This is a genomic window from Halomonas sp. A40-4 (assembly GCF_015767635.1).
Lineage (GTDB): Bacteria > Pseudomonadota > Gammaproteobacteria > Pseudomonadales > Halomonadaceae > Vreelandella > Vreelandella janggokensis.
The window spans coordinates 1439347-1497017 of sequence record NZ_CP065230.1 but is presented as its reverse complement, the minus strand read 5'-3'; the positions used below and the strand labels follow the sequence as shown (position 1 = coordinate 1497017).

Here is a 57671-nt window from a genome sequence, read left to right as displayed (position 1 = left end):
CGTTCGGACTGTTAGGATCACGGCTCGTTGATCATCCGGGTTATTTTATATGGGCACGCTGCTCACACAGGCGCGCATCGCCGCTTTGCAATCATTTGTGGAACGACTCGTCGTTCGTTTAAAACCATGGAGCTGGCTGTGGCCCCCTTTAGCCTTTGCGGCTGGCCTGGGCAGTTTCTTTCTTGTGGATCGCCAGCAATGGCTGGGTGCAGCGCTGGCATTGGGGCTTTTGTTCGCCTGGCTGTTGCTTCTCTCAGAAAGTCTGGTCGGTCGCTGGCTTGCCCGTCGAGGCTATCCCACCCTACCCAAAGGCGTTGCCTCGTTCATCGCCCAGATGATCCACCAGGAAACGCTATTTTTCACACTGCCGTTTATTTTGATCACCACCGTATGGAACAGCGGCCAAAGTCTCTTCTCACTTTGCGTCGTGGCCATGGCGGTGCTGTCGATTATTGATCCTCTGTATTACAAGGTTGCTGGGCGCTGGCGCAGTGCCTACTTCATGTTCCATGCGCTGTGCGTGTTTTTGGTGGTGCTGGTCACGTTGCCGATCATGCTTCACTTAACCACCGGGCAGAGTTTGCTACTGGCCATTGCGACCATGTTAGTGGTCGCAATACCCAGCTTTTGGCATCTGCTAAGGCAACGCTCATTCAGCGGCTGGTTTCCGTTACTCGCCATGATGTTAATAGTGGCGGGCCTGGCCTGGTTCGGGCGCGCCTGGGTGCCACCAGCCAGCTTATGGATGACCGGCACGGCGTTGTCACCGGCCCTCAATATTCAGCAACGAGAACCCCGCGGCTCCATTGCCTTGACCCCCCAGGCGGTTAAGCAAAACGGTCTTTATGTGTATACCGCCATTCGTGCCCCACGGGGGTTGAGTGAAACGATTTCCCATGTGTGGCATCAAAATGGTGAACAGCTGGACGTCGTCGACCTGGATATCAATGGGGGGCGGGAAGAAGGTTACCGAGCCTGGAGCCACAAGCTGAACTTCCCCGAGAATCCATCTGGCCGCTGGCGGGTAGATATCATGACAGACAGCGGCCAGCGGTTAGGCCTGATCCGGTTTACCGTCAGCGAAGATACCGAAAAGGCGACGATGGCAGATAGTGACATTCGGCCGGCGGGTTTGAGCAGGTTGAATCTTCAGCGCTTTATCCCTGGTCGTGATCGAGACGTTGACCAAACCGACGCAGAGTAGTGATCGTGTCTTGCATTCATCGCTCGAGATTATGACAATCCGTCTATTCATTTTGACTGGTAACTAGCAGATCATGGCATCATCAATTGGTTTTCGCATTGCTCGCCTGCCCCATCTATGGCGTTCCATACTGGATCGCCGCCTGGCGCCGCTTGGCCTCACACAAACGCGTTGGGTGACGCTGTATCATCTGTGGCGCCTGGGCGACGGCCAGCCGCAATGTGACTTGGCACGGGCCATAGGTGTCGAGGCCCCCTCCTTGGTTCGGACACTCAGTCAGCTCGAAGACCAGGGCCTGGTGGAGCGGCGCGCTTGCGATAGCGACCGTCGCAGCAAACGTATCCACCTGACAGATGCGGCCATGCCACTGCTTGAACAGATTGACAATGTGGCAAAGGAAGCCCGCAAAGAAATGTTCGAAGGTCTCTCGGAGGAGGATCTGGAACAACTGGGTGAATGGCTGGAACGCATTGAGCAAAACGGACTGGCCATTCAGGCGCGCGATCTACAGGAAGCGGCTTCCTGATGAGGGTGGTTCTTGAGGAAGGCTATCTGCCTGGCCCGACATTTGATCGCGTAGCTGATTAAAATCATCCAGATAGGTATCAAAGCGCGCGGCATTCTGCGATTCCCACCACCACAGCGTCAGTGAATTGGGCGTTGACTCAAGCACCAGCGCATCCAGTGGCAGGCGTTCCAGCAGCGCTTTAAGTGGCGCTTCAGCAGCACCGGGAATGGGCCTTAGTGGTGCTATGCGCCAGCGCCACCCTGCATGGTAGGGCTCGAGTTCCTGGCTGGCGTGCTGGTCGCGGACGAGCACGAAATCAGGCCCGGGTTGCTGCTGGGGGTAGTACCAGCGGTAAGCAGGCATGGTGCCTCTGAACCCATGAAGCGGTGGCTTTTGCTGCTTGATCGTTACCCCTTTTCGGCTGGCGTGCAGGCGCATGGCCATGGTTCTCTTTTGTCGTGGGCTCGGTTTTAGCCACATCACCGGCGCCAAGACAAACAGCATGATAAACACAATAATCAACCATTCCATTTCTACATTTCCTTCAAACTGAGCCACACTTGAATGGAGAGTGCATAAAAACCATGATCCAGGTCGTTGTTAAGATGAGGCACGCCACTTAAAGTAGAGAGCATTAGATACAGAAGACTGCTTGTTACTCACTGAGGAGATAGGCCATGAGCTATCACCATATTCTGGTTGCCGTCGACTTGACCAAAGACTCTAAGAAAATTCTGGATCGGGCCATCGCGATTGCCGAGCGTAATGACCGCGCCAAAATTTCTATCATGCACACGCTTGAACCCCTGGGATTTGCTTACGGCGGCGATATCCCGATGGATTTGACCAGCATTCAGGACCAGCTTGACGATCACGCCAAGAAACGCCTGGCCGACATAGCGGCTCCCCACATTGCCGAGGCAGATCAACACGTGGTGGTCGGTATGCCGGATACTGAAATCCATCGCTTTGCTGAAGAGCACGGCGTTGACTTGATTGTCGTCGGCTCTCACGGACGCCATGGGTTTGCCCTGTTGCTTGGCTCCACCTCTACCGGCGTACTGCACGGCGCACAGTGCGACGTACTGGCGGTTCGCGTAGGTAAAAAAGGTGAAGAAAGCGACGAATAATGCCTTATGCGTTTGAAGGTGCCGGTGATGCCGGCACCCTCAGCAGGCTGATTATTCACCGTTGGCCATCGCTTCCAGTGACATCCAGCGTTCCATGGCCGCATCTAGCGCTTGCTGCGTCTGCTCTAACGCCTGCAGCTTGGTCGTCACGTCGCTAGCGTCCTGCTGGTAGAATGCCGGGTCGGCGGCTTCCTGTTCCAGTGCTTCCACATCGTTCTCCAACCGCTCTATCTCGGCAGGTAACGCATCAAGTTCACGCTGTAGCTTATAGGAAAGCTTGACTGGCTTTTGCGCCGGAGCAGCGGTTGCGCTGTGCTTTTCTTTAGCCGCCGTTGCAGTCGGTTCAGTGTTCTGCCTTGCCGCCCCTTCCCAGGGAGCAGGTGGCAATTTGCCGCCCTGCCGAATCCAGTCGGTATAGCCGCCGACGTATTCGCGAACCACGCCCTCACCTTCGAACGCCAGCATACTGGTGACCACGTTATCCATAAAGGTTCGGTCATGGGACACCAACAGCAGTGTTCCTTCGAAATTCAGCAGCAGCTCTTCAAGCAGCTCCAGGGTTTCCATATCCAGGTCGTTGGTTGGCTCATCGAGCACCAGCACATTGGCCGGCTGGGTGAACAGCTTGGCCAGCAACAGCCGATTTGACTCACCACCCGAGAGTGCTTTTACCGGCTGACGTACGCGGTCAGGCGTGAACAGGAAATCCTGGAGATAGCTCATGACATGGCGGTCTTTGCCACCGACACTGACCCGATCACTCCCTTGCGCCACGTTATCGTAGACCGTTTTCTCCAGCTCAAGTCCTGCGCGAAGCTGGTCAAAGTAAGCCACCTTAAGGTTGGTGCCCAACTGAACAGTACCTTCTGTGGGCTCAATCTCGCCTAACAATATCTTGAGCAGCGTTGTTTTGCCGGCCCCGTTACGCCCCAGAAAGCCAATTCGATCGCCGCGCATCACCTCAAGGTTCAAGTCGCGGATGATGGTGTCATCGCCGAACCGCTGACTGACGCCTTTCAGCTTGACGACGCGCTTGCCGGTCCTTTCTCCGCTATCCACCGACAGATTGGCCGTTCCCTGACGCTCACGGCGCTGACTGCGCTCGCTGCGCATCGCCTCAAGCGCCCTGACCCGGCCTTCGTTACGCGTCCGGCGTGCCTTGATGCCCTGACGAATCCAGACTTCTTCCTGCGCCAGCTTTTTATCGAACTCGGCGTTTTCCCGCGCTTCGACCTCCAGTTCGTGCTGTTTACGCGCCTGGTACTCAGCATAGTCACCGGGATAGCGCCCAAGCTTGCCACGATCCAATTCCAGAATATGGGTCGCCAGCTTGGAGAGGAATGCCCGGTCGTGGGTAATCAGCAACACCGCGCCGTTAAACGCTAGCAACTGCTCTTCCAGCCAGGCGATGGTGTCCAGATCCAGGTGGTTGGTCGGCTCGTCAAGCAGCAGCAGGTCAGGCTGGGCAACCAACGCCCGGGCCAATGCGACGCGGCGCCGCCAGCCACCGGAAAGTGCGCTCATCTCGGCTTCCGGAGGCAGCCCCAAGCGCGTCAGCACCACGTCAATCTGCTGATGGAACGACCAGCCATCAATCGCTTCCAGGCGGGTTTGCAAGGTGGCCATGCGGTTCATGTCGGGATCAGGGTCATTGATCAAATGCTGGTATTCTGACAGTAACTCTCCGGCCTCTGGCAGCCCTTGCGCCACCATGTCAAAAATCGTCATGCCGGAAGAGTCGGGCAGCTCCTGGGCCAACACGCCAATCTTCAAGCCAGGTGCCCGCCAGATTGAGCCGTCATCAGCCTGGATATCGCCGGCGACCAATTTCAGCAAGGTAGACTTACCGGTGCCATTGCGACCGACTAGCGCCAGCCGCTCGCCTCTCTCAACCGTGAGATCGGCGCGGTCGAGAAGTACCTGGGTGCCGTAGGCAAGTTGCAGCTGTTCAAGTCGTAACAGGGTCACGCAGTGTCCTCCTTCATTATGAGGCGCACAGTGTAACGCATGCGCGGACTGGGCGGACAACGTTAATAAGGCACAAATTCCTTATGCCTCGAACCACCGATAGCCGTCAGCTGACGCGTGGCGTTACAATGGTCCATTTACGACTTAAGGGGAGTACCGCTTGGGAACCGCTTATATCGATGATTTTTTACCCGACGCACTGCAGTTCCGTCCGAGCGCGCAGCTGGTTGATATCGGGGCCAACCTGACCCATGAAAGCTTTGGGCGGGACCTGGAAGCCGTCATTCAACGGGCGCAGGCAGCCCAGGTAACCACAATGATCGTTACCGGCACCGACATTGAGCACGCCGAGCAGGCTGTTTCACTCGCGCAGCGTTTTCCCGGCCTCTACGCCACCGCCGGGATACACCCCCACGATGCAAGCCAGTGGAATAACGCGATAGCGGGTGAAATGGCCAGGCTGCATGCAAGGCCGGAAGTTGTTGCCGTGGGTGAATGCGGGCTTGATTTCAATCGCAATTTCTCGACACCCCGTGAACAGGAGCATGCGTTTGAAGCACAGCTTGCTCTGGCGGCTGAGAGCGGTTTACCGCTGTTTCTGCATGAGCGGGACGCCGGCCACCGAATGCGCGAGATGCTGCATGCCTGGCGTGATGAAATCAGCCAGGCCGTGGTGCATTGTTTTACCGCCGACCGCGATACGCTATTTGGCTATCTCGATCTAGACTTGCATATAGGCCTGACGGGCTGGATTTGTGACGAGCGGCGCGGCCATCATCTACGCCCCTTGGTGGGTGAGATACCGCTTGACCGGCTGATGGTGGAAACCGATTGCCCCTATTTGCTGCCGCGTAACCTGCCGGCAAAACTTAAAGGGCGCCGCCACGAACCTGCCCTGCTGCCATGGATTGTCAGGGAAATTGCCGAGTCCCGAGGCATCAGCGAGGCTGACATGGGGGCTGCCACCACACAGACCGCCCAACGTTTTTTCCGCCTTCCCACGGAATCTTTAAAGGAGTACTAGCGTGGCCGATTATCCAGGGTTTATTGCCATTGAGACCGGTGAAGATGATGGCCTCCCCTTAGCCATTGCCTGGTCGCTAACCGATGGTCGAGTTAAACAGACATTGATTCACCCGGACGATAGCTGGATCAAGGAAGATACCAATGCCATGGGTGCCTACAGCATCGAAGAGCTGGAGAGCCTGGGGGTCAGCCCCCTTGAAGTGATCCGTGAGCTTGAGAACGACCACTTTTCCACGACGCTATATACCAGCGATAACGGCGATGACGAAGCCGCTCTGGCACGCCTCTTCGACACCTATGGACTGGACCCTTTTGTGGAGCTGGCGCCGGCATCGGCGCTCTATCCTTCCATTACGCCTGGCGAATGGCACCGCCAGCGCCGAGAAACGTTCAGCGAGCTGGGGCTGGAACCCATGCGGCCCGAGCATGAATTGGAGGTCATGCTGTCTTTGCATCAGAGGCTGACCGAGGACGATTAAGCGCTCGCCATTGAGTCCGCTTGGTCCAGCACGGCATGTCCATGGGCCACGGCCTCGGTTAACGTACCCTGATGGCGATAATAACGCGCCAACGCACAAGCAAAGGCGTTGGCGCGCACTGGCAGGCCTTCTTCCTTGTAGCGTGCGGCACGCTGGGACACTTTTTCGGCAAATGCCTCACGGTCAACCGCGGCATCGCCACCCAGGTTATCGACGCTGACATGAAATTCACGTCTACACGCCTCGGCAAACAGCGACTCCAGCGCTTGTGGGCCTACCTCAGACTGCTCAAACGCCCGCTGTTGTTCAGCGTCCCGGCCATCAGGCAAATACCAGTAACCATAGTCTTCTTTTTGTCGCCGCTCGGCGCCTGCAATACACCAATGACTGATTTCGTGTAACGCACTGGCAAAAAAACCATGAGCAAAAATAATTTGATGATAAGGCGTCTTGTCATCGGCCGGTCGATAAAGGGGCTCCTCGTCACCTTTTACCAAGCGGGTTTGGTAACGTTCGAAAAAGACGCCATCAAATAATGCCATCACGTCGTCGAGCGTCCATTGCGGTTGGGTGTTACTCACATTAGCCTCATCTGCAGCATAATTTTGCTCAGTATACCTGCTAATCTAGCGAGCTTTGAGGGCCGCTTTGCTCAGGAGTTAACCCGTGGGTCGTGTGTTGGAAAAATTCAGTCCGGTCGACTGGCTTGAAACGCGCCAACTTGTTCGTCTGGCTCTTCCCATCTGTGGCGCTCAGTTGGCCCAGGCGGGGATGAGCGTGGTCGATGTCATCATGACAGGTCGCCATGATGCCACTGCGCTGGCTGCTGTCTCGGTGGGGTCCAGTCTGTGGATGCCGTTAATGCTGTTCATGACCGGCACACTAATGGGGCTTACGCCCATCGTCGCGCACCTGCTGGGCGGACAGCGCCACAACGCTATTCGCCCAGCGGTGCACCAGGGACTTTGGGTTGCCATCGTACTGGGGCTTTTGGCGGCAATGCTGCTTTGGGTAAGCGTACTGCCCATTTTCGAGTTGATGGAAGTGCCGACGCAGGTGGCACACTCCTCCGCTGCGTATCTTGCCGCCGTCGCCTTTGGCATGCCGGGCATCGCCCTTTTCCAGGCGCTCAGGGCTTTTTCGGATGGCATGAACCATACCCGGCCTGCCCTATGGATCAGCCTGGTTGGCTTAGCTGTCAACATACCTGCCAACTATCTACTGATTAACGGTGGCGACGGCTTGGTCAGCCTGCTAGGGCCATGGTTACCTGATACAGTACAGCAACTGCCTGCCCTGGGCGCGCTGGGATGCGGTATCGCCACCGCGCTGTCCATGTGGACCATGGCGATCGCGATGAGCCTTTACACCCACTACACCGATCACTATCACGGCATCTCATTGTGGCAGCGCTTATCGCTTCCCAATAGGCATGGCATCCAGGAACTGCTGGTGGTCGGTGTCCCTATTGGCGTGGCCATTTTCGTCGAAGTTACCCTTTTCACGCTAATTGCATTATTTATCGCCAGCTTTGGCGAAGTCACCGTCGGCGCTCACCAGATCGCTCTTAGTTACACCACCATTCTATTTATGCTCCCCATGTCGCTCAGCATGGCGCTAACCGTCCGTGTCGGTAATACGCTAGGCAAACAACTCATGTCGCATGCCCGCCGTGTGGCCTGGAACGGTATTATTATCAGCGTCATTGTCGCCGCATTAAATAGCCTGTTGCTATGGATAACGGCCGCTCCTGTCATTGCACTCTACACTTCCAATCAAGCCATACAGACACTGGCGCTCTCGATTATTGCCCTGGCGGCTATTTTCCAGCTCTCCGATTCGCTTCAGGTGAATCTGGCGGGCGCCCTTAGAGGTTATAAAGATACGCGGATCGTCATGGCCATTACGGTATTGTCATATTGGCTGGTGGGCCTTGGCGGGGGTCACTGGCTGGGCACACGAGGACTCGGCAATGTCCTTGGCCCGCTGGGTGTGCATGGCTACTGGATCGGCTTGATTGCGGGCTTGAGCACCGCTGCCTTCCTTCTGGCTTGGCGGCTGCACGTTATAAGCCGACGCACCTCTGCTATCAAGGAGTCAGCATGAAACGCTTTAACTGTATATGGGTGTTGCCCTTGACGCTGCTCGGCTGCACAGACCCACATCAAGCCGAGGCGCCTTGGGAGGCTTACCACCAGCAGCTTGAAAGCGCACTGGCAGACAGGCCTGTCGAGACGCGCTCACCACCTAATATCGGTGCATTTCCGGCTCGTGAAGCACGCCTGTTCGACATCGACGAAACCCGCGACTCAATGCTCAACGTCTATGCCTTACGCGAATGCGAGATCACATCCCTGGTAGCCGCCCGCAATAATCAACTGGGCAAAGTCGCTCCCCCCAGCCAGCAATGGCTTTATGAACGAACGCTGTGGCAACGTTTAACATTATGCTGGACAAGCGATGTTCCTGAAACGCTGAGCTCAGAAAACCGTGAACGACTGAACAAGCTGGTGGGTACCAAAACAGCGCAACTTCCCTATGTCAGTTGGAATGCCATTTTTGACTCTGACGAATGGACCGACAGTTTTGCGCGGGCCAGTCATCCTCTGAAGATCGACGCCATACCGTCAATTGAGCCCCAGCTTGAAGCCGTACACTACTTGCAGCAAATGGTGGAGCATCAATTCAGTCTCGCTTGGCAGCAGGACTCATCAAGACTGGAAGAACAGCTTAATACGCTACGGGCGCGCCCATTGACTGCCGAGATATTGCGCACACTCATGCTGGCGGCTCAACGGCTTGAAGACGCTAGCGAATACCTGAATGAGCATGCCACGCCAGACGAAACCTGCCTCCCCCGATGGAACAAGCAACGTTTGGCTGCACTGTCTGACGCTGCCCAACAATGGTTAATCGCGGTCAATGGCTTAATTAATCAATACCCCATCGTGGTGCCTGAAGCAATACAGGCTTACCAGTCCAGATGGCTATCACTGCAGGCGCCCGATGCGCCCTGGCAACGCTATCAGGCCGCTATAAAATCCCATGAACGCGCCAGGGCTCAATTTTCTAATTGCACGCCTAATTAAAACGTCGTTTACCCTTAACCTTCAGGCCAACCTGTGCTATTGGTGATGTATGCGGCGAACAGATACACGTCTGGTTTGCTAATGTCGTGGCCACGCAGTACGAAGGAGGGACTCTATGGGCGCACCCCTGTCACCCCGCTCTGCCCAGGTCATCGACCTGGATTCTGTACGTCAGCGTCAACTGGCGCAAAAGACCCTTGTGCGTCTAGCGCCAGAGCTGGATGGGTTGGAAATGGTATATCAGTTGGCGTCGGATCCGGACAGCTATTATGGGATGCCCCTGCTTGCCTGGGGTCTCAGGGAAGACGGCAATGTCGTCGGTTTAGTCCCGTGGATGGAACAGCTAACCGATTGCCATGAACTTCATCGCCATGAAGATGGCCGATTTATCGGCTATCGCGACCCTGAAACGGAAGAAATCTTCACCTCCCCGCCAGACCACAAAGCCGATGAGCTTGCCTCCGCCGCGGAGTATTTCGAATACGAACCCTCGGGTGATATCACTCTTATCCAGCAATTGCCCGATACGTTAGGCACCCATGCGTTATGCATGAACCAGCCCAATAGCCCATGGCATATGAAGCCCGTCTACGGCTGGCGCCTTTATAGCGACGGTAGCGTTGATGCACTGCTTGCTGATGAAGATAGGGCAAAAATGACACCCATCTTGCTGGGGGATGACTGTCTTTACAGCGCAAAGTCGATGCATCAAAGTGTCTACTTTTTTCAGCGCCATATTGCCAATCGTATTCTGGAAGAAGACCCCGCTACCCTTGACGCACTGGCCATGGTCGTTTTGCCACAGAAATAAGGGGCTCACGGGTTATCAAACTAACCCGTGCGGCCAGACATCGGCTATGCCAAGCGTATAAAGTACCAATATTGGTCAGAATCTGAAGTTTGCTGCAATAGCTCATGGCCTAGAAATTGACAGAACTTGGGCACATCGCGGGTAGTTGCTGGATCTGTTGCAATGACCTTCAATACATCGCCAGAGGCCATGTCGCGGACTTTATTGTGCATCAGCATAATCGGCTCAGGGCAATAAAGGCCACTGGTATCCAGTAGCGCATCGTGATGTGGCACATCCTTTATAATCTCAGACATTGATACCCTCGGAGTTGAGACTTAATCCATGATCAAAATCATCATTGAACGGCGTATTATGCCCGGCCTTGAAGAAGAGTATGAACAAGCCGCCCGCGAGGCCATGCGGGCTTCATTGGGCGCTCGCGGCTTTGTCGGCGGCGAAAGTCTTGTTGAACTTGGCCACACGGACCGTCGTTTAATGATTACCAAATGGCGCGACCTGCGTGCCTGGAATGAATGGCACCACAGTGAAGCGCGAGCCAACGCGATGCAGCAAATTCTACCGCTTCTGACAGAAGATGAAACAATTCGAATTTATGAAGCCAGTTACTAATGACGTCAATGCTTCAGTCTTACGTGCACTGTCACTTCTTCACGGTCATGGTAGAGATGACGACACGCAATATCTGCCGAAACGCTTGCCTGGGATAATGAGTTTTCTAACATCGCCAGGCAACGTGATACCTCTTCCCAGCGCTTCTTCATTGGCAGCTTGAGGTTAAAAATGGCTTCGCGGCACCATTTTCGCGTTAACCATCGCTCTACCATTGCCAAGACACGTACCGGTTTATCAACAATATCGCATACCAGCCAGTCCAGACGCTGCGGGGGCTCCCAGGTAAAACCATCTTCCTTTAGGTGATCAATTTGCCCTGTCGCCATTAACTGCTTATCCATGGGCCCATTATCAATAGCATAAACGTACATACCTCGTTGAACGAGCTGCCATGTCCACCCCCCTGGCGCCGCGCCCAAATCAGCCGCCTGCATATGATCCGCCAGACGCGCATCCCATTCCTCACGGGGTATGAACTCATGCCACGCCTCTTCCAGTTTTAGCGTGGAACGGCTGGGCGCACGTGAAGGTGAGCGGAGACGACGAATACCATTGATCAGCTCGCTTCTGTTGCCGGGAAAGCTCATCCCCAGCTGTACACGATCACCCTCCGTCCAGAAGATATGCAGCCGACGCCCACCGGCTTTCCGCCTTAACGCCCCCCGTTTTTTCAACATGCTTTCCAGCGGCCTGGTCAGCGCCTTGATCAGCCCCGCCAGCGCTTTACCATCGTTGGTATCCGGCGTTTCGTGCCAGATCTCTTCAAAACTCCAGCGGCTGGCTTTTATCTGTTCCAAGATCGGCGTCAAACGGTCATCACGGGATAGCGCCAGTGCCGGTAGAGCCGCCAGGCTCTGCCGCGCGAAAATCAGCCTGTTAAACGCGGCCTGGCGATGCAGGTCGTTGATCGGCTCACCATCGGAACGGGTTAAACTTACCCATCCTTCACCATAGGACGGTACACAGTTAACCTCATTTAAGGCGGCGTGATGCTGCAGTTCTGACAGTGCATCATGCTCGAATCCAGGACGGCAATAGACTAACCATGACGTAGGTACCGTTTCACTCACCACTTCACCTCAAATTTACCCATCACAAACGGTATCCGCCGCTGGTTGATTTCATCGACGCGCATCATAGCACTTATAAGGCTCGATTTATTTTGTTTGCCCCATAACAAAAACCCCCGAGCACAATATGCTCGGGGGTTTCTGCGGTATAGGTGCCTGACGATGACCAGGGCGGCTCTCCGCTACTTTACTCGTCTCATCCTGAGACTCGCCCTTCGGGCCCGCTAAAGCGGTTCCCGTTTGTTCCCGACAAACGGGTCCATGGGGAGACCCCTAAACAAAAAACCCAGCCGATTGGCTGGGTTTTCTGCGGTATAGGTGCCTGACGATGACCTACTCTCGCATGGGGAGACCCCACACTACCATCGGCGCGAAGCGGTTTCACTGCTGAGTTCGGCAAGGGATCAGGTGGTTCACGCTTGCTATGGTCGTCAGGCGTAACTTTAAATGCATATCATGCTGTGTTTTGTGTGCGTCTCCTACCAAGCCCTGTGTCATCACCACTTGGCTCAGTACGCGTATCCGGTTCTCTGCGTGTCTTCACACGCGTCGTTATCATCACGACCAGACCCCTTGGGTGTTATAGGGTCAAGCCTCACGGGCCATTAGTACACGTTAGCTCAACGCCTTGCAGCGCGTCCACACCGTGCCTATCAACCAGCTGGTCTCGCTGGGCCCTTCAGGAGGCTCTAGGCCTCAGGGATGTCTCATCTTGAAGGGGGCTTCCCGCTTAGATGCTTTCAGCGGTTATCCCGTCCGCACATAGCTACCCGGCAATGCCACTGGCGTGACAACCGGAACACCAGAGGTGCGTCCACTCCGGTCCTCTCGTACTAGGAGCAGCCCTTCTCAAACATCCAACGCCCACGGCAGATAGGGACCGAACTGTCTCACGACGTTCTAAACCCAGCTCGCGTACCACTTTAAATGGCGAACAGCCATACCCTTGGGACCGACTTCAGCCCCAGGATGTGATGAGCCGACATCGAGGTGCCAAACACCGCCGTCGATGTGAACTCTTGGGCGGTATCAGCCTGTTATCCCCGGAGTACCTTTTATCCGTTGAGCGATGGCCCTTCCATACAGAACCACCGGATCACTAGAACCTGCTTTCGCACCTGCTCGACGTGTCTGTCTCGCAGTCAAGCACCCTTATGCTCTTGCACTCATTGCACGATGTCCGACCGTGCTGAGGGTACCTTCGTGCTCCTCCGTTACGCTTTGGGAGGAGACCGCCCCAGTCAAACTACCCACCACACACTGTCCTCGATCCGGATAACGGACCTGAGTGAGAACGCCAATGATGCCAGGCTGGTATTTCAAGGCTGGCTCCACCCGAACTGGCGTCCGGGTTTCTAAGCCTCCCAGCTATCCTACACAGGCAACATCAGCGTCCAGTGTGAAGCTATAGTAAAGGTTCACGGGGTCTTTCCGTCTAGCCGCGGGTACACCGCATCTTCACGGCGATTTCAATTTCACTGAGTCTCGGGTGGAGACAGCGTGGCCATCATTACGCCATTCGTGCAGGTCGGAACTTACCCGACAAGGAATTTCGCTACCTTAGGACCGTTATAGTTACGGCCGCCGTTTACCGGGGCTTCGATCAAGAGCTTCGCCTTGCGGCTAACACCATCACTTAACCTTCCGGCACCGGGCAGGCGTCACACCCTATACGTCCGCTTACGCGTTAGCAGAGTGCTGTGTTTTTACTAAACAGTTGCAGCCACCTGGTATCTTCGACCGGTTCTCGCTGAAGCCGCGAGGGCTCTCACAATACGCCGGCGTGCCTTCTCCCGAAGTTACGGCACCATTTTGCCTAGTTCCTTCACCCGAGTTCTCTCAAGCGCCTTGGGATTCTCACCCTGACCACCTGTGTCGGTTTGGGGTACGGTCGCACATGATCTGAAGCTTAGAGGCTTTTCCTGGAAGCGTGGCATCGATGACTTCAACACCGTGGTGTCTTCGTCTCGTCTCTCGGCCTTGAGCGCCCGGATTTACCTGAGCCCTCAGCCTACCGACTTTCACCAGGACTACCAACGCCTGGCTCACCTAGCCTTCTTCGTCCCCCCATCGCAATCATGTCCGGTACGGGAATATTGACCCGTTTCCCATCGACTACGCCTTTCGGCCTCGCCTTAGGGGCCGACTCACTCTGCTCCGATTAGCGTCGAACAGAAACCCTTGGTCTTCCGGCGAGGGAGTTTTTCACTCCCTTTATCGTTACTCATGTCAGCATTCGCACTCGTGATACCTCCAGCGAACTTCTCAATTCACCTTCATCGGCGTACACGACGCTCCTCTACCGCTCACACCTAAGTGTGAACCCGTAGCTTCGGTACCTGGTTTAGCCCCGTTACATCTTCCGCGCAGGCCGACTCGACTAGTGAGCTATTACGCTTTCTTTAAAGGATGGCTGCTTCTAAGCCAACCTCCTAGCTGTCTGAGCCTTCCCACATCGTTTCCCACTTAACCAGGATTTCGGGACCTTAGCTGACGGTCTGGGTTGTTTCCCTTTTCACAACGGACGTTAGCACCCGCTGTGTGTCTCCCACGCTCGCACTCACCGGTATTCGGAGTTTGCCTCGGGTTGGTAAGTCGGGATGACCCCCTAGCCGAAACAGTGCTCTACCCCCGGCGGTGATACGTGAGGCGCTACCTAAATAGCTTTCGAGGAGAACCAGCTATCTCCGAGCTTGATTAGCCTTTCACTCCGATCCACAAGTCATCCAAATCTTTTTCAACAGATCCTGGTTCGGTCCTCCAATTGATGTTACTCAATCTTCAACCTGCTCATGGATAGATCGCTCGGTTTCGGGTCTATATCCAGCGACTGTGTCGCCCAGTTAAGACTCGGTTTCCCTACGGCTCCCCTATGCGGTTAACCTCGCCACTGAATATAAGTCGCTGACCCATTATACAAAAGGTACGCAGTCACAGAACAAGTCTGCTCCTACTGCTTGTACGCACACGGTTTCAGGATCTATTTCACTCCCCTCTCCGGGGTTCTTTTCGCCTTTCCCTCACGGTACTGGTTCACTATCGGTCAGCCAGGAGTATTTAGCCTTGGAGGATGGTCCCCCCGTCTTCAGTCAAGGTTTCTCGTGCCCCGACCTACTCGATTTCACATGATCAGACTTTCGACTACGGGGCTATCACCCGCTACGGCCACGCTTCCCAACGTGTTCGGCTAGTCAGTCTCATGCTTAAGGGCTGGTCCCCGTTCGCTCGCCGCTACTGGGGGAATCTCGGTTGATTTCTTTTCCTCAGGGTACTTAGATGTTTCAGTTCCCCTGGTTCGCCTCCCCCACCTATATATTCAGTGGGGGATACTCATCTGATGATGAGTGGGTTTCCCCATTCAGAAATGCCCGGGTCACAGGTTGTTTGCCACCTCGCCGAGCCTTATCGCAGGCTTCCACGTCTTTCATCGCCTCTGGCTGCCTAGGCATCCACCGTGTGCGCTTCATTGCTTGACCCTATAACCCGAAGGGGTCTGGTGTCTCGCAATGATAACGATTGCCGGATACGCTTGAGACGTATCACAAAACAATTACGTATGAAACGTCTTAAAAAAACGTTCATGTCAGCATGATATACATTGTTAAAGAGCGACTGCTATGCGCAGTGATAAGCGGATGCTTTGCTCACATTAAAAGGAAAAAAAGGTCTTTTCTCTTTTTTAACGTGAAGAAAACGCTTATCACTGCGTATCGACAGCTATCTGATCAGGTAATTCATTGTGAGCGCTTACCGCGAGGATGATGCATCGTTTAAGGAGGTGATCCAGCCGCAGGTTCCCCTACGGCTACCTTGTTACGACTTCACCCCAGTCATGAACCACACCGTGGTGATCGCCCTCCAACGTTAGGCTAACCACTTCTGGTGCAGTCCACTCCCATGGTGTGACGGGCGGTGTGTACAAGGCCCGGGAACGTATTCACCGTGCCATTCTGATGCACGATTACTAGCGATTCCGACTTCACGGAGTCGAGTTGCAGACTCCGATCCGGACTGAGACCGGCTTTAAGGGATTCGCTGACTCTCGCGAGCTCGCAGCCCTTTGTACCGGCCATTGTAGCACGTGTGTAGCCCTACCCGTAAGGGCCATGATGACTTGACGTCGTCCCCACCTTCCTCCGGTTTGTCACCGGCAGTCTCCCTAGAGTTCCCGACCGAATCGCTGGCAAATAGGGACAAGGGTTGCGCTCGTTACGGGACTTAACCCAACATTTCACAACACGAGCTGACGACAGCCATGCAGCACCTGTCTCTGCGCTCCCGAAGGCACCAAGTGATCTCTCACAAGTTCGCAGGATGTCAAGGGTAGGTAAGGTTCTTCGCGTTGCATCGAATTAAACCACATGCTCCACCGCTTGTGCGGGCCCCCGTCAATTCATTTGAGTTTTAACCTTGCGGCCGTACTCCCCAGGCGGTCGACTTATCGCGTTAACTTCGCCACAAAGTGCGCTAGGCACCCAACGGCTGGTCGACATCGTTTACGGCGTGGACTACCAGGGTATCTAATCCTGTTTGCTACCACGCTTTCGCACCTCAGTGTCAGTGTCAGTCCAGAAGGCCGCCTTCGCCACTGGTATTCCTCCCGATCTCTACGCATTTCACCGCTACACCGGGAATTCTACCTTCCTCTCCTGCACTCTAGCCTAATAGTTCCGGATGCCGTTCCCAGGTTGAGCCCGGGGCTTTCACAACCGGCTTATCAAGCCACCTACGCGCGCTTTACGCCCAGTAATTCCGATTAACGCTTGCACCCTCCGTATTACCGCGGCTGCTGGCACGGAGTTAGCCGGTGCTTCTTCTGCGAGTGATGTCTTTCCTGCCGGGTATTAACCGACAGGCGTTCTTCCTCGCTGAAAGTGCTTTACAACCCGAGGGCCTTCTTCACACACGCGGCATGGCTGGATCAGGGTTGCCCCCATTGTCCAATATTCCCCACTGCTGCCTCCCGTAGGAGTTCGGGCCGTGTCTCAGTCCCGATGTGGCTGATCATCCTCTCAGACCAGCTACGGATCGTCGCCTTGGTGAGCCATTACCTCACCAACCAGCTAATCCGGCATAGGCTCATCCAATAGCGGGAGCCGAAGCCCCCTTTCTCCCGTAGGACGTATGCGGTATTAGCCTGAGTTTCCCCAGGTTATCCCCCACTACCGGGTAGATTCCTATGCGTTACTCACCCGTCCGCCGCTCGTCAGCATCCAGCAAGCTGGACCTGTTACCGCTCGACTTGCATGTGTTAGGCCTGCCGCCAGCGTTCAATCTGAGCCATGATCAAACTCTTCAGTTTACAATCATTGTGATCCTTACTTGTCACTCGAAAGTAACAAAAGCGGATCAAACTTGGCTCAAGGTTTTCAAACGTTCTCTCAAGATCCGAAGACCTTGGACGAGTCGCTTGCCTTGATAATTGGTGATTTATCACCCTCATCGGCAAGCGCCCACATGAATTACCTGATCACATTATTAAAGAGCGTTTCGTTTGCGGGCCTCAAAACCTGACGTGGCCGCTGCTAAGCGAGGAAGGGGTATTCTACGCACTTTCCAATGTTTGTCAACGACTGTTTGGCAGAAGCGAAGGAAATGTTTAACTCAACTCTCCTTCCTGCTATTTGCCTAACCTACTGACAAACCGAGGTTTTTACACCTCATTCACCGCTGGCAACGCCTGGCGTCCCCGGCAGCGGATGCGTACTTTACGGCTTTGCTGACGAGTTGGCAAGAGGTATTAAAAATAAAAAAAGCGACAGGTCTGATTCAAAGAACCAGGCCTGCCGCAAACCACCGATCAGAACGCCTGACCAGAGAGTGCCCGTTCGCGGCCTGCGGCCGCGCTAACCGTTAATCAGATTTCAAACCCCAGACCAAAGTCCTCACTGGACATTGCCATCAGGCTACCCGCACCCGACTGGATCATTTGCGCGTGCGCCTTGGTGCGCGGTAACAACCGCTGGTAATAGAAACGCGCAGTGTTCAACTTCGCGGCATAGAAAGACTTTTCTTCGCCCGTCAGAGACAACGACGCCTGCTTGGCAGCCCGAGCAAACAGGTACGCGAGCGTGACATAGCCGGAATACATGAGGTAATCAACGCTTGCCGCCCCAACTTCTTCGCGGTCCTGCATGGCTTTCATGCCAACGCCCATGGTCAGCTCGCCCCATTCGGCATTCAGCTTGGAAAGCGGCTCGACAAACTCTTTGAGGTCGGCATTGTCGGCTTCTGCCTTGCAGAACTTGTGAATTTCCTTGGTAAACACCTTCAACGACTCACCCTGGCTCATGAGCACTTTACGGCCCAGCAGGTCGAGCGCCTGAATACCGGTCGTGCCTTCATAGAGGCGGGTAATTCGCGCATCACGGACCAGTTGCTCCATTCCCCACTCTTTGATGAAGCCATGACCACCGTAGATCTGTACGCCCTCATTAGTGCTTTCAAAACCGACTTCGGTCAGGAAGGCTTTAACAATAGGTGTTAGCAAGCCCAGCAGGGTTTCAGCATGATCCCGGTCTTCACCCGGCTCACCATGCTCCACCACATCGAGCATTTGTGCGGTATAAAGCACCAGCATACGGCCACCTTCAGCAAAGGCTTTTTGCGTTAGCAGCATGCGGCGCACATCGGGATGGACGATAATCGGGTCAGCAGGCTTTTCGGGAGCCTGTTTGCCGGACAAGCCACGCATCTGCAAACGGTCACGAGCATAGCTCAGCGAGTTCTGAAAACTCGCTTCAATCAGACCCAGCCCCTGAATCCCGACCCCAAGACGTGCCGCATTCATCATGGTGAACATGCACGCCAACCCCTTGTTGGGCGGTCCCACCAGGTAACCGGTTGCGCCATCGAAGTTCATCACGCAGGTAGCGTTTCCATGAATACCCATCTTGTGCTCCAGCGAACCACAGGTGACGCCATTGCGTTCGCCGGGATTGCCTTCTGCATTCGGCAGAAATTTGGGGACAACAAACAGCGAAATGCCCTTGGAGCCTTCAGGCGCATCGGGCAGCTTTGCCAGCACCAAATGCACGATATTCTCGGCAAGGTTGTGCTCACCCGCCGAGATAAAAATCTTAGTGCCGGTAATCGCGTACGCATTGTCCGCAACGGGTACCGCACGCGTCTTGATCAAACCGAGATCAGTACCGCAATGCGGCTCGGTCAGGCACATGGTTCCTGTCCAAACGCCCTCAACCAACTTGGTGAGATAGGTGGCTTTTTGCTCGTCGGTGCCATGGTGCCTTAGCGCATCGGCTGCGCCATGGGAAAGCCCTGGGTACATCCCCCACGCCAGGTTAGTTGCGCAAATCATTTCTGACAGCATCATCGCCAATGAAGGCGGCAGCCCCTGGCCACCTTGCTCGGGGTCTGCAGCCAGACTGGGCCACCCACCTTCTACATACTGCTGATAAGCCTCTTTAAAGCCTTTGGGTGCTTTAACTTCTCCGCCTTCCAGCAAGCAGCCTTCTGCATCGCCGCTTTGATTGATGGGCAGCAGTACGTCACGGGCAAAGCGCGCTCCCTCTTCCAGAATGGCGCTCACCACGTCAGGAGAAGCGTCCTCACCTTTGGGCAGAGAGGCATAATGGGCGGGATAGTCAAACATTTCGTCCATGACGAAACGCATGTCACGCAAGGGGGCCTGGTAGCTGGGCATGGCACTTCTCCTAAACAGGGGGCTGAAAGCAACGAGCATCTTCAGAAAACGGCTTTCAAACGCATGTTTGAAAATTAGCGCGAGCCCGCCCAGTAGTCAAGCAGTCGTTTTAATTTAGCCGTCCAAATCGCTACCACTTTGGTCGCCCAACGTGTCAGTCATGCCTCAGAAAAAAATAAAGCCTGCCGACGAGAACACCGGCAGGCTATCTAATAGCGGATGAATAGGACATTTACTGCATTCGAATACCACCGTCCAAACGGATCACCTCGCCGTTCAACATCGAGTTGGTAATAATCTGCTCTGCCAACTGGGCGAATTCTTCTGGCTTGCCCAACCGTTTAGGGAATGGAACGGCGGCGGCCAGCGTCTGGGCGGCTTCGTCAGGTATTTCACTCATCATGGGAGTTTCAAACACGCCGGGGGCAATGGCCATGACGCGAACGGCATGACGCGAAAGCTCCCTGGCAGCAGGCAGGCTCATACCCACAACACCCGCTTTGGAGGCACTGTATGCACACTGCCCCACCTGCCCATCAAATGCCGCTATGGACGCCGTATTGATGATTACCCCACGCTCGCCGGTCTCATTCGGCGTGTTTTTGGCCATTGCGGCTGCCGCCAGGCGCATGACATTGAAAGTACCGACGAGATTGATATTGATCGTTTTGGTATAGCTTTCCAGGTCAGCAGGATTGCCTTCGCGGTCAACCAGCTTGGCAACACTGACAACGCCTGCGCAGTGAATGACTCCCGAAAGCCCGTGTTCGCCGCCCAATGCTACGGCGGTATCAACTGCCTGCTGCATCTGTTCTTGAGACGTGATATCCGCCAGGCATGCGCGCGCGTCTTCCCCCAACTGCTCTGCATGGGACTTGACACTGTCGCTGAGGTCGCACAAGACGACTCGAGCACCAGCAGCCACGAGACGCTCTGCTGTCGCAGCCCCTAAACCTGAAGCGGCGCCGGTGATTAAAAATGTATGATCCTTCACCTGCATAGTCGTGTTTCCCTGTCATGAAAGTCGTTATTGGCTCAAGTTGACGTCTTCTGCAGCTTGAGCGCGTAACTTGAAGCGCTGAATTTTGCCGCTTGGCGTCTTGGGGAGTTCGTCGACAAATTCGATGACCCGGGGAAATGCATGGGCCGACAAACGCTCGCGTACCTGCTGACGAATTTCATCCGCCAGGGCTTCGCTTGCCGCGTAGCCGTCACGCAACACAATGTACGACTTGATCACTTCGCCCCGAATATCATCCGGCTGACCAACCGCTGCCGACTCTGCCACAGCGGGGTGTGCCATAACGCTGTTTTCGACATCGGTCGGGCCCACACGGTACCCGGACGTCGTGATGATATCGTCATCACGGCCAGCAAACTGAAACGACCCATCCTCGTTGCGAATCACTACATCGCCAGTCAGGTAATACCCCTGCACAAAGGGATCTTTTTCCTGCCAGGTATAACCCTGAAAAAAGTGCGCGGGCGACTGTTCAATATCCACGGCCAGAACCCCCGGCTCGCCGGGCGGCAACTCATTGTACTCAGCATCCAGAATCGCCAGGCGGTACCCGGGCATGGGCACTCCCATGCCACCGACATGTTTGGGGTGATCAAGGGCATGGTGGTTGTTACACGTCATCCCGGTTTCGGTTTGTCCATAGTGGTCCATCACCGAACAGCCCAACGATGCCTCCACCCATGAAACCACTTCGGTATTCAAGGGCTCACCCGCTGAACTGGCGGCACGCAACTCAAGCGTTTGATGAGCGTCATCGAAAAGGCCTGATGCCTTCATTAGCCGATAGGCCGTTGGCGCTGCGGCAAAGTTGGTAATACGGTGGCGCTTCATGAACTCAAGCGCTCCTTCGGCACTGAACCCTGCTTCGCAAAAGTGTGTCGTGACCCCCAGAAGCAACGGGCCTGCAATCGCATAGTAAAGCCCGTACGCCCAGCCGGGGTCCGCCATGTTCCAGAAGCGATCCTCCTCGCGAAGGTCAACCGCCAACTCCATGTAGAGAGCGAATGCCGTCATACCGGAAAGCGGCACGGCAACGCCCTTTGGCTTGCCCACCGTCCCCGAAGTAAACATCTGCAGGAAAGGCTTATCCGCTGACAGGCGGGGCGGCTCACCGCTCATTGACGTATGCGTCAACGCTGTTTGCCAATCATGGTCGTCAGAATGCTCTCGGGTCGGCCCACCGACTGCCAAGACGGGTGGGCATTGGCCCAGACCATCAAACTTGTAACGGTTTGCATGGTCGGTAATGACAAGCCTGGAGTCAGCCCGCCCCAACCGATAATCCACTGCATCGGGTCCAAAGGCAGTGAACAACGGTTGGTAAACCGCGCCAATACGCCAGGTCGCCACCACAGCTACCAAAAGCGCCAGCGAACGGGGGAGCATACACGCAATGCGATCACCCTCGCCGAGTCCTTGAGCTTGAAACCAGCCCGCCAGCTTAGCGCTCTGCTGGTCGAGTTCCTTGTAGCTCAACGTGTGCGTCGCACCTTCCAGGTCCTCCTGCACCAGAGCCAACACCTCGCCCCTGCCGGCACGGACATGGCGCCCACAACATGCTTCGAAGGCGTTTAACTGACCGTCCTGATGATCATCAAGTTTGGCGATGACTTCTCCGATGGAAAACGAATCAAGGTAATCCGAATAATTGGGGCGTGATGTCGCTGTCATGATGGCTCTCTTGGGTATTGTTGGTAGTGAGCATCGGGTTACGCAGGCGTCGGCATTGTTTTTTATCAGTTTACGTTAACGGAACCCTTTGAATAAAACTACGCTAAAAGCAAACACGAAGAAGCGCAAGCGAGTCGTGGCGTTTACTGGTTATACGTTAGTCGCGCAAAGCCAGAGAGTCACTCTGTTCATCCTGACGGGCCATGATCATTGCGACCAGTTCATCGGCCAGATCATCCGGTGTTCTAGGGCCATCCGGGTCGTACCAGCGCACCGTCCAGTTCAAAGCACCCAGTACAAAGCGTGAGACCAGGAAGCGATCCCCATGAATCAGCCCTGCTGCCAAGGCATCATCGATCACCGCCACCCACAGCGCTTCGTACGCATCACGCAGATGGCTCAGATGAGCGCTGGCATCAGGTGTTAACCGTCGCCACTCAAACAACGCCACCACGTGGGCATTGCGATCGGTAAACAGTGTTTCGAGGTGCGCTCGCGCCATTGCGCGAAGACGCACCTCGGGGTGATCTTCGCAGCTATCGAGCGCACGACGCGCAATCAACAGCGCATTGTGAGTGCCTTCTTCAATCACAGCCGCCAGGATTTCCTGCTTATCTTTAAAATGGTGGAACAAGCTACCGGACTTGATACCCATTTCCTGCGCCAGCATGCGCACCGTGGTACGGTCGAAGCCTTCCTGAACAAAGAGCTGAGCCGCGAGGCGTGTTAATTCCTTGCGACGAGGAGATGCATTCATTACATTCATGTCGTTCACACTAGCGCTTGCTTGGTTACCTCGGAGAAGACCACAGCACCGACAACGGGTCAACGCATAGCGCACCTCTCAGTGAGATAATCACAATAACCTTTATGGAGAACACCATGAGTAACGCTAAAGACATCGTGTTTCTGTCGGCAACACGCACCCCGATGGGCGGCATGATGGGTAGCCTGTCGAGCATGAGTGCTACCGAGCTGGGCGCGATTGCCATCCGTGCCGCCATTGAGCGCGCCAGTATCGACCCCACGACGATCGAAGAAGGCATTATGGGCTGTGTACTGCCGGCGGGCGTTAAACAGGGCCCGGCACGGCAAGCCATGCGCCAGGCAGGCATCCCCGATGCCAACGGCGCCACCACCATTAACAAACTGTGTGGCTCGGGAATGAAAGCCACCATGCTGGCTCACGACCTGATCAAGGCAGGCAGTGGCAATGTCATCCTGGCTGGCGGCATGGAGTCCATGTCCAACGCTCCCCACGTTCTCACCAAGGCGCGCAGCGGTTATCGGTTAGGTCACGGGGAACTGAAAGATCACATGTTCCTGGATGGCCTGGAAGATGCCGAGACCGGCAAGTTGATGGGCGTCTTCGCGCAGGATGTCGCGTCTCAGCGTGGCTACACCCGCGAGCGGCTTGACGATTTCGCCATCGCCTCGCTCGAACGCGCCATGGCTGCCACCAATGCAGGGCATTTAGATGCCGAAATGGCCGCCGTCACCGTTACCTCGCGCCATGGCGAGGCTCTGGTTGAACATGACGAGCAGCCCTTTCAGGCCAAACTGGATAAAATCCGCCAACTGCGCCCCGCCTTTGCCAAGGAGGGCACCATTACTGCTGCCAACTCAAGCTCGATATCTGACGGCGCATCGGCACTTATCCTGGCCAGCCAGGCAGCGGCGGATCAGTACGGTCTTAAACCGATGGCGCGCATGCTGGGGCACACAACCCACTCACGCCACCCGAGCGAGTTCACGATCGCCCCCGTGGGCGCGATTGAAAAGTTGATGAAAAAGCTGGATTGGAACGTTAGTGACGTTGACCTCTTTGAAATCAACGAAGCCTTTGCCGTGGTAACCCTGATGGCAATGGATGACTTGGGCCTCCCCCACGACAAGGTCAATGTCTTTGGTGGTGCCTGCGCCCAGGGTCACCCGATCGGCTCTACCGGCTCACGCATCATTGCGACATTAATCCACGCGCTGCGCACCAAAGGCGGCAAGCGTGGTATTGCAAGCCTGTGCATCGGCGGCGGCGAAGCCACGGCCGTCGCGGTTGAGTTGATGGAGTAGCCAACGATTCCCCGGGTAAAAACAATATTGACTCACGCCCTGGCAACCTTTCAGCCAGGGCGACTCGACTACTTAGCGAGGCCATGAGTATTGCTATGAAGCGGCCAGCAAACGAACATCAGGGCCCTTCTTGCCGGGGCGGGCTGTGGCACTACCATCTTGGCTAAGCTGCTCCCATTCGGGATACTCGATGCCCTCTTCATTGGTGCGGTCATGACCTTCGTCTGCGACCTCCCCATCGACACTGAACTGACCGGCATATTCCCGCATTTGCAATGCTTCGCGGGATAGCACCTCCGCGCTATGGGCAGCCTGATTGACCAGGCTCATGGTTCCCTGGGTAGTCGTGTCGATCTGCACGACGGCCTGATTGACCTCCTCTATACCCCGCCGCTGCTCCTCCGACGCATGGGCCATCTGGATCATCAAGGTATCCACATGACGAGCCGCCTGCATGATAGATCTGGTGTGTTCACCCGCCTGCTGCGAAAGCTCACTGCCTTGTTCCACACTATCCCGGGATGCCTCGATACGCTTCCGAATGTCGCTAGCGGCATTGGCGCTGCGCGTCGCCAACGCACGTACCTCGTTGGCGACGACCGCAAAACCACGGCCATGCTCACCGGCACGGGCCGCTTCCACCGAGGCATTAAGCGCGAGGATATTGGTCTGAAACGCAATACTTTCAATCATTCTGATAATGCTTTGAATTTCTTCGGAGTGACGATTGATCGCTTCCATTGTCATAATGAACTGAGAGATCACCTCATCACCCTGCTGCGCCTTGTGCGACACATCCGCAGTTGACTGACTGACATGCGACGCGCTCTCCGCGTTTTGATTCACCGTGGCGGTCAATTGCTCCAGACTCGCCGCCATCTGTTGCAAGGCGGACACCTGAGTATCTGTCTGCCTCGCCAAACGCTGGTTCTGTTCGGTCATTTCCTGGCTATTACTGTGCACCTGCTCGCTACTTACAGTCAGTCGATTCACCGTCGTACGCAGTGATTGCTGCATATAGGCAAGCTCACTGAACAGTTGACCAATCTCGTTATCTGCGTGCGACTCAACCGGAACAGAGAGATCACCTTTGGCGATGCGCTGGAAATGCTTAGTAATGGCTCTTAGAGGGCGAAGCACATTTTTAAAGACGCCCCACACGACCACTGACACGACCATCAGCGAGGCGACCAGCGCTGCGATCACCCCCCAAAAGAGTAGTGATGACACTTCCTCGAAACGTGCAAAAAGCGCATTACCGCGCTGCGCTGAGGCATCAAAGAATGCGTCGGCACTGTCAATAAAGCGCTGACTGCTTTCGTCCACTCGCGACTCCCCCGAGAAGAAACCCGTTATATCGCGATCTTGAAGCATCATCATCTGCAGACTGAGGTTATTGTTAACAAATGATTGAAAGTCAGATGCTAACTGATCGACGATCGCCTGCTGTTCTTGATCAAAATGACTTGCCTCGAAGCGGGTAAAATCCTCTGCTGCCGAGGCAAGCAGTTGCTCCGCCTCATCTATCAGGGGATCGGGGCGATCAAACGACGGCGTCCGAATCAGTTCCGCTGCCCGGTTCATTTGGATACGTGCGCGCAATAGCTGATTGTAAGCACTGTTGAGTTGGCTTATCTGTGTCATGTCGCGTTGATGCAACGAGGTAAATGCCTCACGACCAAAATGATTGGCGAACAACCCAAGCCCGCCAATCACGACTACCAGGCCGCTGAACATTACCAGCACCAACGTCCAGCTTGCTTTAACACTTAACGCATTGAGCCATTTCATCCCGCCCCTCCCTTTGACTGTGATTTACTCAGACGTATGCAGTGGCAGCCACAACTGCAAGCGACGACGAATTTCCTGCAGCGCCTGCTGATAAGCATCTGGCTTGTTGATCAGTCTGGGATCACGGATATCCCAATAAAGAGTCTCTCCGGCCTTCCCCTGCCAATCGCGACAGGCCTGAAGATCCTTGTCACAAAGCACAATCACGTAGTCGAAGGCTTCGCTTTCAAACGCATCAAGCGACTTGCTGTGCAACCCTTCTGTGGAAAGTCCTTGCTTGTTAAGGGCATCGAGGGTCAGCGCATGAGGTTCATCCGGCTCGGTGCCCGCGCTGAACGCCTCGAATCGGTCACCGGCCATATGACGAAGCAGCACCTCACCCATCAATGAACGTGCAGAATTGGCGTTGCAAAGAAATAACACACGACGTTTGGACATAAATAAACAACCTCTTATCTAAAGATTGAACATCACATTACGCAGCAATCATGACGGCATTGTTGCAGCGATAACGATGCCGCTAGAAATATATGGAAAAACATATATTATGAAGACAGTGCGTTTCGACGTGAATCAAAAAGGAAGCCGCTCATATGACCACGCTGGACGATTTACCCAATCTGGACGCGAACCTCTTTGAAATACCCAACCTAGAGCGACTGGGTTTAACGGCAGGCAATATACAAGCACCGAAAATTCTGCTGCTTTATGGCTCCCTGCGTGAACGTTCGTTTAGCCGTTTAGCAACGGAAGAAGCCGCCCGCTTGCTCAACGCCATGGGCGCTGAAACAAGAATTTTTGACCCTAGAGAGTTGCCGTTGCCGGATACAGAAGATGCCAGCCACCCCAAGGTTGAAGAGCTGCGCCAATTGGCCCAATGGTCAGAAGGCATGGTGTGGTGTTCTCCCGAACGCCACGGCGCGATGACCGGGATCATGAAAGCGCAGATTGACTGGATCCCGCTTGCGTTAGGTGGCGTGCGTCCAACCCAGGGCAAGACATTGGCGGTAATGCAGGTATGCGGCGGCTCCCAGTCATTCAACACCGTCAACCAACTGCGTATTTTGGGCCGCTGGATGCGCATGCTGACGATCCCCAACCAATCATCAGTGCCCAAAGCGTTTAAGGAATTCGACGATAACGACCGCATGAAAGCATCACCTTTCTACGACCGCATCGTGGATGTCATGGAAGAACTGGTGAAGTTTACGCTACTTGTGCGGGACCGCAGCTCGCTGCTCACCGACCGTTATTCAGAGCGCAAGGAAAGCGCCGAAGAACTCTCCAAGCGGGTTAACCAGCGGGCCATTTGATCAGGAGCTTTTCATGTCATCCAAACAGGATACGTCATCCCCCTCCACGGCTGAGGGCATGGGGCTATTCGAGCGCTTTCTCTCGGTATGGGTCGCTCTTGCCATTGTGGCAGGCATCTTGCTCGGGCAGCTCGCCCCGGCGATACCGGAAGCGCTTTCACGTCTTGAGGTAGCCCAGGTCTCCATCCCTATCGCGGTACTCATCTGGGCCATGATTTTTCCCATGATGGCGCAAATTGACTTCACCTCCATCGCTGGGGTTCGCCGCCAACCCAAAGGGCTAACCATCACCACAGCCGTCAATTGGCTGATCAAGCCCTTCACCATGTTTGCCATTGCCTGGCTGTTTTTCATGGTGATCTTTCGGCCCTTTATCCCTGAAGCGCTTGCCAGCCAGTATCTCGCGGGGGCTATCCTACTTGGTGCCGCGCCGTGTACCGCCATGGTGTTTGTATGGAGCTATCTCACGCGAGGGGACGCGGCTTATACCCTGGTGCAGGTGGCTCTCAATGATCTGATCATGCTGTTCGCGTTTGCCCCCATCGTGGTCTTCCTGCTGGGGATCTCCAACATTCAGGTGCCCTGGGACACCGTCGCCCTGTCGGTCGTGTTGTATATCGTGATTCCCCTGGCAGCAGGCTACATCACGCGGCAAAGCTTGATTAAAAAACGCGGCGCCGAGTGGTACGACAATGTGTTCATGAAGCGCGTTGGCCCGATCACCCCGATTGGCTTGATCATTACCCTGGTGCTGCTGTTTGCCTTCCAGGGCGAGGTCATTCTGAATAATCCACTGCATATTGTGCTCATTGCCATTCCGCTGATTATTCAAACCTTTCTGATCTTTTTTATCGCCTACGGCTGGGCGAAAGCCTGGTGTGTTCCTCACAACATTGCCGCTCCCGGCGCGATGATTGGCGCGAGCAACTTTTTTGAACTCGCCGTCGCAGCCGCCATTGCGCTGTTTGGCATGCAGTCAGGCGCGGCACTGGCAACGGTCGTCGGCGTATTGGTCGAAGTGCCGCTGATGCTGGCACTGGTAAGCATCGCCAACAAGACGCGCCACCGCTTTAAAACGCCATAAAGCGAGAAAGAATGATATCAGCGCTAAGCTGGTTGCCTGGGCAACGCCAGCGCCATCACCGCGCTGGAAGCAACCAGCGCAGCGGCAACCCACAGGCAAGCACTCAGGCCGAAGGCCATATATAGCCAGCCCGATAGCAGTGTGCCCACTAATCGCCCCATGGCATTGGCCATATAGTAAAAACCGACGTCCATGGAAACACCGTCGGCGCGGGCATAATGCACAATCAGATAGCTGTGCCAGCTGGAATTGATCGCAAACAGAACGCCAAACGCCAGTAAGCCAACGACCAGCCAACCGACCTGCGCCAAGGGCAGCATCGCCAACACAATCGCCAGCACTGCCAGTGCCGCTGCCCAGCCTGCGGTAAGGGCGCGCGCATCGCCCTTGATCAACCGCGTGAGCTTGGGGGCCTGAGTCTGCACACCGCCATAGCCAATAACCCATATCGCCAGCAAACCGCCCACGGTCCAGTGGGTCCAACCGTGTTGGTCATATAAAAACACCGGCAGCGCCACCACGAACCAAACATCCCGCGAGGCGAACAGGCAAAACCGCGCCGCTGACAACACATTAATGGCACGTGATTTCGAGAAGACTTCTGAAAACCTGGGTTTTACCTTTTGCCGACCCAGGTCAGCCCTCAAGCGCCATAGCGATAACAGCAATACCACGCCCAGCATCACGGCCATGACCACCACGGCACCGCGAAAGCCAATCAGTGTCAGCAGCAGTCCGCCGACGAAAAAACCCAAGCCTTTCAGCGCATTCTTAGAGCCGGTCAACATGGCCACCCAGCGGTAGAGCGAGCTGTTGGCGTTGGCGCTCTCTTTAGGCACCAGCACTTTCACGGCACTTTTGGCGCTCATCTTGTTGAGGTCCTTGGCGATGCCCGACAGCGCCTGGGCGGCCATGACCCAGGCGACGGTCAGCAATCCGGCAGGCACCATCAGCATGGCCAGGGCAATTATCTGTAGCCCAAGTCCGACGTTCATGGTGCGGTTGAGACCCAGGCGAGCGCCCAGCCAACCACCGACCAGATTCGTCACTACGCCAAAGGCTTCATAGAACAGAAACAACATGGCGATGGCCAACGGCGAGTAGCCCAACTGGTGGAAGTGCATCACCACCAGCATGCGCAGCGCGCCATCGGTAATCGTGAAGGCCCAGTAATTGCCCGTTATCAGCATGTACTGGCGGACTTCAAACGGCAGTGCCTTTACACGTGCCCGCATTTTCAACAACGCCGATTCAGCCACGCTCCACCTGCTCGCCACCTACCTGCAGGGCCAGCTCGGCGGTACGGTTGGCATAGCCCCACTCGTTGTCATACCAGGCGTAGAGTTTCAACTGAGTGCCGTTGATCACCATGGTGGAGAGCGCATCGATAACCGAGCTGCGCGGATCGGTGCGGTAATCGATCGACACCAGCGGACGCTCTTCATAGCCTAAAATCCCCGCCAGCGAGCCATCGGCGGCGGCTTTGAGCGCCTGGTTGACCTCATTCACTGTGACCGAGCGCTCCAGCTCAAACACCATATCGGTCAGCGACGCATTGGCCAGCGGCACGCGCACGGCATGACCATTAAGCTTGCCTTCCAGCTCAGGAAAGATCGCAGTAATGGCTTTCGCCGAGCCGGTCGTGGTGGGAATCAGGCTCATGCCGCAAGCACGGGCACGGCGTAGATCTTTATGCGGGGCGTCGAGAATCGTCTGTGTATTAGTGATGTCGTGTACCGTGGTCATTGAGCCATGGCGAATACCGAAGCCTTCCTGAATAACCTTGACCACCGGTGCCAGGCAGTTGGTGGTACAACTGGCGGCAGTGACAATCTTGTGTTGAATGGGATCAAAGAGATGGTCGTTGACGCCAACAACCACGTTCAACGCGTCCTCATCTTTCAGAGGCGCACTTACCACCACCCGGGCAACGTCCTGATCAAGATACGGCTGAAGCTGAGCGGTGTTTTTCACCATGCCCGAACATTCGATGACCACCTCGCAACCGGACCAGTCGCTATCCACGATCTGCTTGTTGGCGCTGAATGGGATCGAATCGCCGTCGATCACAATGGCGTCCTGATCAGCGGCTATACCGGCACCCGGTGACCACTGCCCATGCACGGAGTCAAACTCAAGCAGGTGCGCGAAGGTCGCCGCATCACCACCAGGGTCGTTAATGTGAGCCAGCTCCACTTCACCCGCTTCTACCCGCGGCCACAAACTTCGCAGTGTCAGTCGACCAATACGGCCGAATCCGTTGATACCGATACGTAGTGCCATGGAAGCCTCCTAAGCTATTTGCCGCATATAAAGCTTAATGCTCATATACGAAAAATCATATATGAAGGGGTAAAAAAACACGTCCTTCGTCAGGCCCACCGTGCCAACGGTGGGCCTGACTGGCGAGGGCTATTTAGCCATAACGTCCGGAAATGTAATCTTCGGTTTTTTTCTTGGCCGGGGTTGAGAACATCACTTTCGTGTCGTTGTACTCAATGATTTCCCCCAGATGGAAAAACGCCGTGTAGTCAGCCACCCGCGCCGCCTGCTGCATATTGTGCGTTACCGTCACAATGGTGAATTTCTCTTTCAGGCGGTCCATCAGATCCTCGATGGTCGCCGTGGAAATCGGATCAAGGGCCGATGTCGGCTCATCCATCAAGATGACGTCAGGTTGCACGGCAATTGCCCGGGCAATGCACAACCGCTGCTGCTGACCACCGGAGAGCGACGTACCCGGCTCCTGAAGCTTGTCTTTCACCTCTTCCCAGAGACCTGCATCACGCAACGCTTTTTCAACCAGTTCGTCCTGCTCGGCTTTACGGCTGACCATATCGTGCATACGTGGCGCATAGGCGACATTTTCAAAAATTGACTTGGGAAATGGATTGGGTTTCTGGAACACCATGCCCACGCGCCGACGCAGCGCCACTTCGTCCATTTTGGACTCGTTGACGTCGTGGCCGTCCATCTCCACCAGCCCTTCGGTGCGCACACTGGGAATAAGGTCATTCATTCGGTTCAGACAGCGCAGGAACGTGGACTTACCGCAGCCGGAAGGCCCTATCAACGCCGTCACATTTTTCTGGAACAGGTCGATATTGAGGTTTTTCAGCGCCTGGTTCTTGCCGTACCAGAGGTTCAGGTCGCGGATGCGGATACTCAGGTCATGGCACGCCTGTTCATTGCGCGTATAGGGCTGACCAACGCTCGGCGTATCTTGCTCAGTCATTACGGGTGCTTGGCTATTCATAGCGATATCCTTTTTAACGCGCTGGATTACCAGCGACGCTCAAATTTCTTGCGCAGTAACACGGCGAAAGCGTTGAGGGAAATGAGCACTGCCAGAAGAACCAGAATGCCGCCGGCGGTTTTTTCCACGAACGCTGGCTCCGGCTCACCGGCCCAGGTAAAGATCTGCGCGGGCATCACGGTAGCTGCCTCAGTAAAGGAGGCGCTCATATCTGGGATAAACGCTACCATCCCAACGATGATCAACGGGGCCGTCTCCCCCATGGCTTGCGCCAGACCAATAATCGAACCGGTCATGATACCCGGCATTGCCAGTGGCAATACGTGATCGCGCACCACCTGCCAACGCGAACAGCCCACGCCAAACGCCGCATGCCGAATCGAATCCGGTACGCTACGCAGCGCCGCACGCGTCGAGATAATGATCACCGGCAGGGTCATCAACGCCAGTGTCATACCACCGGCCAGCGGCGATGAGCGCGGCACACCAAAAAAGTTGATAAAAATCGCCAGGCCCAACAAACCAAACAGGATCGAGGGGATCGCGGCCAGGTTGTTGATATTGATTTCAATCGCCTGGGTAATCCGGTTATCCGGCGCGAACTCTTCCAGATACACCGCCGTCATCACGCCAATCGGAAAGGAGATCGCCAAGGTAACGATCATGGTCATGATGGTGCCTACGACGGCTGCCAATATACCGGCGCTCTCAGAGGATTTGGAGTCACCCTCTGTAAAGAAGGTGTGGTTAAATCCCAGCTCGACCTGCCCTGACTCAACCCGTTCATCAATGGCCGCACGTTCCTCTTCGCTCAGGCTATTACGATTGCCCTTGAGGTATTGGTCTACCTCACTGTTCGCCAACAGCCATTTTTGCTCGGACGTCCCTAAAAGGTCCTCGTTATTACGCATTTGCAGTGGGATGCTACGGATCTCGGTTCGGCTGACCAGGGGCACCAGGTCACCAGGAATTGCTTGCCGCGCATCGGAGGCCGCTTCCTCTGTATAGTTTATTTCCGTATTAACATACGCCTGTTGGAAGGCGGGTAAACCCTTATTGAGCATGTCGGCGAAAAACAGCAGCAAAAACAGACCTGCCAGACCGAGTGCGCCCATGGAGATCCACTTTAAGCGGCTCGACTTGCGGTGACGCCGCTTGAGCTGCTGGCTGATGTCATCAAAAGTTTGGCTCATCGAATCAGTTCCTCGGCGTTACAGGTTATTCACGCGATATTTTTCACGGAAGCGGCGGATCATCAGCACCGAGACCAGGTTAAGCGTCAGCGTGACGGCAAACAGCACCAGACCAAGCGCAAAGGCAGACAGGGTTTCAGCGCTTTCAAACTCCTGATCCCCGGTCAGTGCAGCCACGATGCGCACCGTCACGGTGGTCATGTCTTCCAATGGGTTGGCCGTCAAGTTGGGACGCATACCCGCCGCCATGACCACAATCATGGTTTCCCCCATTGCCCGTGAAACACCCAGAAGCGACGCTGAAATTATCCCCGGTAACGCTGCTGGTATCACCACGTCGCGAATGGTTTCGCCCTTGGTCATGCCCAGCGCGAGCGACCCCTGACGCATGGTATCGGGCACCGAATTGATCACGTCATCCGACAGCGATGAGATAAACGGAATGATCATGATGCCCATGACGATGCCCGGTGCCAGCGCGTTGTTATAAGAAGCTTCTAGGCCCAAAAAACCGGCAACATCGACGATGATGGGTGCTACAGTGATTGCCGCGAAGAAACCGTAAACCACGGTGGGAATACCTGCCAGAACCTCAAGCACAGGCTTGGCGATGGTACGAACCTTGCTGGGGGCATATTCGGACATGTAAACCGCCGAGAGCAAGCCAACCGGTACCGCCACCAGCATGGCGACGGCGGTAATCATGAAGGTACCGGCGAAAAGCGGCACCGAACCGAACTGGGCGCCACCGCCGTCGCCGCGACCGGCAGCCGCCAGGAAGCTGTCACCCGGGCTCCAGGTCGTGCCGGTGATGAACTCCCAGAAACTGTGCATCTGGAAAAAGCGAATGGCCTCGGAGATGATCGAGATCAGGATGCCAAAGGTCGTAAAAATCGAGATCAGGGCCGCTGACGCCAGTGCCAGTCGTATCACCTTTTCGATTGCCTGGCGGGCGTGAAAATCAGCACGCACTTGCGCCAACCCCACCACCAGACCGGCGGCAGATACCACCAGGCTTGCGGCAAGAAGATAGAAGGTGGGTATATCCGCCCCCAGCAGAAGCATGATAAAGGCGCCCACCGCTCCCACGACTATGGCGGGGCCTGCGGTGGAGAGCACGGCAAACCACGCATACTGGTCGGGTTGGGCAAACATCTTGCCTCCCCCGCTGCGAACCCGCGAGGCCTTGGTGCGACCTGCAAAAAAGGCCGCAAGTCCCAGCAGCAAGATCACGGTGCAAAAGAGTAAAACTAGCTGGTTGGTTTGCATCTAATCTCTCTCGCGTTACTGATGAAATCGATTTTGAAATATCTTGAGGTAAAAACATTACAGCAATATGACAGTCAGCGAATCGAAAGCCGATCTCGCAACATCAATCGCAAAATAAAAGGCCGACAGCTTATGCTGCCGGCCGATGCCACATTCTCAATTAAACACTCTGTTATTGCAGGTCAGAGAGTTCCAACTGAGTGCGGTCTGCCACTTGTTGGCGCCATTCTTCACGCTCACTTTCCGGCAGCACGATCAAGCCGAGATCACGGAGGTAACCGTCGCCGCCAATCATCTGTTCTGACATGAACATGTCAACGTATTCGTACATGGGCGGCACTTCGTCAGCGTGCTGGTTCTTGACGTAGAACCACAGTGAACGGGCAACCGGATAGTCACCAGAACTGATGGCTTCGGGCTCCGGCTCAACACCGTTGATTGTTGCCGCATTCAGCGTGTTGGTGTTCTCTTCCAGGAATGAATAGCCGAAGATACCGAAGGCACCAGTGTCTTCCTGGAGACGCTGAACGATCAGGTTATCGTTCTCACCAGCGTCGATGTAGACACCGTCAGAACGGATGTCAGTGTAGGCTTCTTCGTAGGCATCCATACCTTCGGAGGCGGTTTCCATCACCAGCTCTTCGAAGGCATCACGGGTACCGGAAGTGGTGGGCGGTCCGTAGATGGAGATTTCGCGATCCGGCAGCGAAGCGTCGATTTCGCTCCAGTTGGTGTAGGGGTTTTCAACCAGTTGGCCATCCTGGGGCACCTGCGCGGCCACAGCCATGAAGATGTGTTCAAGGGTGAGTGGCACGACATCGTTTTCGTTAGACTGACCGAGCACGATACCATCCGAGCCGATCTTGGCTTCGGTAATATCGGTCACGCCGTTCTCTGCACAGCGCTCGAACTCAGACGGCTTCATGCGGCGCGATGCGTTGGTGATATCCGGGGTGCCATCGCCAACACCGTTACAAAACAGACGCAAACCGCCGCCTGAACCGGTAGACTCGATGACCGGCGTCGGGTAGTTGGTTGTCGCGCCAAATTCCTCGGTCACATAGCTGGCAAACGGATACACAGTGCTAGAGCCGACAATGTTTATTTGATCACGAGCCTGAGCAACACCTGCCACGCTCATTACAGCTGCCGCGAGCACGGTAGTTTTGAGAATACGGTTCATGCGAATTACTCCTGAAGCTGTTAGGGATATTGCCTTCGCAAGGCACACTTTGCATCGCTTCGATGACAGCTTCATGACAAGCAATGTCACAACATAATTTTTTTAAAATTTTTCATCACGGCTCGCAACGCCATCATTTATTACAACAAAAGCCCCACGGCTGCCAGGGTACATAGCGCAAGCGACGCGGCCTGAAGCCATTGCCGATCAATGCGATGCGCCACCCTGTCGGCAAGCGCATTCCCCAGCAGTACAGCGGGCAATAACGTTGCCGCCACGCCTAAATGCCATAAACCCACCTGCCCTGCCAACGCCAGTGTAGCGAGCGTCAGCATCGAGGTGATGATAAAGAAAGCCGCGAGGTTGCCGCGCAGTCGGTCTGGGGCAAATCCATGCATTAGCAGGACCATTGGCGGCCCGCCGATGGCAGCGACAGTGCCAAAAATCCCCGAGAATACCCCCGCACCAAATAACGACACGCGATTGACCGGCACCCGCACGCGGCATAGCGTGACAAATACCGCAAACAGAACGATGGCAGCAATCAACTTTTCCAATACCACCATTGGCGCTGCGATAAGCAGCCAAAGCCCCAACGCATTGCCCGGCAAGCGTCCCACCAGTGCCATGGTCAGTGCCCCCAGGCGTACCTCGTGCAGGTAGTGGCGTACCATTATTAGCGACACGGTGAACCCGAAAAGCACCAACACCACGGGCACCAGGCGCGGCTCTATCATCAACAACAGCGGCGCCCCAATAACCGCCAAGCCAAAACCAGTGGCGCGTTGTACAAAGGCACCTAACGCGAGGGTCAGCGCGCACCCCGTCCAGGTGCTCGGCGACATATCCAACCACGTCACAACGTCCTCGATCATCCCGATCGCACATCCGTTGCCGCTGGCGTCAGCAAGCGCACGCCGACGTTGCCCAACAGGGCAGCCGCCAGCATGGTCAGAACCATCGGCCATAGGTGTTCGACTTCAAAGAGACCCACCATGGCGCCTGCCAGGGCACCACAGCTAAATTGAATACCACCTAACAAGGCAGTGGCGGTGGCACTGATGTGGCCGAAATGATCCAGCAACGAGGAAATGGCATTGGGTGTAATAAGGCCAATCATGCCGGTAAATAGCATTACCAGCGGTACGACAACGGCCAATGAAGCAATATTGAGCGCTGTGGCAGCCACCAAGCCCATTGCAGCGACCAGTTGAACCGCCAGCCCCAAGCGTAAATTTTGCTGGGGTGTGCGTTTACGCAATAGATAGATATTGACTCGGTTCGAACCGGCGATCATGACCACGTTGACGCCAAACACGAACGGATACACCCCCGGGCTCAACGAAAAATAGTCCAGATATAGAAACGGCGACGCTGTCACAAAGGCAAACAGGCCAGCGAACGAGGCGGCAACGGCGCAGATATACCCCATTCCCTCGCGATGGCGCAGCACACTGGCATAGTTGCGAATCACCTGGCGCGGCGAGGCTGCAGGCAACGACATATCCCGGGTTTCGGGCAGCCTTGTTCCCAACAGCCAGAGAAGAAACCCCGCATACACAGCGAGAAACACAAAGATCAGCCACCAGTCCGCCATGTGCAGCAGCAGGCTGCCGACCGCCGGGGCTACCAGAGGCGCGAGCATCATGATCATGGCCATGGTCGACATCACTCTGGCGGCTTCACGACCACTGAAACAGTCGCGCACAATCGCCGCCGAGTTGACGACGCAGGCCCCGCCACCCAAGGCCTGTACAAACCGCCAAACAAGCAGAGAGGTAAGGGTGTCGGCGGTCATAATCATCAAGCTTGCGCACAGAAACACGACCAGGCCGCTCATCAGCACCGGCTTACGACCTAGCCGGTCAGACATGGGCCCGAAACACAGTTGCCCCAGCGCAAAGCCGAACAGGAAGACGCTAATCGAAAGCTCGGTACGATGAATACTCGCATTGATGGTATCGGCAATGGCCGCCATTGCCGGTAAATAGGCATCAATGGCAAAGGGAGCCAGCGCCGTGTTGGCGGCTACCAGAATAGCGACGCGCCGGGGATTGAGTTCCATGTCTCTCCTTAGGGTGGCCGCAGTCACCCTTGCAGCATAAAGGTAGGCCGCTAATTATATGCCTTTTAGGCTGCATTGTCGGACATGATCACTCGAAGGCCGTCAAGGAGATGATAATTGAGGGGGAAAAATCGTCTGAGGCCAGCGTGCGGACGCGTCAGTGGTGGGGCGTCTCTTGGGATTCGAGCATTTCCACCAACGGCTGAAACTGTTCGCGGTTGTGCTCGTTCATGCGCATAAGAATACGGTGAGCTTCCAGGATCCGCTCACGCAGGCCTTCCTCATCTGCCGGGACTTCAGGCAATTCTTCTAACGCACTATTCAAGCCAGCCGTAGGCTGAAGGGGGGCTTCCATCAAGGTGAAAAAACGCGCAAACCCCATGACATCAAGCATTTGGCGAACGTCCTGATTATCCACGATGATCGTCGGGGGCTGTTCCAGGCGCCCTTTCACCGCCATGGACACCTTGGCAAGAAAACCAAGCGCCGTGGAGTCAACGTTTGTCGCTTCACGCAGATCGATCATTACAGCGCTCAACCCTGGCGTCTCAGCCAAGCGCTGAGCCTGAGTATCCAGGGTGGCACACAGTGTCAAGCGTACATCGCCACACAATTTTAAAACAAAAACACCAGAGTCGAACGCCGCTTTTATGCGACCTTCTTCAGTCAGCATGACCAAATCCGCTCACCATCATGATTGTCAGGTCGTCGGGCAAAGCATCACGATCAGGGCTGTCCTCATCACCAGCACGCTGTTTGCTTAATAGCGCGTTGTTGTTGGTCAGTCGATCACAAAGCTGTTCAAGCGTGGTACTCACGCTTACGAGTTGCTCAAGCTCCCTGAGCCGCGTGTCGAGCGAATCACCCGGCAAGCACTCCAATACGCCATCCGAGCACAGCCATAGCCGAAAATCCTCCGGCAGTTCACAACTGAGAACGGGGTAATCCACATCAGGAAACAGCCCTACCGGCATCCCTTCACCTGGCAACCGCGTCAGTTGATCACCCGAAACCAATAGGGGCATCGGCAGCTGTGCTCCGAGCGAATAGTGAAGAGTATGCGCCTCATGGTCAATAACGCCAACAAATAATGTGGCGTGCTTACCAATATCAGTACCCTGTAACTCTCGATTCATCGCCGCCAGCCATTGACTGGGCAGTTTGTCTGGCTCAATACCATCCCACTCCCCTAGCCAGCGATTGCAGAGATACTTTAACAATACCGTGACAAATGCCGAGGACGCCCCATGACCTGATACATCAGCAAAGTAAAAGGCACTGTAGCGCGAATTGTAGCGCTGGTAGTCGAGAAAATCCCCGGACAAATAAAGCGATGGCGCGAACCAGTAGTCATAATAAACACCGTTGATGACCTTGGGGCGCGGCGGTAGCAGGCGACGTTGAATATGCCCCCCGCTCTGCTGGTCCATACGCAGCAATGCCAGATGGGTTTCCAGACTTTCGTTCAGCTCGGCCAATCGCTCGTGATCCCTGGCACGGGCTTTTTCAAGCACGTCCAGTTCGATCGCCTTGCGGATCATGCGCCGAAGGAGTTCAGCGTGTCTCAATGGGTGGACAATGTAGTCGACCAGCCCAACGTCCACCGCTTTGATCAAGTCGGCATCCTGGCGCGAGTCGCTCACTACCAGCGTGGGCAGTTGATGGGTCAACTGCGACCACTGCTGACGGGGAACCGCCCGGGCATGGGCCACAATCAGAGCGGTTTCGTCCGGTAGATGCGCAATATTGTCCGCTGCATATACCCACATACCATCGCAGGTAATCGCCTCGGCAAGCGCATCGCGCTCTGAACCGGGTTCATCGATCACCGCAATCAGCTGCTTATGCGCCATGGCAAGCCTCAGTCGGCGAAGTCGGCATCATCAAATTCAAAGTCATCGGCAGAAAACGGATCATCCCCGAGTTCGCCATCGCTAATTTCAAATTGACGACGCTGGAGGTAGGCGTCCCGAATAAACCGGTAGCGATCGCCCTGGATCAATTCTTCCTGATCCAACAGACCGGCTCGTGTATCAACGATATTCAGTGCCGTCAGGCCCGCTCGCACCGCGTCATCATCAACGTAAGTGACCGGGTAGGCTGCCATATCGGCAGGCAATCCGGATGTGTCACGCAGCGTGCTGGGCCCGAGCAGCGGCAGCACCAGATAGCGTGAGTCTTCCCACCCCCATGTCGCCAGGGTTTGGCCAAAGTCTTCTTCATCGGCTTCAATGGGCATCAGTGACGCAATATCGAATAGCCCACCCAGCCCCATGGTCGAGTTGACCAAAAAGCGCGAGGTCGAGCGCCCGGCGTTGGCAGGCTTGCCCTGTAAAAGGCTATTGAGCGTCGTGCGAATCTCACCCAAGTTGCTGAAAAAATTACCTACCCCCTGCTGTAACGGATCGGGAGTGATCGTGCGGTATCCCGTGGCAACCGGCTTCAGCGCATAGCGATCAAGCACATCATTGAAGACAAACACTTTACGGTTAAAGCCTTCCCAGGGGTCATCCGGACTAGACGCTTGCGAGGTTTCCGAACCGGTTGAGCCGGTGCTGGCACAACCACCAAGCGCTATCGTCGAGGCCAAGGCGACCCCCCATAGACATCGCTGCATCAAATGAAATGTCCCTACCCTAGGCATACTGCGTTCCTCTGTTTTGCATTTTATATCTGCAAGCGACTCATTGGCGCCTGACAACCACACTGCCCGCACTATACCCCGCACCGAAAGAGCAGATAACACCAATGTCACCCGCCTCCAACGATTCACGGTGTAAATGAAACGCAATGATCGACCCTGCTGAGCTGGTATTCGCATAGCGGTCAAGAATGATCGGCGCCTGTTCCTCACTGGGGTCGTAACCGAGCACTTTGCGCGCAATCATATCGTTCATGTGGCGGTTTGCCTGATGCAGCCAGAGGCGCTTCAAATCGCTTCCCTGTAACTCCAGCGATGCCAGATGCTGCGCGATCATTGACGCCACCATGGGGCATACCTCGCGGAAAACGCGGCGCCCTTCCTGAACGAACAGTTTATCTTCCGCCAGCGGATCACTATCGGTGACGCGATTCAAAAATCCGGCATTATTACGGATGGCATTGGAATATGCCGTCGCCAACCGGGTCCCCAGAATCTCGTAGGCTTCGTCGGCGGACGCACACGCAGCGTCTTCCAGCACCATCGCGGTACACGCATCACCAAAAATAAAGTGGCTGTCGCGGTCAGTAAAATTGAGGTGTGCGGAGCATATTTCAGGATTCACGATCAATGCACGCTTCACGCTACCCGATGCAATGGCGTTCGCGGCGGTTTCAATCGCGAAGGTCGCCGAACTGCAGGCCACATTCATATCGAAACCATAGCCACCCGCGCCAAGCGCGTGCTGAAGTTCAACCGCCACAGCTGGGTAGGCGCGCTCCAGGTTGGAGCAGGCAACAATCACAAGCTCAATATCGCTAGCATCCACCTGGGCACTGGCTAATGCCTCACGGGCAGCACTAAGCGCCATGTCACATTGGATAGAAGGCTCGTCGTTTTGCCGCTGGGGCAGTTTGGGACGCATACGCGCCGGGTCAAGAATACCGCCGGCATCCAATACGTAGCGACTTTTGATGCCCGACGCTTTTTCAATGAACTCACTACTTGAATGAGCGAGCGGTTCCCGTTCCCCCTGCTCAATGGCTTCTGCATGGCGAGTATTTTCCTGATCCACCCAGGCGTTGAATGCGGCAACCAACGACGCATTATCAATGGCGTGTTCCGGTGTATAAAGCCCCGTACCGGTTATCACCACATGTGTCATGTACATCTCCTTTTCACGGCTGCTTGCGCCAGGTAGCTTAAACCGCCGCCAATATCATCACTGTGTGCGTTTCACACACATTTTTCCAGCCCGCGTCTAAACGCTAATTATCTCTTGCCAACGTTTTTCCAGTCGCTTCACCGAAACGGGCATTCGTGTTCCTAACTGCTGGGCAAACAACGATACGCGAAGTTCCTGCAACCACCAGCCAAACTCGACGAGTGATGGATCCTCCACGCGCCCACGGCGCTCGTTTTCGCGACGTGCATCGAATTTTTCCTCCATCGCCTGAACGTCCTGCATCAGCATTTGATCGCGCCCCCGTTCGCGGGCTGCTTTTTCAAGCCGAATCAATGCTGCCTCGGTGTAGCGCGGGTACTCTGACAGCCACTCCCCTGCCTGGGTGATAAAGCCAGGGTAAACAAGACGCTGCATTTGTGCTTTCACATCACTATAGACAAGTGCCAGTGCGAAGTTCAGCTTGCCTTTTAACACCTTGCTGACCGCCAAGTGGCCTTTCAGAGCCGCTTCCACCTGGCCCAGCAATTGCTCGGCGTGAGGCACCAGGTCGCCCTTAACCGCTGCCAGGCGTTCGTTCAGCTCGGCTGCCGAGCGCGGCATAGGCGATTGCGCCACCGTCTGGGTAAACACCGCCACTAACACATCGTCGATCAGGGCCTGCTTGCTGCCCACGTTGGTGAACAGCAACGCGCATTTTTCCAGCGCAGGCAGCGCCTTGATCATCTTGACCTGGGCAGGGGATTGCTGCATCGCCAAACGCGCCACGCCCATTTGGTGGGCCGCCTGGGCTTTTGCCGCATGGTCAAAAAGCATTACCTTAAACGTATCGGCCTCGTTAACCAATGCCGGGTAAGCTTCCACTCGAATACCCGCCTGAGTGGTCACGCGGGAATCTGGCAGGGGCTCCTCAGGTAACCCTGATAAATCCGGTGCCTCGCTTACCTGCTCGGACAGTGCCTGAGCGCCGGCCTTCGCCGCTGCTTCAAACTCCGCTTCCAGCGACCGCACCGAGCGGCCCTGCCCCAGCGTCTTGCCATCATGATCCACCACCCGGATATTCATCATCAGGTGAGCCGGCAAGGTATCAAAACGCCAATCGTCCGGGTGTACACGCGTCCCTGTGCGCTGGCGAATGAACTCGCCCAGCGCCTCGGTCAAGGGCCGCTCATCCGGCACCAGTGTTTCCAGCGCTGCATCAACCCAGTCGGGAATGGGGACCACCTGACGACGAATGCTCTTGGGCAGGGCTTTCATCAAGGCAATGCATTTTTCGCGCAGCAAGCCTGGCACCAGCCACTCCAGGGCATGCTCCGGCAGTTGTGGCAGCATCGCTGCGGGGACGGTCAGCGTGACGCCATCGTCTTCCGCGTCGGGATCAAAATGATAGCTCAACGGATAGGCAACCCCCGAAAGGGTCAGATGATCAGGGTACTGCGCCTGGGTAACGTCTTCGGCGTCGCGGGCCTTGAGCGCTTCCATATCGAACTTGAGCAGCGACGGATCCTGCTTTTCGGCCTGCTTGCGCCAGTGCTCAAAGCCTTTGCCGTTAACGATGTCGCTGGGAAGCCGCTCGTCGTAAAACGCAAACAAGGTGTCTTCGTCGACCAGTATGTCACGACGACGGGCACGATCTTCCAGTGATTCAACTTCTTCAATCAGCGCCCGGTTGTGAGCAAAAAACTCGCCTTTGGTGTGAAACTCGCCTTCTACCAGCCCACGACGAATGAACAGCTCCCGCGACTCGACCGGGGCAATCGGGCCGTAATGCACACGGCGCCGGGTCACGATGGGCAAACCAAACAGGGTCACCTGCTCGAACGCCACTACCTGGGCACGCTTCATTTCCCAATGAGGCTCGCTGTAGCTGCGCTTCACCAGATGTGACGCCAGTGGCTCAATCCATTGGGGGTCAATCTTTGCCACGGTGCGCGCAAACAGTTTGGAGGTTTCCACCAGCTCGAAGGCCATCAACCATTTGGGCGTTTTTTTGGCCAACCCCGAGCCTGGATGAATCATGAACTTACGGTTACGCGCACCTAAATACTCGCGATTTTCCAGCAGCGTACCCAGGTTGGAGAGCAACCCGGTCAGCAGGGCCTTGTGTAGCGGACCGGAGGTTTTACGCCTTGCCTGTCGCGCCTGCTCTTCGTTTTCATCCGCCGGGACGGGCGTCGGCGCCGGCACGTCGATATCCATATCACGCAGCAGCTGACGCAACTGGCGGAAGGTATCGTGCCACTCGCGTACGCGCAGGTAATTGATGTAGTGGTCCCGGCACCAGCGGCGCAACTGATTGCCTGACAGTGCTTCGCGGGCATTGTCGATGCCGTGCCAAAGGTTCAACAGCGCCACGAAGTCCGAGTCGGGATCGTGCCAGCGCTGGTGGGCCTGATCGGCGGCCTGGCGTTTGTCGGCCGGACGGTCGCGAGGGTCCTGAATCGCCAATGCAGAGACCACGACCAACACATCGCGCAGGCTGCCCTGCTCTTTACCCGCCAGCACCATACGCGCCAGCCGGGGGTCTATCGGCAACCGGGCGAGCTTGCGACCCAGCGCCGTGAGCCGCTGGCGCTCGTCGACAGCCCCAAGCTCAAAGAGCAGCCGGAAGCCGTCTTTGACAAAGCGACTATCGGGCGGGTCGACAAACGGAAAGTCCTCAATATCGCCCAGCTTGAGGGCCAGCATGGATAAAATCACCGAGGCAAGATTGGTGCGCTGGATCTCGGGGTCGGTAAACGCCGGGCGGGCCAGGAAATCGTCCTCATCGTATAGACGGATACACACGCCTTCGGCAATCCGCCCGCAGCGCCCCATGCGCTGGTTGGCGCTTGCCTGGCTCACCGGTTCGACCGGCAAGCGCTGGATTTTCGACCGGTAGCTATAACGACTGATACGCACCAGCCCTGGGTCGATCACATAGCGGATACCCGGGACGGTCAGCGAGGTTTCGGCGACGTTGGTCGCCAGCACGATCCGTCGACCCCGATGGGGCGCGAACACCCGGTTCTGCTCGGCGTTGGAAAGCCGCGCGTACAGCGGCAGAACTTCACAGTCACGCAAATCAGCCCGGCGCAGGGTGTCAGCCGTTTCACGAATTTCCCGCTCGCCGGGCAGGAACACCAGCACATCGCGGGGGCCATGCTGCCAGCCCTTTTCACGTTCCAACCCCTCGATTTCCTCGACCGCGTGGAGAATGCCCTCTTGCAGCGTGCGGTCCTCTTCGTCCTCGCCGTCGCGCACCAAGGGCCGGTAATGCACCTCCACCGGATAGGCCCGACCGGAGACTTCGACCGTCGGCGCAGGGCGCTGCGCATTGCCAAAATGGGCGGCAAATCGCGCTACATCAATGGTGGCCGAGGTGATAATAATCGACAGATCCGGGCGTTTGGGCAGCAGACGTTTCAGATAGCCCAACAGAAAATCGATGTTGAGGCTGCGTTCGTGGGCCTCATCGATAATGATGGTGTCGTAGCGCAGTAGCAGCGGATCGTGCTGGGTTTCCGCCAGCAGAATCCCGTCGGTCATCAGTTTGACCAGGGTGTTCTCGTTACTCTGATCGGTAAACCGGACCTGATACCCCACCTGCTCGCCAAGCGGCACCGCCAATTCCTCGGCAAGCCGGGTGGCCACACTGCGTGCGGCAAGCCGACGCGGCTGAGTGTGGCCTATCAGGCCACGCCGGCCACGCCCTAGCTCCAGGCACATTTTGGGTAACTGGGTGGTTTTACCCGACCCGGTTTCCCCCGCGACGACGACCACCTGATGGTCGCGAAGCGCCGCGAGAATATCCTCACGGCGTTCAACCACCGGCAATTCGGGCGGATAGTTCCAGTCAAACGACTGGTTATCTCGCTGACGAAGCACCTGCTGCGCACGCGCCATCTCGGGTTCCAGCTCGTTCAACCCCCGGTCGATCGGCTTACCCTCCTGCAGGCGACGCGACAAACCGGCCAACCGCCGCTCGAAACGCTGGGCATCGCGTCGCATCGTGTTGTTCACGGCGGACTTAAGCGTCTTGAGGCGTTGTGCATCAGAGGTCGTTGCGAGCGGCGTGTCGTTGGTCACGATATATCCAGGTCCTATGGGCACTTAAAGGGTGGCACTTATAAAAAAGTCTGCCCGCTCAACTGAGCGGGCAGATCATTGTAACGCGTTCGCCAGGCAAGCGCATAAGTCGCGCTGCCTATGACGAAGCAGCTTTTTGGCTATCTTCATCGCGTAGCTGACGGCGCAGTACTTTACCCACATTGGTTTTGGGCAACTCATCGCGAAACTCGATGTACTTGGGCACTTTGTAGCCGGTAAGCTCACTCTTGCACCAACGACGCAGCGTTTCGGCATCCAGCTCGGGGTTTTTGCTGACTACAAACAGCTTGATCGCCTCACCGGCCACCTCATCGGCAACCCCAACCGCGGCTGACTCTACGATATCGGGATGCCCGGCGACCACGTCTTCCACCTCGTTAGGGTAAACATTAAACCCGGATACCAGGATCATGTCTTTCTTGCGATCCACGATACGGATGTAGCCATCCTCCTGAAGCACGGCAATATCACCGGTGTAGAACCAACCCTCATCGTCAATAGAGTTACGGGTTTCCTCTTCGCGTTGCCAATAACCCTTCATGACCTGTGGCCCCTGGACACACAGCTCGCCTGGCTCACCCAGCGGCTGATCCTGACCGTCGGCATTCACCACTTTGACCGCAGTGCCTGCCACCGGTTTGCCGATGGTGCCCAGCTGGATGGCATCCGAAGGATTGAAGCTGACAATCGGCGAGGTCTCGGTCAGTCCATAGCCTTCCGAGATCGGGCATCCGGTGACCTCCTCCCAACGCTTCGCCGAAGCTTTCGTCAGGGCCATGCCCCCGGAAATGGTCAAATGCAGGTTGGAAAAATCAAGCTGCTTGAAATCATCCCGGTTGCACAACGCATTGAACAGCGTATTGAGACCAATGAAGGCAGTAAACGGCATACCTTTCAAGGTCTTGATAAAACCATCAAGGTCACGAGGATTGGTAATCAGCACCGAGTGGTTACCAGTTTCCATTAAAAACAGGCAGTTAACAGTAAACGTATAGATGTGATAAACGGGCAAGGGGGCAATCACCAGCTCGTTGCCGTCGGTCAGATTGCCACCGATGGCTTCTCGAGCCTGCAGCATATTGGCGACGAGGTTACGGTGGGTCAGCATCGCCCCTTTGGGCATGCCGGTGGTTCCGCCAGTGTATTGCAGTGCGGCCAGATCTTCCTGCTCGCGAGTGATCTCGCGGTGACTCAAGGCCTGCCCTTTATTCAATGCGTCGCGAAATGTCACCGCCTGGGGCAACGAATAGCGAGGGACCATTTTCTTGACGTACTTGACCACGCTGTTGATCAGCAACCGCTTGGGGAAGTCGTGCAGGTCGGCAAGCTCGGTCACCACCACATGCTTGATCTCGGTTTTATCGAGAACACGTTCAAGCTTGTCCGCCATGTTGGCCAGAATCACGATCGCCTTGGCGTTGGCATCCTTGAACTGGTGGGCCATTTCGCGCTCGGTATAGAGCGGATTAGTGTTCACTACTACCAGGCCCGCGCGCAGCGCGCCAAATACCGCAACGGGGAACTGCAGCACGTTGGGTAATTGAATGGCGATTCGGTCACCCGGCACCAGGTCGGTTTCATGCTGTAACCAAGCAGCAAAATTGGCCGACAGTCTGTCAAGGTCAGCGAAGCTGAGCGTTTTTCCCATGCAGCTGAACGCCGACTTGTCCTTGAAACGTTCAACCGCCGAGTGGAAAACGTCGGTAACCGCACCGTACCGCTCTAAACCCTCAAGCGCGGGGCCACGCAGAATAGGGGCATCAGCTTGTTCGCTCATGGGCAATCTCCAGTTTCCATGTCGATGTCGTCACCGACCTTGTTGTTGTCGAGTCGCGAAAACGCAACGATATACGACTGGCCTACCACTGTAAAACGATCGATTGAAACTTACGTTTCAACTTTAGCCCTAACCTCGCATCAGGCCTGGCTCGAATAACGCGCCTGAATGCATCCATCACGCCATACCAGTAGCTCCCCTGGTTGCATGCGGTACCACTGTTCATTGTGGGTCAAGGGTTCGGTCGCAATCACCGACACGATATCGTTGGGCGTGGTATGTTCGGCAAAATTGACCGTTAGTTCGGCGTCGGACAGTTCAGCCTCGCCAAAGGGCGCAGCACGGGTAATATGAGCAAGCTTAGTTGAACAGTAGGTATAGAGGTACGTTCCGTCAGAGAGAAGCAGATTAAAAACACCCAGCGTTCGCAGCCGCTCGCATAAACCATGGAGCGTTTGCCAAAGTGGCGCCTGCTCTCCTGGCGGGGTTGGAAAGGCACGCCTTAACTCGCTCATCAGCCAGCAGAAAGCATGCTCGCTGTCCGTACTGCCCACCGGGGTGTAAAAGCCCAGCGGCAAAGGCTCCCAGTCGTTCAATTGACCATTATGGGCATAGCACCAGGGCCGCCCCCACATTTCACGGGTAAAAGGATGGGTATTGGCCAAGGTGACCTCACCGACGTTGGCCTGACGGATATGACTGATCACGACATTGGATTTGATCGGGTAATCGCAGATCAGTCGTGCGATGGGCGAGTCTACCGACGGATGGGGGTCGCGAAACTCCCGGTAGCCCCCTTCTTCATAGAAGGCAATGCCCCACCCGTCGCGGTGTGGCCCTGTTCCCCCACCCCGGTGCAGAAACCCCGCGAAGCTGAAACAGATATCGGTGGGCACATTGGCGCTCATTCCCAGCAGCTCACACATCGACGCGCTCCTGTGTGGCTTAGCCGATGACCGGTTCACGGCGGCGCGTTTCTTCGGGGTCGCTGGGCTCTTTTTCCTCGACAGCAGGCTCATCCACGAACTTGTTACGCCCGCGCCACCACAACGCGACCCCCACAACACCACCGATTGCCATGCCAAGCAGTAAGCACAGCAGGCCATTACGCAGGGCGCCACCGTTGCTCTCTAAAAATCCCACAGCGGCGACCATGGCGGAAGGCGCCCAACCCGTGTAAAACTCACCCTCTTCAACCAGGGGTAGCCGGAATGGCGCAGGCGCCCACATCGCGCCGCCAATGCACCATGTCAGCAACAGGCGTGGCAGCCTGGGCAAAAAGGCGAACGCAAAATAAACGGCCACGAACACGACCAGCGACAGACCGTAATAACTTAACCACAACAGTGACATTGAATCAGCAAACAGCATAATACTCCTCATGAGGGTGCATTCACCCACCGTAGATTTCCCGTTATGGTACCTATCAATTTATGAAAGCACAGCCAGCTTTGAACAACGACCACCCGGTCAGCGCCTATTTTCGCGCGGATGACCCACAATGGCACTGGCTAGAGCAACGTGACTGCGCTGATGTCAGCCGCTTTTTAACCGCGGCAAACCAACAGCATGCCGAATGGTTCAAACCGCTGGAACCGCTTGCCGATGCGCTTTATGAAAGCCACCTGCGCCGGCGGGAACTCGCAGTTACCAGTCTTCAGACAACACTCGACCACTTTACGTTCTGGAGCGAGACAGCGGCCGACGAGGAATACCCCCGCTGGTGGCGTCACCCTAACGGCCAGCCCGATGCCCCAGACTGCATTCTAGCAGTGCCCGACCTTGCCGCCGGGCAGCCATTCTACGAAATGGGCGACATGGCGCTGTCACCTGATGAAGCATGGCTGGCCTGGACCGACGACACTCAGGGGGACGAGCGTTTTACCCTGTGGCTGAAACGTCTGCCTGACGGCCAACCGGTCCAGTTGCTCAGCGACATCGGCCCCGGCATCTGCTGGGCAGAAGACCAGACCGCTGGCAATGCATCGCTATTGTTTACCCGCTTCGACGACACTCAACGTCCGGACAGCATTTGGTGCCTGCCGATCAGCCTTGACCAGACACCGCACTCACAGACAGCGACGTTATTGCTGCGCGAGGACGACCCCGAATTTTGGCTGGGCATGGGCAAAACCCGTTCGCGGGAGTGGCTGGTGCTTGAAAGCGCCTCCAAGGACACCAGTGAAGCCCATCTGGTGCCAGCCCGAACGCCAACCCATCCCCCACGCTGCCTCCAGCCTCGCCAACCAGGCGTTGAGTATACGATAGACCATCGTCCCGGCGTGTTTTATCGACTGCATAACCAGGCCAGCACCCACTTCCAACTGGATGTTTTGCCCGTCGATGAACTGGATAGCGACCTGCCTGCTTGGCAGCCCCTCGTCCCGGCGCGGGAAGATGCGACCCTGGAGGGGGTTGATGCTTTCGCCTGGGGGCTGATACTGGCTGAACGCGATCATGATCAAGCACAGGTGAGACTGCGTCGTCTGGACATTAATCCACACCAGCAGATCACCCGGGACGACTACCTCGCCCAACCCGAGTTGCTTTGCTCACAGTTGCTTGAGGACGCGCCCCACTTTGACACCCAAGAGCTGCGCCTAAGGGAGGAATCGTTTACCCGTCCGCCGAGCTGGTATGCCCTGGACCTGATCACCGGGGAGCGCACGCTGCTCAAACGCGTGCCGGTATATGGCAGCCTGGCACCCGAGCAGCTCGTCAGTCAGCGGGTATGGGCGACCAGTGCCGACGGCCAGCGTGTGCCCGTCTCGGTTGTCACTCGCCGCGACCTGGCCAACCAGCCGCTGCCCACTCTGCTATATGGCTATGGCGCATACGGTGAACCGCTTGACCCATGGTTTTCCATTGCCCGCCTGGAACTGCTCGAACGGGGTGTCGCCTTTGCCGTGGCCCACGTGCGCGGAGGCGGCGAACGCGGCGAACCCTGGTATTTGGACGGCAAAATGGCCCACAAGGAACACAGCTTTGACGATTTTCTAGCCGCCCGCGATGCACTGGTGGCACAAGGCTTGAGCGATCCCCAGCGAGTTGTCGCCTGTGGCGCAAGCGCGGGCGGCCTGCTTGTCGGCACCTGCCTCAACCGAGCCCCTGAGTCGTTTTGCGCCGGTGTCCTCGAGGTGCCGTTTCTGGACGTGCTGCGCACCATGCAGAATCCGGCACTGCCGCTGACCACCGCCGAATACAGCGAATGGGGCAATCCGGCCGACCCGCAGGTGGCCGAGCGCATCCGCCATTATTCGCCCATCGATAATGTGACGGCACAGCGCTACCCGGCGCTTTGGCTCGAAGGCAGCTGGTTTGATACCCGGGTTAGCTACTGGGAGCCGGCCAAATTCTATGCGCGCGTCAGTCAACTCCAGCAAGGCGACGCCCCGGTATTGCTACACACTGACATGAGCAGCGGTCACGGTGGCGCCTCCGGTCGTTTCAAGGCGTGGCGGGACGCCGCTCGCCAGGATGCCTTTATCCTCTGGGCACTGGGTTTGATGGATTAAGACACAGCGATGCCAAGGAAGGCATGTTACATGGGTAATACGGCGATGATGTGGGATTCCAACTGGTTTTCGGGAACATCATCTTGCGAAACCGCATAGCTTCTCACGCTCACCCCTTTGCGATGGACTCGCTCGGCATCGTTGCTGAGTAACGGATGCCAGCCAGCCAGCTTTCGCCCTTCGGCGACGCGCCGGTAGCCACAGGTTGACGGCAGCCAGGTGAATTCTTTCACCAGTTCGGGGGTTAGCTGAGTGCAGTCGGGGACGAAATCAAAACGATTTTCGTAATCGCTGCATTGGCAACTGTGGGTATCCAGCAGCCGACAGGCCACATTGAGCACGGCCAGCTCCTGGCTCTCCTCATCGTGCAGCTTCAACAGACAGCACTGCCCGCAGCCGTCACAGAGTGCCTCCCACTCGGGCGTGGTCAATTCTTCCAGCGTATAACGCTCCCAAAAGCGCTCACGTAACGCGCCTGTCATTGGATCACCTTCACTTGCTACTCGTATGCGTTGGGAAACGACGCTCGGTACCTAGCGCATCAAAAAGCGCGGGCCAGAGTTCATCAAAATCGCTCTTCAATCGAGCGTAATCCTCGTGCAGCCATGGGACAAGCTCCGCCAGCCGATTGGGTCCCGAAAGCCGCCTGCCAACGCCGGCAATGGCCTGGCAGGTAAAATCAAAATCGGCATAGCGGCGCAGCCAGTCGTGGGAGATCAAGGGCTCCACCATGGGGGCCAGACGGTCAGGCGCGGAACGCTCATTCAGCAGTCGATAGCACCGCTCGATCAATACCGGCTGCGAGTCGTCGGCATGGGACTCAAGGGAGAGAAAGTGGTCCCAGACAATATCCAATGCAATACCCATAAAGCGTCGCTGAGCGGGAGGCGACCGACGTAACGCCGCCTTGACGCATGGATGCCCATCCACCCAGGCATCCACACGGCGGTGGTGACGGATCCCCAGTGCCGTATCATCAGGCCAGGCGGCCAGATCGCGACCTTTTACGCCATCGGCAATCAGGTTGCCGTAGAGAAAGTCATCACTGCCGTCGCGGGCAAGCCAGGCGTGGGCCAGAAAATTCATTCGCCTGACGGGTTGCCGGAACGCTGCTGGGCCAAGTGCTCGGTCAACAAGTTCGTTTCATTGCCAGGCGGCATCTGCAGATAAAAACCTTGGGAATCAATCGCCTCGATGATGTCTGCAGCACTGGCACGCGCCAGCTTTTTATCAGCGGTCAAGATCATGGTGAGCAACGCCTGGGGTTTGCCAAACGACGTCAGTAGCGGTTCGGGGACATGCGTGAGTCCCTGACGCTTATCAACGTAAAGATACATCTCCTCTTTACGCGAGCTTTTGAAAATCTCACACAACAGTTTATCGCTCACTCAGCTTGCGCCTCCAACGCCTTCGTCAGATCATCATTCAGCCGCTCACCTCGCCAACCGGTGGGAAGGGTTAACGGTGTCCCCGCCAGCGATTGCATGACCAACGCCTCGAGATCACGGCGGCGCAGCAAAACCTCAGGCGCAAGTCCCAGTTCATCAGCGTGGCCTTTAACCACTTTCTTTAACGCCTTGAACCGATGCTTGAAAGCTGGCTGCATCGGATCCGGCCAGGGCGTGGGCAATACTTCGCTGGGCGTATGCTGGGCCTGCTTGACGAATCCCAGCAGAGCATCACCCTCCTTCTTGACCAGCGGTGGTGTCATACCTTCAACACGGGCCAGTTCATAGCGATTGGCGGGCATCGCCTCGGCGATGGCCATCAAGTGTTTATCGCTTATCAACCAGTTGCGCGGTATGTCGCGACGACGGGTCTCGCCTTCCCGCCAGGTGGTCATCAACTGATACGCTTTCAGCTGAGGGGCGGTAAGTCGCCATAGCTGGCGTTGCCGGGTGTACCACTGTGTGTCGTTGTCATCACTGCGGCCTGCCTGGTCGATCAGTTGGCGGCAGTCGCTCTCCAGCCAGGCAAACCGGTCAAGGTGCTCAAGCTGCTCACGCTGTTTTGCCCATACATCGAGCAGGTAAATAACGTCCAGAGCGGCATATTCACACTGCGCGGAGGACAATGGTCGTTCCAGCCAGTTGGAGCGGGTTTCTTCCTTGGGCAGGGTTCTACCCACCCAGGCCTCAACCAGCTTCTGGTATCCCATACTGGGATTTTCACCCAGAAACCCCTGTGCCACCTGGGTATCGATCAACGGGCTTGGCAAGACACCTGCCCAGATTTGAAACACTTCCAGGTCTTCACTGCAGGCATGCAGCAGCTTGATTGCTTGGTTCTGCAGCAATGCTCGAAAGGCATCGGTACAAGGCGTTGCCAGCGGATCGATCAGAAACGCATGCTCACCCGCACTGAACTGGATTAGCGCCGGGATGGGAAAAAACGTTTTCTCGCGGAAAAACTCCGTATCCAACGCAATGACAGGGGCATCGGCCACCTGCTGGCAGGCGTCATCAAGAGCCTGCGGCGAGGCAATCCAGCTGATGTCAGCGGGTTGAAATGAGGACAAAAGTCTATTCCCTGTTCACACAACCGCCTGAGCGCTTGCTTAAGATAAGTTATTCACTACTGAACGGCTGACGGCCGTTGAACGCTCGGCTAAGCGTGCCGCCGTCTACGTACTCCAGCTCACCGCCCATGGGGACACCGTAGGCGAGCCGCGATAGCGTCACACCATGATTCGCCAGCAAGGCAGCAATGTAGTGTGCGGTGGCTTCGCCCTCCACCGTGGGGTTGGTGGCAAGCACCACTTCGCTGATTTGACCTTCCGCGACACGAGCTTCAAGCACATCCAGACCGATGGCATCAGGTCCAATACCATCCAGCGGCGACAGGTGGCCGTGAAGGACGAAATAGCGACCCTGAAAACCACCGGCTTCTTCAATCGCCAATTGATCGGCAGGTGATTCCACCACGCATAGCAGGTGATCATGACGTCGCGGGCTTTCACACAACGCGCAAATATCGGCTTCTGTCAGCGTTCGACAACGCCGACAGTAGCCGACTTCGTCAATCGCCTGCTGGATGGTGGACGCCAGTTTCTGGCCGCCGGGGCGGTCCCTTTCCAGCAGGTGCATGGCCATTCGCTGTGCTGTTTTGGGCCCCACGCCCGGCAAGACGCGAAAAGCCTCCATCAGTTGCTCGACTAGCGGAGAAAACCGCATCATTTAAAATGGCATTTTGAAGCCGGGGGGCAGGTCGAGCCCGGCAGTGGCTTCTTCCATTTTGGCTTTCGAACTGACCTCGACTTTGCGCACTGCATCGTTGACGGCAGCGGCCAGTAGATCTTCCAGCAGTTCTTTGTCTTCCTGCATGACGCTCTGGTCGATATCGACCGAAATCACGTCATGACGGCCATTCATGGTCACCTTGACCATGCCGGCCCCGGCTTCGCCCAATACTTCTGCCTCGGCCACTTCTTCCTGGGCACGCTGCATTTTTTCCTGCATCTCTTGGGCTTGTTTCATCAAGTTGCCCATGCCGCCTTTCATCATGGTAAGACTCTCCAATCATCAGTGGATCGCACAGCGTTAGCGCGACGCTTCAACAGGTTTGACACTGGTTTCGACAAGCTGTGCGCCGAAAGCCTGAATTAACTCTACTACATGGGGGTCGCGCTGCAATACATCAACCGCCTGAGCGTGACGCTCAGCCTGACAACGCACTTCGCGTTGCCGAGGGGTTTCCAGAGCCTCGGCAAGGGCTTCCACATGAAACACCACTCGGCGCTTTACGCCCAGCTCAGCCAGCGCCTTCTCGATGCGCGTCTGGTGAACCTCAGCTTGCATCGCCGACTGGCTAGGCGCTAACCGCAGCGTCAAGGTGTGCCCGTCGTCATTGACCAACTGACAATGGGCGGCCAGGTTACGGGTCAGACCACCCAGCCCAAGGGCATCGAACTGCTCAAGCCATTGCGCATGATCCCAGTACTCGCCCGTGGGCTTGGAAGCACTGGCTTGCGTAGACGGCTCTGGCTCTGGCTCTGGCTCTGGCTCTGGCTCTGGCTCTGGCTCTGGCTCTGGCTCTGGCTCTGGCTCTGGCTCTGGCTCTGGCTCTGGCTCTGGCTCTGGCTCTGGCTCTGGCTCTGGCTCTGGCTCTGAGGTCAGCGTTGGCTCATCTTGAGAGGCGTCAAGCGCCCAAGGGGGCGCTACTGACGCCTCTTCATCGTTGACCGACGCCGGAGCCGGAGGCGGCGAATCCTCTGGCTTTGCTTCTGACCGCTCCCCGGCAGGCGCCTCTTCAGGCGCTTCGGGCTGGACTGGCGCTTCAGGCTGAAGCGGCAGTTTGGTAGTCGGCGGTTTGGGCACCCCCTGTGGGCGGAATGCCAGCATTCTCAGCAGCGTCATTTCCAGCGCACTGCGCAAATCGGGGGCGTGTTGCATATCGCCACGCCCCTGAATACCGATTTGATAATACAGCTGAATATCCTCGGCGCTGAAACGCGATGCCAATTGCAGGATGACGTCCCGGTCGCCGTGGCTGTTATCCACCGCATCGGGCACCATCTGCGCCACGGCCAAGCGGTGCAACACGCCGGTAACATCATCCAGCACTGCGGCAAAATCAGGGCTTTGCTCAGCCAGCTGGCCGACTTCCGCCAGCAAGCGGGCGACGTCAACCTCTGCCAAGGCTTCTATCAGCGCAATCACATGGCGGTGGTCCAGGGTGCCCAGCATCGCCGCCACATCCGCGTGCCTGACGGCACCCTGACCAAAGGCAATCGCCTGATCAGTCAGACTCATGGCATCGCGCATGGAGCCATCAGCCGCTTTACCCAACAGCCAAAGCGCACTCTCGTCAAAGGCGACGCCTTCACTGTTCAGTATATGCGTCAGGTGCGTCACCACGCGTTCCGGCGGCATGTGCTTGAGCGTGAATTGCAGGCAGCGCGAGAGCACCGTCGCGGGAAGCTTTTGCGGATCGGTGGTCGCCAGCAGGAACTTGACGTGAGGGGGAGGCTCTTCAAGGGTTTTCAGCAGCGCGTTGAAACTGCTTGTCGAGAGCATATGCACCTCATCAATGAGGTACACCTTATAGCGCCCTTGGGTCGGGGCGTATTGAACGTTGTCGAGCAGTTCACGGGTGTCTTCGACCTTGGTGCGCGAGGCGGCATCCACCTCGATCAAGTCGACAAAACGCCCTTCATCGATGGCCTGACAGCTATCGCACTGCCCACAGGGGGTTGAGGTAACCCCTTCATCGCCGCGACCATTGGCGGTGCAATTCAGGCACTTGGCCAGTATTCGTGCCAGCGTGGTCTTGCCCACGCCCCTCGTACCGGTAAACAGGTACGCATGGTGCAGGCGGCCCTGGTCAAGGGCATTGACCAAGGCACGCTGCACATGGGCCTGGCCCACAAGCTCGTGAAAAGTACGCGGCCGCCATTTACGGGCCAGAACCTGATAGCTCATTGAGCATGACATCCTTGGGCGGTGTGGCTTCAGAGCCAAGATAAAACGTTATTCTAGCGACTGCGCCACGACCCGCCAACCGTCTACCCAACGGGCCAGGCAAACCCGTTAGGCATTGTCACCGCTTTCATTGGCAGCGGCGCGCTGCCCTGCTTCTTTAACCAGCGTTTCCAGCTCGCCGTTCTGATGCATCTCGATCACGATATCGCAGCCACCGACCAGCTCACCTTCAACCCACAGCTGCGGGAATGTCGGCCAGTTGGCAATTTTCGGCAGCTCGGCACGAATATCCGGGTTATCCAGCACGTTGACGAACGCAAAGCGCTCGCCACAGCTCATCAGTGCCTGCACGGTTTGGGCTGAGAAGCCACATTGCGGCAGCTGAGGCGTGCCTTTCATGTAAATCAGGATCGGGTTTTCACTGATTTGACGCTGAATATTGTCGGCTGTGGTGCTCATACAGTCTCCTATAGAGATGGGCCTCGATGGTCGATTCGACGGCGCACCGCCGGGTAGCCTCAAGGCGATTGATGGATAATGCAGCATGCTTGAGGCATGGCACTTTAATACCCGAGCATACTACTCAACCTTATGCGGTGCCTGCCATTCTACGCGTGCCAACCACGTTGCGCATCCCCCAGGGCATCGCTAGGATAGGGTTTTTGCGCGGAGACTACCTTCATGGCGACACGCCATTTTCTGAAGTTACTGGACTTAACGCCCGACGAACTGAACTATTTGATTCAGCGTGCCATCACGGTCAAGAGCAACCTGAAGGCGCAAGGGCCACGCTACACGCCGTTGCCTAACCGCACGCTGGCGATGATCTTCGAGAAATCATCGACTCGTACACGCGTTTCGTTCGAGACGGCCATGGCGCAATTCGGCGGCCACGCCCTGTTTCTCTCTCCCCGTGATACGCAGTTGGGACGCGGCGAACCCATTGAGGACACCGCCCGCGTGCTTGCTGAAATGGTCGATGCCGTAATGATTCGCACCTTTTCTCACGCTGGCCTGGAAACCTACGCCAACGCCAGCAGCGTACCGGTCATCAACGCGCTGAGCGATGACTACCACCCCTGCCAGCTGCTCGCCGATGTCATGACCTGGACCGAGCTTCGCGGCAGTGTCAAGGGACGGACGGCGGTATGGGTTGGTGATGGTAATAACATGTGCCACTCCTGGATCAACGCCGCGCGCCAGTTCGACTTTCACCTGCGTATTTGCTGCCCCAAGGGGTACGAACCACGAGCCGACATCATGGCAGCTGCTGGCGATCAGGTGACGCTCCTGCACGACCCGCAAGCCGCCGCCGACGGCGCCGACCTGATCACCACGGATGTCTGGGCCTCCATGGGGCAAGAAGAAGAACAGGCCAAGCGCGAAGCGGATTTCGCAGGCTTCCAGGTCACCGAGGCGTTACTTGATAAAGCCAAGCCTGACGCACTGTTTTTGCACTGCCTGCCCGCTCATCGTGGCGAGGAAATCAGCCACACGCTACTTGACGACCCACGCGCCGTGGTTTGGCAGGAAGCGGGTAATCGTCTCCATGCTCAGAAGGCGCTGA

Annotated in this window: 49 protein-coding genes and 3 rRNA genes (1 of these 52 running past the window's edge); 14 read left to right on the top strand and 38 right to left on the bottom strand. The window is 56.3% G+C overall.

Annotation, left to right across the window (positions count from 1 at the left end):
• Positions 1-49: 49 nt before the first annotated feature.
• Complete coding sequence (locus IT895_RS07005; protein ID WP_199285102.1) at positions 50-1204, top strand: DUF5924 family protein; 1155 nt, start codon at positions 50-52, stop codon at positions 1202-1204.
• A 73-nt stretch (positions 1205-1277) separates the two neighbouring features.
• A complete protein-coding gene (gene slyA / locus IT895_RS07000) occupies positions 1278-1730 on the top strand; it encodes a transcriptional regulator SlyA (protein ID WP_085919926.1) in 453 nt (150 codons plus the stop codon).
• Here slyA and IT895_RS06995 read toward each other — a convergent pair.
• Complete coding sequence (locus IT895_RS06995) at positions 1710-2243, bottom strand: preprotein translocase subunit YajC (RefSeq protein WP_085919927.1); 534 nt, start codon at positions 2241-2243, stop codon at positions 1710-1712. The genes slyA and IT895_RS06995 overlap by 21 nt on opposite strands.
• A gap of 146 nt (positions 2244-2389) precedes the next feature.
• On the opposite strand from IT895_RS06995, the gene IT895_RS06990 reads away from it, so the two are divergent.
• Complete coding sequence (locus tag IT895_RS06990; RefSeq protein ID WP_085919928.1) at positions 2390-2842, top strand: universal stress protein; 453 nt, start codon at positions 2390-2392, stop codon at positions 2840-2842.
• 51 nt (positions 2843-2893) lie between these two features.
• On the opposite strand, the gene IT895_RS06985 is transcribed toward IT895_RS06990, so the two are convergent.
• Complete coding sequence (locus IT895_RS06985; protein ID WP_199285101.1) at positions 2894-4810, bottom strand: ATP-binding cassette domain-containing protein; 1917 nt, start codon at positions 4808-4810, stop codon at positions 2894-2896.
• A gap of 160 nt (positions 4811-4970) precedes the next feature.
• Between IT895_RS06985 and IT895_RS06980 the strand changes: the two genes are divergently transcribed.
• Positions 4971-5834, top strand: coding sequence for a TatD family hydrolase (locus tag IT895_RS06980; RefSeq protein WP_085919930.1), 864 nt, complete (start codon positions 4971-4973; stop codon positions 5832-5834).
• Between the two features lies 1 nt (position 5835).
• Positions 5836-6315 (top strand): hypothetical protein, encoded by a 480-nt coding sequence (locus tag IT895_RS06975; RefSeq protein WP_085919931.1) that lies wholly within the window; start codon positions 5836-5838, stop codon positions 6313-6315.
• On the opposite strand, the gene IT895_RS06970 is transcribed toward IT895_RS06975, so the two are convergent.
• The gene (locus IT895_RS06970; protein ID WP_085919941.1) at positions 6312-6857 is read right to left on the bottom strand and encodes an elongation factor P hydroxylase; all 546 of its coding nucleotides are present in this window, start codon (positions 6855-6857) and stop codon (positions 6312-6314) included. The genes IT895_RS06975 and IT895_RS06970 overlap by 4 nt on opposite strands.
• Before the next feature lie 124 nt (positions 6858-6981).
• On the opposite strand from IT895_RS06970, the gene IT895_RS06965 reads away from it, so the two are divergent.
• The 3 genes from IT895_RS06965 (at position 6982) to IT895_RS06955 (ending at position 10215) form a co-directional block, all read left to right on the top strand.
• Positions 6982-8421, top strand: a complete 1440-nt coding sequence (locus IT895_RS06965; RefSeq protein WP_085919932.1) for an MATE family efflux transporter — start codon at positions 6982-6984, stop codon at positions 8419-8421.
• A complete protein-coding gene (locus IT895_RS06960; RefSeq protein WP_199285100.1) occupies positions 8418-9404 on the top strand; it encodes a DUF3080 family protein in 987 nt (328 codons plus the stop codon). Before IT895_RS06965 ends, IT895_RS06960 begins: the two co-directional genes overlap by 4 nt.
• Positions 9405-9519: 115 nt before the next feature.
• On the top strand, positions 9520-10215 hold the full coding sequence (locus IT895_RS06955) for a hypothetical protein (protein ID WP_085919934.1): 696 nt from the start codon (positions 9520-9522) through the stop codon (positions 10213-10215).
• 44 nt (positions 10216-10259) lie between these two features.
• On the opposite strand, the gene tusA is transcribed toward IT895_RS06955, so the two are convergent.
• Positions 10260-10511: a sulfurtransferase TusA gene (tusA, locus tag IT895_RS06950; protein ID WP_199285099.1), complete on the bottom strand. Its 252-nt coding sequence runs from the start codon at positions 10509-10511 to the stop codon at positions 10260-10262.
• A gap of 28 nt (positions 10512-10539) precedes the next feature.
• Here tusA and IT895_RS06945 point away from each other — a divergent pair, with 28 nt between their 5' ends.
• Positions 10540-10827 (top strand): antibiotic biosynthesis monooxygenase family protein, encoded by a 288-nt coding sequence (locus IT895_RS06945; protein WP_066317450.1) that lies wholly within the window; start codon positions 10540-10542, stop codon positions 10825-10827.
• Between the two features lie 5 nt (positions 10828-10832).
• Here the strand turns inward: IT895_RS06945 and rlmM are convergent, their stop codons facing one another.
• From rlmM to IT895_RS06905, 8 genes are all read right to left on the bottom strand, one after another.
• Positions 10833-11903 carry a 23S rRNA (cytidine(2498)-2'-O)-methyltransferase RlmM gene (gene rlmM / locus IT895_RS06940; protein WP_176243709.1) on the bottom strand — a complete coding sequence of 357 codons (1071 nt, stop codon included), beginning with the start codon at positions 11901-11903 and terminating at the stop codon, positions 10833-10835.
• 317 nt (positions 11904-12220) lie between these two features.
• Positions 12221-12336: ribosomal RNA gene (gene rrf / locus IT895_RS06935) — 5S ribosomal RNA — on the bottom strand.
• A gap of 148 nt (positions 12337-12484) precedes the next feature.
• Positions 12485-15376: ribosomal RNA gene (locus IT895_RS06930) — 23S ribosomal RNA — on the bottom strand.
• A 295-nt stretch (positions 15377-15671) separates the two neighbouring features.
• Positions 15672-17202: ribosomal RNA gene (locus IT895_RS06925) — 16S ribosomal RNA — on the bottom strand.
• The 16S, 23S and 5S rRNA genes sit together here, the layout of an rRNA operon.
• 555 nt (positions 17203-17757) lie before the next feature.
• Positions 17758-19563 carry an acyl-CoA dehydrogenase C-terminal domain-containing protein gene (locus IT895_RS06920; RefSeq protein ID WP_199285098.1) on the bottom strand — a complete coding sequence of 602 codons (1806 nt, stop codon included), beginning with the start codon at positions 19561-19563 and terminating at the stop codon, positions 17758-17760.
• Between the two features lie 232 nt (positions 19564-19795).
• Positions 19796-20563, bottom strand: a complete 768-nt coding sequence (locus tag IT895_RS06915; RefSeq protein WP_199285097.1) for an SDR family NAD(P)-dependent oxidoreductase — start codon at positions 20561-20563, stop codon at positions 19796-19798.
• Positions 20564-20590: 27 nt separating this feature from the next.
• The gene (locus tag IT895_RS06910; protein ID WP_085917511.1) at positions 20591-22255 is read right to left on the bottom strand and encodes an AMP-binding protein; all 1665 of its coding nucleotides are present in this window, start codon (positions 22253-22255) and stop codon (positions 20591-20593) included.
• A 157-nt stretch (positions 22256-22412) separates the two neighbouring features.
• Positions 22413-23012 (bottom strand): TetR/AcrR family transcriptional regulator, encoded by a 600-nt coding sequence (locus IT895_RS06905; protein ID WP_199285096.1) that lies wholly within the window; start codon positions 23010-23012, stop codon positions 22413-22415.
• 125 nt (positions 23013-23137) lie between these two features.
• Here IT895_RS06905 and IT895_RS06900 point away from each other — a divergent pair, with 125 nt between their 5' ends.
• The gene (locus IT895_RS06900; RefSeq protein WP_199285095.1) at positions 23138-24325 is read left to right on the top strand and encodes an acetyl-CoA C-acyltransferase; all 1188 of its coding nucleotides are present in this window, start codon (positions 23138-23140) and stop codon (positions 24323-24325) included.
• 93 nt (positions 24326-24418) lie between these two features.
• Here IT895_RS06900 and IT895_RS06895 read toward each other — a convergent pair whose 3' ends face one another.
• Both IT895_RS06895 and IT895_RS06890 read right to left on the bottom strand, forming a co-directional pair.
• Positions 24419-26116, bottom strand: a complete 1698-nt coding sequence (locus IT895_RS06895) for a methyl-accepting chemotaxis protein (RefSeq protein ID WP_199285094.1) — start codon at positions 26114-26116, stop codon at positions 24419-24421.
• 24 nt (positions 26117-26140) lie between these two features.
• Entirely contained in the window at positions 26141-26554 is a 414-nt protein-coding gene (locus IT895_RS06890) for an arsenate reductase ArsC (protein ID WP_199285093.1), read from the bottom strand.
• A 155-nt stretch (positions 26555-26709) separates the two neighbouring features.
• Between IT895_RS06890 and arsH the strand changes: the two genes are divergently transcribed.
• Together arsH and arsB are read left to right on the top strand one after the other, a co-directional pair.
• A complete protein-coding gene (arsH, locus tag IT895_RS06885) occupies positions 26710-27429 on the top strand; it encodes an arsenical resistance protein ArsH (protein ID WP_199285092.1) in 720 nt (239 codons plus the stop codon).
• A gap of 13 nt (positions 27430-27442) precedes the next feature.
• Positions 27443-28513, top strand: coding sequence for an ACR3 family arsenite efflux transporter (gene arsB / locus IT895_RS06880; RefSeq protein WP_199285091.1), 1071 nt, complete (start codon positions 27443-27445; stop codon positions 28511-28513).
• 23 nt (positions 28514-28536) lie between these two features.
• On the opposite strand, the gene arsJ is transcribed toward arsB, so the two are convergent.
• The 16 genes from arsJ to IT895_RS06800 all read right to left on the bottom strand — a co-directional run bounded on the left by arsJ (position 28537) and on the right by IT895_RS06800 (position 48540).
• Positions 28537-29748: an organoarsenical effux MFS transporter ArsJ gene (gene arsJ, locus IT895_RS06875; RefSeq protein WP_085917529.1), complete on the bottom strand. Its 1212-nt coding sequence runs from the start codon at positions 29746-29748 to the stop codon at positions 28537-28539.
• Between the two features lie 16 nt (positions 29749-29764).
• Positions 29765-30796 carry an ArsJ-associated glyceraldehyde-3-phosphate dehydrogenase gene (locus IT895_RS06870; protein WP_199285090.1) on the bottom strand — a complete coding sequence of 344 codons (1032 nt, stop codon included), beginning with the start codon at positions 30794-30796 and terminating at the stop codon, positions 29765-29767.
• Positions 30797-30929: 133 nt separating this feature from the next.
• Positions 30930-31769: a phosphate ABC transporter ATP-binding protein PstB gene (gene pstB, locus IT895_RS06865; RefSeq protein WP_085917503.1), complete on the bottom strand. Its 840-nt coding sequence runs from the start codon at positions 31767-31769 to the stop codon at positions 30930-30932.
• Between the two features lie 26 nt (positions 31770-31795).
• Positions 31796-32962 (bottom strand): phosphate ABC transporter permease PstA, encoded by a 1167-nt coding sequence (gene pstA / locus IT895_RS06860; protein WP_085917502.1) that lies wholly within the window; start codon positions 32960-32962, stop codon positions 31796-31798.
• A gap of 18 nt (positions 32963-32980) precedes the next feature.
• Positions 32981-34231: a phosphate ABC transporter permease subunit PstC gene (pstC, locus tag IT895_RS06855; protein WP_199285089.1), complete on the bottom strand. Its 1251-nt coding sequence runs from the start codon at positions 34229-34231 to the stop codon at positions 32981-32983.
• Between the two features lie 172 nt (positions 34232-34403).
• Complete coding sequence (locus tag IT895_RS06850) at positions 34404-35414, bottom strand: PstS family phosphate ABC transporter substrate-binding protein (protein WP_085917500.1); 1011 nt, start codon at positions 35412-35414, stop codon at positions 34404-34406.
• A 140-nt stretch (positions 35415-35554) separates the two neighbouring features.
• Positions 35555-36289, bottom strand: coding sequence for a sulfite exporter TauE/SafE family protein (locus IT895_RS06845; RefSeq protein WP_085917499.1), 735 nt, complete (start codon positions 36287-36289; stop codon positions 35555-35557).
• Positions 36286-37479 carry a multidrug effflux MFS transporter gene (locus IT895_RS06840; protein WP_085917498.1) on the bottom strand — a complete coding sequence of 398 codons (1194 nt, stop codon included), beginning with the start codon at positions 37477-37479 and terminating at the stop codon, positions 36286-36288. The genes IT895_RS06845 and IT895_RS06840 overlap by 4 nt, the downstream gene beginning before the upstream one ends.
• Before the next feature lie 157 nt (positions 37480-37636).
• On the bottom strand, positions 37637-38152 hold the full coding sequence (locus IT895_RS06835; RefSeq protein WP_085917497.1) for an STAS domain-containing protein: 516 nt from the start codon (positions 38150-38152) through the stop codon (positions 37637-37639).
• Positions 38142-39332, bottom strand: coding sequence for a PP2C family protein-serine/threonine phosphatase (locus tag IT895_RS06830; protein WP_085917496.1), 1191 nt, complete (start codon positions 39330-39332; stop codon positions 38142-38144). The genes IT895_RS06835 and IT895_RS06830 overlap by 11 nt, the downstream gene beginning before the upstream one ends.
• Positions 39333-39340: 8 nt before the next feature.
• Entirely contained in the window at positions 39341-40096 is a 756-nt protein-coding gene (locus IT895_RS06825; RefSeq protein ID WP_199285429.1) for an MlaA family lipoprotein, read from the bottom strand.
• A gap of 67 nt (positions 40097-40163) precedes the next feature.
• The gene (locus IT895_RS06820) at positions 40164-41285 is read right to left on the bottom strand and encodes a beta-ketoacyl-ACP synthase III (RefSeq protein ID WP_085917494.1); all 1122 of its coding nucleotides are present in this window, start codon (positions 41283-41285) and stop codon (positions 40164-40166) included.
• A 96-nt stretch (positions 41286-41381) separates the two neighbouring features.
• A complete protein-coding gene (hrpA, locus tag IT895_RS06815; protein WP_233337416.1) occupies positions 41382-45293 on the bottom strand; it encodes an ATP-dependent RNA helicase HrpA in 3912 nt (1303 codons plus the stop codon).
• Positions 45294-45489: 196 nt separating this feature from the next.
• A complete protein-coding gene (locus IT895_RS06810) occupies positions 45490-47169 on the bottom strand; it encodes an AMP-binding protein (protein WP_085917493.1) in 1680 nt (559 codons plus the stop codon).
• A 140-nt stretch (positions 47170-47309) separates the two neighbouring features.
• A complete protein-coding gene (locus IT895_RS06805) occupies positions 47310-48095 on the bottom strand; it encodes a class II glutamine amidotransferase (RefSeq protein WP_085917492.1) in 786 nt (261 codons plus the stop codon).
• A 19-nt stretch (positions 48096-48114) separates the two neighbouring features.
• Positions 48115-48540 carry a hypothetical protein gene (locus IT895_RS06800; RefSeq protein WP_085917491.1) on the bottom strand — a complete coding sequence of 142 codons (426 nt, stop codon included), beginning with the start codon at positions 48538-48540 and terminating at the stop codon, positions 48115-48117.
• A 62-nt stretch (positions 48541-48602) separates the two neighbouring features.
• Here IT895_RS06800 and IT895_RS06795 point away from each other — a divergent pair, with 62 nt between their 5' ends.
• Entirely contained in the window at positions 48603-50684 is a 2082-nt protein-coding gene (locus IT895_RS06795; RefSeq protein WP_199285088.1) for a S9 family peptidase, read from the top strand.
• 26 nt (positions 50685-50710) lie between these two features.
• On the opposite strand, the gene IT895_RS06790 is transcribed toward IT895_RS06795, so the two are convergent.
• The 8 genes from IT895_RS06790 to grxD form a co-directional block, all read right to left on the bottom strand.
• Entirely contained in the window at positions 50711-51166 is a 456-nt protein-coding gene (locus IT895_RS06790) for a YcgN family cysteine cluster protein (protein WP_085917489.1), read from the bottom strand.
• 10 nt (positions 51167-51176) lie between these two features.
• On the bottom strand, positions 51177-51770 hold the full coding sequence (locus IT895_RS06785) for an acyl carrier protein phosphodiesterase (RefSeq protein ID WP_085917488.1): 594 nt from the start codon (positions 51768-51770) through the stop codon (positions 51177-51179).
• A complete protein-coding gene (locus IT895_RS06780) occupies positions 51767-52072 on the bottom strand; it encodes a YcgL domain-containing protein (RefSeq protein ID WP_085917487.1) in 306 nt (101 codons plus the stop codon). The genes IT895_RS06785 and IT895_RS06780 overlap by 4 nt, the downstream gene beginning before the upstream one ends.
• On the bottom strand, positions 52069-53202 hold the full coding sequence (rnd, locus tag IT895_RS06775; RefSeq protein WP_199285087.1) for a ribonuclease D: 1134 nt from the start codon (positions 53200-53202) through the stop codon (positions 52069-52071). The genes IT895_RS06780 and rnd overlap by 4 nt, the downstream gene beginning before the upstream one ends.
• 49 nt (positions 53203-53251) lie before the next feature.
• A complete protein-coding gene (recR, locus tag IT895_RS06770; protein WP_085917527.1) occupies positions 53252-53857 on the bottom strand; it encodes a recombination mediator RecR in 606 nt (201 codons plus the stop codon).
• Between the two features lie 3 nt (positions 53858-53860).
• Entirely contained in the window at positions 53861-54187 is a 327-nt protein-coding gene (locus tag IT895_RS06765; protein WP_085917485.1) for a YbaB/EbfC family nucleoid-associated protein, read from the bottom strand.
• 36 nt (positions 54188-54223) lie between these two features.
• Positions 54224-56104 (bottom strand): DNA polymerase III subunit gamma/tau, encoded by a 1881-nt coding sequence (gene dnaX, locus IT895_RS06760; RefSeq protein WP_199285086.1) that lies wholly within the window; start codon positions 56102-56104, stop codon positions 54224-54226.
• A gap of 108 nt (positions 56105-56212) precedes the next feature.
• Positions 56213-56563, bottom strand: a complete 351-nt coding sequence (grxD, locus tag IT895_RS06755) for a Grx4 family monothiol glutaredoxin (protein ID WP_199285085.1) — start codon at positions 56561-56563, stop codon at positions 56213-56215.
• A 222-nt stretch (positions 56564-56785) separates the two neighbouring features.
• Here grxD and argF point away from each other — a divergent pair, with 222 nt between their 5' ends.
• Positions 56786-57671, top strand: partial view of an ornithine carbamoyltransferase gene (gene argF / locus IT895_RS06750; RefSeq protein WP_199285084.1) — the 5' portion only. Its footprint extends 35 nt past the window's final position; the window shows 886 of its 921 coding nt (coding positions 1-886); it begins with the start codon at positions 56786-56788; its stop codon lies beyond the right edge, outside the window.

What these genes read in the sequence shown, in the direction of transcription:
- IT895_RS06890 (WP_199285093.1), bottom strand. Translation starts at nt 26,554, where the DNA reads ATGTCCAAACGTCGTGTGTTATTTCTTTGCAACGCCAATTCTGCACGT.
- IT895_RS06850 (WP_085917500.1), bottom strand. Translation starts at nt 35,414, where the DNA reads ATGAACCGTATTCTCAAAACTACCGTGCTCGCGGCAGCTGTAATGAGC.
- arsB (WP_199285091.1), top strand. Translation starts at nt 27,443, where the DNA reads ATGTCATCCAAACAGGATACGTCATCCCCCTCCACGGCTGAGGGCATG.
- IT895_RS06825 (WP_199285429.1), bottom strand. Translation starts at nt 40,096, where the DNA reads ATGCAGCGATGTCTATGGGGGGTCGCCTTGGCCTCGACGATAGCGCTT.
- grxD (WP_199285085.1), bottom strand. Translation starts at nt 56,563, where the DNA reads ATGAGCACCACAGCCGACAATATTCAGCGTCAAATCAGTGAAAACCCG.
- IT895_RS06995 (WP_085919927.1), bottom strand. Translation starts at nt 2,243, where the DNA reads ATGGAATGGTTGATTATTGTGTTTATCATGCTGTTTGTCTTGGCGCCG.
- IT895_RS06915 (WP_199285097.1), bottom strand. Translation starts at nt 20,563, where the DNA reads ATGCAGGTGAAGGATCATACATTTTTAATCACCGGCGCCGCTTCAGGT.
- IT895_RS06785 (WP_085917488.1), bottom strand. Translation starts at nt 51,770, where the DNA reads ATGAATTTTCTGGCCCACGCCTGGCTTGCCCGCGACGGCAGTGATGAC.
- recR (WP_085917527.1), bottom strand. Translation starts at nt 53,857, where the DNA reads ATGCGGTTTTCTCCGCTAGTCGAGCAACTGATGGAGGCTTTTCGCGTC.
- arsJ (WP_085917529.1), bottom strand. Translation starts at nt 29,748, where the DNA reads ATGCGGGCACGTGTAAAGGCACTGCCGTTTGAAGTCCGCCAGTACATG.
- IT895_RS06905 (WP_199285096.1), bottom strand. Translation starts at nt 23,012, where the DNA reads ATGAATGCATCTCCTCGTCGCAAGGAATTAACACGCCTCGCGGCTCAG.
- IT895_RS06790 (WP_085917489.1), bottom strand. Translation starts at nt 51,166, where the DNA reads ATGACAGGCGCGTTACGTGAGCGCTTTTGGGAGCGTTATACGCTGGAA.
- IT895_RS06970 (WP_085919941.1), bottom strand. Translation starts at nt 6,857, where the DNA reads ATGGCATTATTTGATGGCGTCTTTTTCGAACGTTACCAAACCCGCTTG.
- IT895_RS06810 (WP_085917493.1), bottom strand. Translation starts at nt 47,169, where the DNA reads ATGAGCGAACAAGCTGATGCCCCTATTCTGCGTGGCCCCGCGCTTGAG.
- pstB (WP_085917503.1), bottom strand. Translation starts at nt 31,769, where the DNA reads ATGAATAGCCAAGCACCCGTAATGACTGAGCAAGATACGCCGAGCGTT.
- pstC (WP_199285089.1), bottom strand. Translation starts at nt 34,231, where the DNA reads ATGCAAACCAACCAGCTAGTTTTACTCTTTTGCACCGTGATCTTGCTG.
- IT895_RS06845 (WP_085917499.1), bottom strand. Translation starts at nt 36,289, where the DNA reads ATGATCGAGGACGTTGTGACGTGGTTGGATATGTCGCCGAGCACCTGG.
- slyA (WP_085919926.1), top strand. Translation starts at nt 1,278, where the DNA reads ATGGCATCATCAATTGGTTTTCGCATTGCTCGCCTGCCCCATCTATGG.
- pstA (WP_085917502.1), bottom strand. Translation starts at nt 32,962, where the DNA reads ATGAGCCAAACTTTTGATGACATCAGCCAGCAGCTCAAGCGGCGTCAC.
- IT895_RS06800 (WP_085917491.1), bottom strand. Translation starts at nt 48,540, where the DNA reads ATGCTGTTTGCTGATTCAATGTCACTGTTGTGGTTAAGTTATTACGGT.
- IT895_RS06805 (WP_085917492.1), bottom strand. Translation starts at nt 48,095, where the DNA reads ATGTGTGAGCTGCTGGGAATGAGCGCCAATGTGCCCACCGATATCTGT.
- IT895_RS06900 (WP_199285095.1), top strand. Translation starts at nt 23,138, where the DNA reads ATGAGTAACGCTAAAGACATCGTGTTTCTGTCGGCAACACGCACCCCG.
- tusA (WP_199285099.1), bottom strand. Translation starts at nt 10,511, where the DNA reads ATGTCTGAGATTATAAAGGATGTGCCACATCACGATGCGCTACTGGAT.
- IT895_RS06835 (WP_085917497.1), bottom strand. Translation starts at nt 38,152, where the DNA reads ATGCTGACTGAAGAAGGTCGCATAAAAGCGGCGTTCGACTCTGGTGTT.
- IT895_RS06840 (WP_085917498.1), bottom strand. Translation starts at nt 37,479, where the DNA reads ATGGAACTCAATCCCCGGCGCGTCGCTATTCTGGTAGCCGCCAACACG.
- IT895_RS06910 (WP_085917511.1), bottom strand. Translation starts at nt 22,255, where the DNA reads ATGACAGCGACATCACGCCCCAATTATTCGGATTACCTTGATTCGTTT.
- arsH (WP_199285092.1), top strand. Translation starts at nt 26,710, where the DNA reads ATGACCACGCTGGACGATTTACCCAATCTGGACGCGAACCTCTTTGAA.
- hrpA (WP_233337416.1), bottom strand. Translation starts at nt 45,293, where the DNA reads ATGCGACGCGATGCCCAGCGTTTCGAGCGGCGGTTGGCCGGTTTGTCG.
- IT895_RS06895 (WP_199285094.1), bottom strand. Translation starts at nt 26,116, where the DNA reads ATGAAATGGCTCAATGCGTTAAGTGTTAAAGCAAGCTGGACGTTGGTG.
- IT895_RS07005 (WP_199285102.1), top strand. Translation starts at nt 50, where the DNA reads ATGGGCACGCTGCTCACACAGGCGCGCATCGCCGCTTTGCAATCATTT.
- IT895_RS06795 (WP_199285088.1), top strand. Translation starts at nt 48,603, where the DNA reads ATGAAAGCACAGCCAGCTTTGAACAACGACCACCCGGTCAGCGCCTAT.
- IT895_RS06960 (WP_199285100.1), top strand. Translation starts at nt 8,418, where the DNA reads ATGAAACGCTTTAACTGTATATGGGTGTTGCCCTTGACGCTGCTCGGC.
- IT895_RS06765 (WP_085917485.1), bottom strand. Translation starts at nt 54,187, where the DNA reads ATGATGAAAGGCGGCATGGGCAACTTGATGAAACAAGCCCAAGAGATG.
- IT895_RS06955 (WP_085919934.1), top strand. Translation starts at nt 9,520, where the DNA reads ATGGGCGCACCCCTGTCACCCCGCTCTGCCCAGGTCATCGACCTGGAT.
- IT895_RS06830 (WP_085917496.1), bottom strand. Translation starts at nt 39,332, where the DNA reads ATGGCGCATAAGCAGCTGATTGCGGTGATCGATGAACCCGGTTCAGAG.
- IT895_RS06945 (WP_066317450.1), top strand. Translation starts at nt 10,540, where the DNA reads ATGATCAAAATCATCATTGAACGGCGTATTATGCCCGGCCTTGAAGAA.
- IT895_RS06990 (WP_085919928.1), top strand. Translation starts at nt 2,390, where the DNA reads ATGAGCTATCACCATATTCTGGTTGCCGTCGACTTGACCAAAGACTCT.
- IT895_RS06820 (WP_085917494.1), bottom strand. Translation starts at nt 41,285, where the DNA reads ATGACACATGTGGTGATAACCGGTACGGGGCTTTATACACCGGAACAC.
- IT895_RS06920 (WP_199285098.1), bottom strand. Translation starts at nt 19,563, where the DNA reads ATGCCCAGCTACCAGGCCCCCTTGCGTGACATGCGTTTCGTCATGGAC.
- IT895_RS06870 (WP_199285090.1), bottom strand. Translation starts at nt 30,796, where the DNA reads ATGGCACTACGTATCGGTATCAACGGATTCGGCCGTATTGGTCGACTG.
- dnaX (WP_199285086.1), bottom strand. Translation starts at nt 56,104, where the DNA reads ATGAGCTATCAGGTTCTGGCCCGTAAATGGCGGCCGCGTACTTTTCAC.